At 42.5% G+C, this 57671-nt stretch carries 49 protein-coding genes (2 of these 49 cut by a window edge); 8 read left to right on the top strand and 41 right to left on the bottom strand.

The features are described from left to right. The 3 genes from JMW85_RS04500 to surE form a co-directional block, all read right to left on the bottom strand. Nucleotides 1-1299, bottom strand: the 5' portion of a protein-coding gene (locus JMW85_RS04500) for a lytic murein transglycosylase (protein ID WP_055124471.1). The gene continues 6 nt to the left of window position 1, outside the view; the window shows 1299 of its 1305 coding nt (coding positions 1-1299); it begins with the start codon at nucleotides 1297-1299; its stop codon lies off the left edge, out of view. A gap of 139 nt (nucleotides 1300-1438) precedes the next feature. Further along, complete coding sequence (locus JMW85_RS04495) at nucleotides 1439-2233, bottom strand: M23 family metallopeptidase (RefSeq protein WP_055124472.1); 795 nt, start codon at nucleotides 2231-2233, stop codon at nucleotides 1439-1441. Between the two features lie 277 nt (nucleotides 2234-2510). Continuing rightward, on the bottom strand, nucleotides 2511-3323 hold the full coding sequence (gene surE, locus JMW85_RS04490) for a 5'/3'-nucleotidase SurE (RefSeq protein WP_201581070.1): 813 nt from the start codon (nucleotides 3321-3323) through the stop codon (nucleotides 2511-2513). Nucleotides 3324-3952: 629 nt separating this feature from the next. Between surE and JMW85_RS04485 the strand changes: the two genes are divergently transcribed. After that, nucleotides 3953-4390, top strand: coding sequence for an MCR_0457 family protein (locus JMW85_RS04485; RefSeq protein ID WP_045444876.1), 438 nt, complete (start codon nucleotides 3953-3955; stop codon nucleotides 4388-4390). A gap of 576 nt (nucleotides 4391-4966) precedes the next feature. Beyond that, nucleotides 4967-6133 carry a D-alanyl-D-alanine carboxypeptidase family protein gene (locus tag JMW85_RS04480; protein WP_045444873.1) on the top strand — a complete coding sequence of 389 codons (1167 nt, stop codon included), beginning with the start codon at nucleotides 4967-4969 and terminating at the stop codon, nucleotides 6131-6133. A gap of 309 nt (nucleotides 6134-6442) precedes the next feature. On the opposite strand, the gene JMW85_RS04475 is transcribed toward JMW85_RS04480, so the two are convergent. The 13 genes from JMW85_RS04475 to JMW85_RS04415 form a co-directional block, all read right to left on the bottom strand. Continuing rightward, nucleotides 6443-8380, bottom strand: a complete 1938-nt coding sequence (locus JMW85_RS04475) for a sensor histidine kinase (protein WP_201581069.1) — start codon at nucleotides 8378-8380, stop codon at nucleotides 6443-6445. A 220-nt stretch (nucleotides 8381-8600) separates the two neighbouring features. After that, complete coding sequence (gene der / locus JMW85_RS04470; protein WP_055124475.1) at nucleotides 8601-10043, bottom strand: ribosome biogenesis GTPase Der; 1443 nt, start codon at nucleotides 10041-10043, stop codon at nucleotides 8601-8603. Between the two features lie 381 nt (nucleotides 10044-10424). Further along, nucleotides 10425-11633: an outer membrane protein assembly factor BamB gene (gene bamB, locus JMW85_RS04465; RefSeq protein ID WP_045451756.1), complete on the bottom strand. Its 1209-nt coding sequence runs from the start codon at nucleotides 11631-11633 to the stop codon at nucleotides 10425-10427. 240 nt (nucleotides 11634-11873) lie between these two features. Next, entirely contained in the window at nucleotides 11874-12659 is a 786-nt protein-coding gene (locus JMW85_RS04460) for a YfgM family protein (RefSeq protein WP_201581068.1), read from the bottom strand. 55 nt (nucleotides 12660-12714) lie between these two features. Next, entirely contained in the window at nucleotides 12715-14004 is a 1290-nt protein-coding gene (gene hisS / locus JMW85_RS04455) for a histidine--tRNA ligase (protein ID WP_201581067.1), read from the bottom strand. A gap of 64 nt (nucleotides 14005-14068) precedes the next feature. Then, a complete protein-coding gene (gene ispG / locus JMW85_RS04450; RefSeq protein ID WP_045444859.1) occupies nucleotides 14069-15184 on the bottom strand; it encodes a flavodoxin-dependent (E)-4-hydroxy-3-methylbut-2-enyl-diphosphate synthase in 1116 nt (371 codons plus the stop codon). Between the two features lie 133 nt (nucleotides 15185-15317). Further along, nucleotides 15318-16130 (bottom strand): helix-turn-helix domain-containing protein, encoded by an 813-nt coding sequence (locus JMW85_RS04445; RefSeq protein WP_045451748.1) that lies wholly within the window; start codon nucleotides 16128-16130, stop codon nucleotides 15318-15320. Next, entirely contained in the window at nucleotides 16127-17077 is a 951-nt protein-coding gene (gene pilW / locus JMW85_RS04440) for a type IV pilus biogenesis/stability protein PilW (protein WP_227681663.1), read from the bottom strand. Before pilW ends, JMW85_RS04445 begins: the two co-directional genes overlap by 4 nt. Nucleotides 17078-17290: 213 nt before the next feature. Then, nucleotides 17291-18532 (bottom strand): 23S rRNA (adenine(2503)-C(2))-methyltransferase RlmN, encoded by a 1242-nt coding sequence (gene rlmN, locus JMW85_RS04435; RefSeq protein ID WP_201581066.1) that lies wholly within the window; start codon nucleotides 18530-18532, stop codon nucleotides 17291-17293. A 406-nt stretch (nucleotides 18533-18938) separates the two neighbouring features. Next, nucleotides 18939-19370 carry a nucleoside-diphosphate kinase gene (gene ndk, locus JMW85_RS04430; protein WP_193011877.1) on the bottom strand — a complete coding sequence of 144 codons (432 nt, stop codon included), beginning with the start codon at nucleotides 19368-19370 and terminating at the stop codon, nucleotides 18939-18941. A 438-nt stretch (nucleotides 19371-19808) separates the two neighbouring features. Then, nucleotides 19809-20225, bottom strand: coding sequence for a lysozyme inhibitor LprI family protein (locus JMW85_RS04425; RefSeq protein WP_055124482.1), 417 nt, complete (start codon nucleotides 20223-20225; stop codon nucleotides 19809-19811). A 304-nt stretch (nucleotides 20226-20529) separates the two neighbouring features. Continuing rightward, complete coding sequence (locus tag JMW85_RS04420) at nucleotides 20530-21819, bottom strand: adenylosuccinate synthase (protein ID WP_045444847.1); 1290 nt, start codon at nucleotides 21817-21819, stop codon at nucleotides 20530-20532. A 125-nt stretch (nucleotides 21820-21944) separates the two neighbouring features. Beyond that, nucleotides 21945-23252: an ATP phosphoribosyltransferase regulatory subunit gene (locus JMW85_RS04415; RefSeq protein ID WP_201581065.1), complete on the bottom strand. Its 1308-nt coding sequence runs from the start codon at nucleotides 23250-23252 to the stop codon at nucleotides 21945-21947. 479 nt (nucleotides 23253-23731) lie between these two features. Here JMW85_RS04415 and JMW85_RS04410 point away from each other — a divergent pair, with 479 nt between their 5' ends. The 4 genes from JMW85_RS04410 to JMW85_RS04395 all read left to right on the top strand — a co-directional run bounded on the left by JMW85_RS04410 (nucleotide 23732) and on the right by JMW85_RS04395 (nucleotide 29112). Continuing rightward, nucleotides 23732-24121 (top strand): DUF2237 family protein, encoded by a 390-nt coding sequence (locus tag JMW85_RS04410; protein ID WP_201581064.1) that lies wholly within the window; start codon nucleotides 23732-23734, stop codon nucleotides 24119-24121. 74 nt (nucleotides 24122-24195) lie between these two features. Next, on the top strand, nucleotides 24196-25410 hold the full coding sequence (gene corA / locus JMW85_RS04405; protein ID WP_201581063.1) for a magnesium/cobalt transporter CorA: 1215 nt from the start codon (nucleotides 24196-24198) through the stop codon (nucleotides 25408-25410). 291 nt (nucleotides 25411-25701) lie between these two features. Then, entirely contained in the window at nucleotides 25702-27411 is a 1710-nt protein-coding gene (locus JMW85_RS04400; protein ID WP_201581062.1) for a chromosome condensation regulator RCC1, read from the top strand. Between the two features lie 234 nt (nucleotides 27412-27645). Next, nucleotides 27646-29112, top strand: a complete 1467-nt coding sequence (locus JMW85_RS04395; protein WP_201581061.1) for a di-heme oxidoredictase family protein — start codon at nucleotides 27646-27648, stop codon at nucleotides 29110-29112. Between the two features lie 82 nt (nucleotides 29113-29194). Here JMW85_RS04395 and JMW85_RS04390 read toward each other — a convergent pair whose 3' ends face one another. From JMW85_RS04390 to JMW85_RS04310, 18 genes are all read right to left on the bottom strand, one after another. After that, entirely contained in the window at nucleotides 29195-29713 is a 519-nt protein-coding gene (locus JMW85_RS04390) for a phosphate-starvation-inducible protein PsiE (protein WP_045451736.1), read from the bottom strand. Nucleotides 29714-29812: 99 nt separating this feature from the next. After that, the gene (gene folD / locus JMW85_RS04385; protein ID WP_201581060.1) at nucleotides 29813-30691 is read right to left on the bottom strand and encodes a bifunctional methylenetetrahydrofolate dehydrogenase/methenyltetrahydrofolate cyclohydrolase FolD; all 879 of its coding nucleotides are present in this window, start codon (nucleotides 30689-30691) and stop codon (nucleotides 29813-29815) included. Between the two features lie 312 nt (nucleotides 30692-31003). Beyond that, nucleotides 31004-32200, bottom strand: coding sequence for a DegT/DnrJ/EryC1/StrS family aminotransferase (locus JMW85_RS04380; RefSeq protein ID WP_201581059.1), 1197 nt, complete (start codon nucleotides 32198-32200; stop codon nucleotides 31004-31006). A gap of 10 nt (nucleotides 32201-32210) precedes the next feature. After that, entirely contained in the window at nucleotides 32211-32822 is a 612-nt protein-coding gene (locus tag JMW85_RS04375) for a sugar transferase (protein WP_201581058.1), read from the bottom strand. Further along, nucleotides 32819-33964 (bottom strand): glycosyltransferase, encoded by a 1146-nt coding sequence (locus JMW85_RS04370; protein WP_201581057.1) that lies wholly within the window; start codon nucleotides 33962-33964, stop codon nucleotides 32819-32821. Before JMW85_RS04370 ends, JMW85_RS04375 begins: the two co-directional genes overlap by 4 nt. A gap of 81 nt (nucleotides 33965-34045) precedes the next feature. After that, nucleotides 34046-34909, bottom strand: coding sequence for a glycosyltransferase family 2 protein (locus tag JMW85_RS04365; protein ID WP_201581056.1), 864 nt, complete (start codon nucleotides 34907-34909; stop codon nucleotides 34046-34048). Then, nucleotides 34909-35949: an EpsG family protein gene (locus tag JMW85_RS04360; RefSeq protein ID WP_201581055.1), complete on the bottom strand. Its 1041-nt coding sequence runs from the start codon at nucleotides 35947-35949 to the stop codon at nucleotides 34909-34911. The genes JMW85_RS04365 and JMW85_RS04360 overlap by 1 nt, the downstream gene beginning before the upstream one ends. Nucleotides 35950-36136: 187 nt before the next feature. After that, a complete protein-coding gene (locus JMW85_RS04355; RefSeq protein WP_227681662.1) occupies nucleotides 36137-37231 on the bottom strand; it encodes a glycosyltransferase in 1095 nt (364 codons plus the stop codon). 46 nt (nucleotides 37232-37277) lie between these two features. After that, the gene (locus tag JMW85_RS04350) at nucleotides 37278-38291 is read right to left on the bottom strand and encodes a glycosyltransferase family 2 protein (RefSeq protein WP_201581054.1); all 1014 of its coding nucleotides are present in this window, start codon (nucleotides 38289-38291) and stop codon (nucleotides 37278-37280) included. Beyond that, entirely contained in the window at nucleotides 38288-39370 is a 1083-nt protein-coding gene (locus JMW85_RS04345; protein ID WP_201581053.1) for a polysaccharide pyruvyl transferase family protein, read from the bottom strand. The genes JMW85_RS04350 and JMW85_RS04345 overlap by 4 nt, the downstream gene beginning before the upstream one ends. 13 nt (nucleotides 39371-39383) lie before the next feature. After that, a complete protein-coding gene (locus JMW85_RS04340; RefSeq protein ID WP_201581052.1) occupies nucleotides 39384-40574 on the bottom strand; it encodes a hypothetical protein in 1191 nt (396 codons plus the stop codon). Then, complete coding sequence (locus tag JMW85_RS04335; protein ID WP_201581051.1) at nucleotides 40567-41583, bottom strand: glycosyltransferase family 2 protein; 1017 nt, start codon at nucleotides 41581-41583, stop codon at nucleotides 40567-40569. The genes JMW85_RS04340 and JMW85_RS04335 overlap by 8 nt, the downstream gene beginning before the upstream one ends. Before the next feature lie 69 nt (nucleotides 41584-41652). Then, nucleotides 41653-42969 (bottom strand): oligosaccharide flippase family protein, encoded by a 1317-nt coding sequence (locus tag JMW85_RS04330; RefSeq protein WP_201581050.1) that lies wholly within the window; start codon nucleotides 42967-42969, stop codon nucleotides 41653-41655. Nucleotides 42970-43035: 66 nt separating this feature from the next. Continuing rightward, on the bottom strand, nucleotides 43036-44400 hold the full coding sequence (locus tag JMW85_RS04325; RefSeq protein WP_227681661.1) for a polysaccharide biosynthesis protein: 1365 nt from the start codon (nucleotides 44398-44400) through the stop codon (nucleotides 43036-43038). Next, a complete protein-coding gene (locus JMW85_RS14170; RefSeq protein WP_227681660.1) occupies nucleotides 44300-45037 on the bottom strand; it encodes a hypothetical protein in 738 nt (245 codons plus the stop codon). Before JMW85_RS14170 ends, JMW85_RS04325 begins: the two co-directional genes overlap by 101 nt. Nucleotides 45038-45086: 49 nt before the next feature. Beyond that, nucleotides 45087-47348, bottom strand: a complete 2262-nt coding sequence (locus JMW85_RS04320) for a polysaccharide biosynthesis tyrosine autokinase (RefSeq protein ID WP_227681659.1) — start codon at nucleotides 47346-47348, stop codon at nucleotides 45087-45089. A gap of 31 nt (nucleotides 47349-47379) precedes the next feature. Next, nucleotides 47380-47856 (bottom strand): low molecular weight protein-tyrosine-phosphatase, encoded by a 477-nt coding sequence (locus JMW85_RS04315; protein WP_201581048.1) that lies wholly within the window; start codon nucleotides 47854-47856, stop codon nucleotides 47380-47382. A 9-nt stretch (nucleotides 47857-47865) separates the two neighbouring features. Further along, complete coding sequence (locus JMW85_RS04310; RefSeq protein ID WP_055124502.1) at nucleotides 47866-48957, bottom strand: polysaccharide biosynthesis/export family protein; 1092 nt, start codon at nucleotides 48955-48957, stop codon at nucleotides 47866-47868. Between the two features lie 588 nt (nucleotides 48958-49545). Here JMW85_RS04310 and rluB point away from each other — a divergent pair. Further along, complete coding sequence (gene rluB / locus JMW85_RS04305; protein ID WP_045444804.1) at nucleotides 49546-50493, top strand: 23S rRNA pseudouridine(2605) synthase RluB; 948 nt, start codon at nucleotides 49546-49548, stop codon at nucleotides 50491-50493. A gap of 330 nt (nucleotides 50494-50823) precedes the next feature. On the opposite strand, the gene JMW85_RS04300 is transcribed toward rluB, so the two are convergent. The 3 genes from JMW85_RS04300 to JMW85_RS04290 form a co-directional block, all read right to left on the bottom strand. After that, a complete protein-coding gene (locus JMW85_RS04300; RefSeq protein ID WP_201581047.1) occupies nucleotides 50824-51381 on the bottom strand; it encodes a hypothetical protein in 558 nt (185 codons plus the stop codon). A gap of 40 nt (nucleotides 51382-51421) precedes the next feature. Next, nucleotides 51422-52111, bottom strand: a complete 690-nt coding sequence (locus tag JMW85_RS04295) for a hypothetical protein (protein WP_201581046.1) — start codon at nucleotides 52109-52111, stop codon at nucleotides 51422-51424. 239 nt (nucleotides 52112-52350) lie between these two features. Continuing rightward, on the bottom strand, nucleotides 52351-53094 hold the full coding sequence (locus JMW85_RS04290; protein WP_201581045.1) for a hypothetical protein: 744 nt from the start codon (nucleotides 53092-53094) through the stop codon (nucleotides 52351-52353). A gap of 167 nt (nucleotides 53095-53261) precedes the next feature. Between JMW85_RS04290 and JMW85_RS04285 the strand changes: the two genes are divergently transcribed. Continuing rightward, nucleotides 53262-53864 (top strand): LysE/ArgO family amino acid transporter, encoded by a 603-nt coding sequence (locus JMW85_RS04285; RefSeq protein WP_201581044.1) that lies wholly within the window; start codon nucleotides 53262-53264, stop codon nucleotides 53862-53864. 133 nt (nucleotides 53865-53997) lie between these two features. Here JMW85_RS04285 and JMW85_RS04280 read toward each other — a convergent pair whose 3' ends face one another. The 4 genes from JMW85_RS04280 to JMW85_RS14165 all read right to left on the bottom strand — a co-directional run. Then, a complete protein-coding gene (locus tag JMW85_RS04280) occupies nucleotides 53998-55380 on the bottom strand; it encodes an NAD(P)-binding domain-containing protein (RefSeq protein WP_201581043.1) in 1383 nt (460 codons plus the stop codon). A gap of 292 nt (nucleotides 55381-55672) precedes the next feature. Continuing rightward, entirely contained in the window at nucleotides 55673-56314 is a 642-nt protein-coding gene (locus tag JMW85_RS04275) for a MarC family protein (protein ID WP_083475671.1), read from the bottom strand. 277 nt (nucleotides 56315-56591) lie between these two features. After that, entirely contained in the window at nucleotides 56592-57452 is an 861-nt protein-coding gene (gene nadC, locus JMW85_RS04270) for a carboxylating nicotinate-nucleotide diphosphorylase (protein WP_201581042.1), read from the bottom strand. A 170-nt stretch (nucleotides 57453-57622) separates the two neighbouring features. After that, nucleotides 57623-57671 carry the end of an NUDIX hydrolase gene (locus JMW85_RS14165; RefSeq protein ID WP_227681658.1) on the bottom strand. Its footprint extends 1040 nt past the window's final position, so only the last 49 of its 1089 coding nucleotides appear in the window; its start codon lies beyond the right edge, outside the window; it ends in the stop codon at nucleotides 57623-57625.

The following is a 57671-nucleotide window of genomic DNA, read 5'->3' as shown; positions in this document are numbered from 1 at the left end:
CGAAGCTAACGATGACGCACTACGCTGAGTAATAAAGCCGTCTGGAGTCTGACCATTGTCTGCTTGCCAGCGCTGGAACGCCAACCGAGTATTGGTACCCACGATACCGTCAGCGCCTTTAGTGTCATAGCCTGAGTTGGTCAAACGCTGCTGTAAATTTCGTACTTGAGCTGTGGATAATGGACGCTCATAACGCGGCCATGATTTCTGTAACCCGCCTTGTCCTGCAAGCGCTTTACCCAACAAGCTGACACCTAGCGCATAGCTCGATGAGTTATTATAAACTTTGATCACATCAAAGTTTGGGCTGAGTAGCAACACTGGACCATCCTTGCCAGCTGGTAGCCACAGCTCCATTTCAGTATTGGCATCCAAATAAACATCAGCTATCGTATCAACACCCATCGCTGCCCATCTCGCGGCAGGCTGCTTACTACCAACCATGGAATAATCGAATGAGGCAGGAATGGTCGCTTCGTAAAATGGCGCTAGACCTCGAACCCAACCTGAGTTGCTCAAATAATTAGCGGTGGACGCCAGTGCATCGCCCGTTGCCCACGGGTTACGGTGACCATTACCATCGCCATCCACTCCGTGCTTCAGCCAAGTATCAGGGATAAACTGCGTCTGTCCCATGCCGCCTGCCCAAGAACCATCGAGCTGCGACCAAGACACATCACCGCGCTGCAATAGCGTCGCTAATGACAACAACTGAGTTTCGGCAAATTCTTGGCGACGACCATCATAAGCCAGACTCGCAAGCGAGCTTGGTATGCTGCTATTACCCGTCACCACGCCGTATGACGACTCCATGCCCCAAATGGCAGCGATTATTTCTGCATTGACACCGTACTGCGATTCTAATTGCGATAAAAATGCCCGTTGCTCGGCGAACTTACGCTTACCAGTACTCACACGCCCATCAGATACGGCAGAATCGACATATTCCCATGGCATCTTAGAAAACTCTGGCTGTCCTGAGTCAAGTGAGATGACTTGCTGATTTAAATAAGCGGTATCAAGTAGACGACGCACCGTCGCTGCATCATGACCTGATGAAATCGCCCGCATAGAAAAATCCGACTTCCAATCAGAGAAGCTGTTATAGCTTGGCTTTGCCACTGGCTGCGGCTTGATGACAGGCTTCGGTGCTGGCTTCACTTGAATGGTTTGAGTTTGGGTAATCTGAACGTTGCCTTGACGCACGGGTTTGCTAGGTTTTTGCATTGCCTGTTGGCTGGTACACCCAACCATCACTAACGCAGGAAACAGAGCAAGATATTGTTTTTTTAACATCATAAAATTCTCAAGTATGAATAAGTAAAGCGACTCAAATAAACCGATTTAGTTAAGGCGGCTTTATTCAAACACTCTGAAATTCAAGCGCTCTGAATAAAGCCACTAAACTTGCCAAATCAGTCACAACTTGGCATCACGTTTAACGCCCCAGTACCGCACGTGGATCAATAGGATTGCCATTTAAGCGCACTTGGAACTCTAAGCCGACCTGATTGGTTTGACCACTGTTACCCATGTTTGCAATGCGCTGACCGCGCTGTACAGCATCGCCTTCTTTGACCAGTAGCTGACTATTATGCGCATAAGCTGTGATGTAATTATCACTATGACGAATCATAATAAGATTGCCATACTCTGGCAGACCATCGCCCGAGTACAGTACCGTGCCAGATTGGCTAGCAAGTACGGGATCACCGATATTACCAGCAAACCACATACCCATCGTGCCCGCTGCCGCATCAAAGTTACGGGTCACTTGATTGCGACTTGGATATTCATAGCCTGACGTTGCGTTAGCCGTCACTTCGTATACAGGGTTTTGTGAGCTATTATTAGGCACGCTCGTTACAGGTGGTCTGTACGTTGGCTGTGTCGTTGTAGGCGCGTTATAACGATTGTTATCGGCTGGCGTACCTTGCCACAGCTTGAGCCATTGACCACTATAAATCGTATACTTGCTGTCCAAACCATTGAGCGAACCGATTTGACGGTAACTGAGACGATAGCGCTCAGCAATCTGGCTGACCGTATCGCCACGCTGTACACGATGGTAGTTAGGAACGCCTTGTGCATTGGTAATAATCTTAGGTCCCGCTTGGTTGGCTGATTGGTAAGTAGGCTTGGTTGCACAGCCCACCATCGTTAACGTTGCTGCTGTTAAAGTACCTATCAATGCCACTGTTGCAAAGCGCGATCCAGCAATAAGCTTCTTCATACAAGATTTCCTATTCTTTATGTTACTCACAAACTCCTTGTGTTACTCACAAGCATTTTGCTAACTTTTATACCGTTTAGTATTTAGTATTTAGTATTTAGTATTTAGTATTTGGCAAATATCATTATCAATCACTCGATAGTAAACCATTTTCTAAGGCGTGTCCTCATTTTGAAAATGGTGATAAAAATGAGATAAATGGCAGCCAAATAAGAAAAATAGCGCAGATAATATCAGGATATTGACCAGCTGTTTGACGCATTTTGGCAGCGTAAATTTATAGCATTAACGCCGACAGCGTTTTAAGCGTGTCTGCTGGCGTATGATGCAGGCGCACTGGCGATAGACTAATATAACCCGCCGCTACCGCTTGATCATCCGTCAGATCTGTTGTGGAGGACTGCAAACCTTCAGTTTCTAATGGCAACTCATGTGGGCATTTACGTAGCGACAACCAATAAGCATCACGCCCACGTGGATCGACCACATGATGTACAGGACGCGCAATCTGACGGTGCCCTAACGCCGTTATTTTCCGACCTTTGATCTCATCAGCACTATCCACATCAGGAATATTAACGTTTAATACATGATAGGGCAAATTTTTGCAAGCATCTAATATCGATGTTTCTATCAATAATTTAACAATTTCAGCTGCCGCCATTTGATAATGACTGGTCTGCTCTTGCTTTTCTCCTTTGACGCTGCCGCCCACTAGGGAGGTCGCAATGGCAGGTATTCCAAAGAGCTGTGCGGTTAATGCAGCACCAAAGGTACCCGAAAATAAAACGTCTTGACCAAGATTGGCACCAGAATTGATACCAGTAATCACACTATCAAAACGCGTATCAGGATACAACTCATGCAATGCCAAATGTACACAATCCGCAGGCGAGCCATTTACCGCTATAAAACCAGAATCCAATTGATGAGTATATAATGGCATCGATAGGCTCAAAGCACTCGCGCAGCCACTTTGCTCACTGTTTGGCGCAACCACTACCACCTCTGCAATAGCAGACAGGGCTTGATATAATGCCAATAACCCTGGTGCATAAACCCCATCATCATTACTAATTAAAAATTTCATTCTCACTCAATATACTCATTAATGACCGCCTGTCCACTTATGAACTTTAGCCGCATAAAATTGCTATAATCAGACCCGAAAATGGTGGTTAGATTGTGTGATTATACTGTTGATACTGACATCTACATTGACTTTTTCTACATAAATAGTATTTATAAAAAGCATTTAGCGAGCGTCAAATGATAGCTGAATTTACTATAAAAGTTAAAAAAGCCATACCGCTATCAAAGTAAAATGACACTGTGTTTATATCACAGCATGGATATGGAAAAACTGATATAGCAAAACGTAGATGCCACTATAATTTTGGGCGATTATACCCTAATAATACGCTGACACGAACTCAGTCTTTGCGCAGAATCTATCCAATTTATAATTTTATCTCTATGATATCTGCATCAATAACAGCAAAAAAACTTGGCATGACGTTACAATAGGCAACACCTTACAACAATACAAACTTATATTTTTATGCTGACGTAACTTATGAGTCTATGCTGCTGATATGTTGCTCAAAAAGAGCTTTGGCTCACAAGATATCTACACATAAATCAATATTTTATGTGACTTTTGTTTTTTTACCCATTAACATATCACCATTAAATAAAGATAAGCGAGTGTAATACTGCATGAAAAATCAATCGATATTATCTATAGCTTCTGTGATAGCAAAGACGGCGTCCAAAATTAGTCTTGCAGGACTGGTAACGTCTGTTGCCATGCTATCTCAAGCATCCTTTGCGGCGAATAATTCTGCTACGACCATACCTCTAGATATGTCTGGCATCAATGTTACTAAGCATGAAATTGCGGTCATGCAAGTGCTATCAGAGATATGTCCACCGATGCTCAATGGCAAACAAAAACAGCGCTTTTATAAATCTTATAACGTGCAGCTTCACGAGTTGATGCCGTCTTTAGAAGATCCAAAAGCAGCGATTCAATATCTATCCACTCAGCAAGATTATCGCCAGATATTACAAGGCATTCGTAGCTGGACAATGGGCTTCTCTAAACAAGATAACAAAGCTCTATGCGAAGATTTGGCGAATGCTGAATACCAGTAGTGGAATATCATAACTAAGCTCAACAATTACAACATCATAATTGGCTTACTTATCAGACATCCTATGATATCTCTTACAATAGCTATGCCCCAGCATTGATTCTAAATTGATAAAGTCAGCTATAATTAATGACAATAAATCATGGCATTATCTGTCTTGGAACGTTGAATATGGGCTATTTAGCGACACCTTATAAGCTTGTTCATCAGGCTTGTAAGTAACAAAAAAGCTTACGATAATTCTGTTTATACCAACAGGATGACCGTAAGCTTTTTTATGACAGTCGAATTATTTCTATTCGAGACATTGTGGCGGTCCTAGTCTGAGCAAACGTTTACTTCTTACTACTCTTTCTTTTTAATCGGGTCTTTTTTTGCATTTATCGATTCCCCATCGGTTGGCATTTTGCTAAGATAAGGCGTTAATTTTATGTCTGTCGCTCAGCCATCACCACTCTTATTAATACATTGTTTTTAAACAGAATGTTTAAGACAGGCTACTTAAAATGATGCATAAGATTTAGTGCAAGGTACAAGCGGTAGATACATTTGGTTTCATGATGCGGTGTAACGATATATGACAGTAAAGCGTGTAAAAAATCAGCTGGTGCAGCTGGTAGTCGGTGTGAGTATCTCTATGAGTGCAGTGATGGCAAACGCAGCCATCCAGCCGCCTGAGATGGATAATACCGCCTATGTATTGATGGATTATAATACTGGTGAGATTTTGGCACAAAAGAACGCCAATGAGTCGCTACCGCCAGCGTCTTTGACAAAAATGATGACCAGTTACATCATTGAGCAGCGCTTAGCATCAGGCGACCTCAAAGAAGATGACCAAGTCATAATGAGTCCAAATGCTTGGTGTCGTGGTAGTAGCAGCCAGTCTTGCATGTATGTGCCGGTAAATAAATCTGCGAGTGTTATCGACATGCTACGCGGTATTATTATTCAATCAGGTAACGATGCCTCAAAAGCTATGGCTGAGCATATCGCTGGTAGCGAAGCCTCATTTGCTATCTTGATGAATGAGCAAGCAGAAAAACTTGGTATGAAAAATACCCATTTCGTCAACTCTACTGGTATGCCTGACGAAGGGCATGAGGCATCAGCACTAGATTTGGCCAAATTGTCACGTGCTATTATCAAGAATAGCGGTGACTATTATGGTATTTATGCAGAAAAAGAGTTCACCTATAACGGTATTACTCAAGGTAACCGTAATGCTCTACTTGCAACCGATCCTACCGTCGATGGTTTAAAAACTGGCCACACTGATGCCGCAGGCTATTGCTTAGCGGCTTCAAGCAATCGTGATGGCATGCGCTTGATTTCTGTGATTATGGGAACAGAGAGCCAGCAAGCACGTGCCGATCAATCACGTGAGCTGCTCAACTGGGGCTTTGGCCACTTCACTACTGTCACCAAAGCACCTGCTGGACAATTCGTCAGCAAAGTTCCAGTCTGGTTCGGTGAAGCTGATGAAGTCGAACTAGTCACTGCGGATAATTTGCAAATTCTAACCAGCAAAACGCAAAAAAATAAAATCACGACTGTGGTAGATATTCCTGAGAGCCTAGAAGCACCCATCAAAAAAGGTCAAGAAATTGGCAAAATGATGGCGGTTATTGATGGTAAAGCGGTGGCTTCAGTGCCTATTATAGCGACCAGTGATATCGAGCAGTCAGGCTTTATGAGCCGCACTTGGCAGCGTGTCGTACGTTGGGCACAAAATCTGTTTTAGAGAATATTAGTAAAAGCTATTTCTCAAGAACATTACTGACAAAAAAGACGCCTCAAAACGGGGCGTCTTTTTTATGTCCTCAGTCACCGCACAGATTTTATTATTGCTATTAAGTAGTGTCATCATCAGACTGTGATAAACACTGATTTATTAGAATTAGCAGGTTTGCTCTCGTTCATCATATTTTTCAAATTAAAAGCAAGCACCTTTGTCGAAAATACGATGTTCGAAACTATTTACAGTAAATGAGAGGCAACGAAGTACATTAAACGAGGTTAGTACGGTAAGCGTGACAAATATTTCGATCTATTACGTCCATACCAGCCAGCGCTTGAGCAAGTCGCTTAATGCTTTGTCTTTATAAGTGGCGCTATAACAGTAATCGACACCAGCTGCTTTTAAACCATGCTCAAAGCTATCTAACTGCTTCGCTCGATGTGGTGGATACCAATATACCAATAAAGCCCGATGTTCACTTTCAAATTGACGAATACGCTTGGCTAACGACTCAGCTTTACTTGGAAAAATATCTTCCGCAAACATCACCATATTCACCTGTCTTATACTCATCTCCTCTATAACCAGTGCTTCATGCTGACGATAAATGACAGTCGCGCCTAAACGCTCTAGCTCTTTCGCTAAAAACCCGACTTCATGATAATAATAGTAAATAATAGTCAATCCAGCCAACAAATGCTGCTGCCGAGACTGCTGTTTATTGGTCATCGATATGGTCAGCATGAATTGGGTACCTGACCCTAACGTGCTATCTACTTCTATAGTAGCGCCCATCAGCTGAGCCATTTGCTTGACGACTGGCAAACCAACACCTGAGCCTTCATATTGACGAGTTTGTGATGAATCCACTTGGAAAAACGGATTAAAAATATCATCGATATGAGTGCTATCGATACCAATACCTGTATCTTTAACACTAATTTGCCAACGATTGCTTTTATCAAAATGGGTCAATTGCGACGTAATAGTCACCTGCCCCACTGGAGTAAACTTAATCGCATTGCTCAGTAATATCGATAATATTTGTTTTATTTTTTCCGCATCCCCTTCCAGACCATAGTCTATATGATGAATACGGCTAATCAACTCTAGCCTTTTTTGCCGAGCAATAGGCTCATATTCTGCCAACAGATCAGCGATTAACTGCAATGGATTGAACGCAATACAATTAATACTCATCTGACCTTTTTGTATTAGATTCAATTGGATAATATGATCAAGCGACGACACCAATTTATCACTACCGTCACTGATAATTTCAACCGCATCTTTTTGTTCTCTATTGAGGGTATCGTAATCTAACAGCTGTAAACCGCCTACGATAGCATTTAGCGAAGTTTTCAGCTCATGGGTGATCATGCTTTGAAAGTTATGCAGCTGCACATCGAGGGATACGTCTTTGTTGTGTAATTGCTGCTCAAAAATCGCAAGCGCCTCATAATCTTGTTGGACTTTCTGTAAACGATCAAACAATACAGCCAAAGTTTGCTTGATTTGTACCAGTTCCTGAAATTCAAAAAGCTGTGGAATCACTGGTAACTGCTCAAGCTCTGGGTTTTTCACAACGATGTGACAGACTTCTTTCAAAGCTTCAATATCTCTGATTGGCCATTTGAGTTTGCGCAGAATGTACAATACCCAAAGTACCGTCAATATCGTGGTAATAAGCCATAGCAATATATTGCTTCGAAACCAATGTGAACGCAGGGTGTTCACATCTAAAGTAAGATTAATATATCCAACTAACGCGCTATTTTTATTGGCCTCACTAGACGCTGACGATTCTTGCTCACCATTTGATAAAGTCGTGGACAATTGCTGACTGCTGTTTAACGTATCTAGCGCGCTATCATCACCGATATCGTCACTGGTAACGGGATAATTGAAGCTGACAGTATCTGCAAATAAGGCATTCTTCCAATCATCTCTGGATTGATTAACTTCATCAATAGGTTTGGGTGTTGAATAAAATAAAATACTTCTAATGCTGGGTTCACTTTCTAACAAGAATCTCACTTGCTCAGCCACGATATCAGCACCATCGGCTGTCGATGCGCTGGTGGTCAACATGGTAGCCAATTGCTGGATATGCTGACGCTTCTCTTTATAGTGGTATAACAAACCATAAACGATAGACATCAAGAAGCCTGCCAACACAGCCAAAATAATGGCTTGTACGACAGAACGCCAAATAAGCGTAGAGATGGTTTGAGAGGGACGGTTGTTCATATTACTTAACTGAGTTAAGAAAACTTTTGATTATAGTACAGGTATTTTGTAGGAGTAGTGAGGGAAATATCACATGTTAATAAAACTTAACAACGTATTAATATATCATGATGACCGATATAATCATCATGATATGGCACATTACAGAGAAGCATGAACAATAGAATAAAACAGTCTTTATCTACTACAACAATATAAAGACCGTCATCATTTTGCTAAATTAACGCTTTTTATCTTTATTGGTGAATTTCTGCTTATCTTTGGTAGTAAATTTCTGTGCCCGATTACGCTCGCGTTGGCGCAACTGTTGCGTCTTCGCTTTGGTTGGCGTATCGCTCTTGTTGGCATATGGGTTGTCATTTTGTTTAAGGACAACGTTGAGCGGCGTGCCTTCGAGCTTAAATACTTGACGGAATTGGTTCTCCAGATAACGCTGATAGCTCTTAGGTAATGCACTGGTTTGGTTACCATGAATGACAATCACGGGCGGATTGTGGCCACCGATGTGAGCGAAGCGCAGTTTAATACGGCGACCAGCAACCGTTGGTGGTGGATTGGCTGTCACCGCATCTTGCAGAATCTGAGTCAAACGATTGGTTGACACTTCAAACATCGAAGATTTATAAGCACGCAAGATAGACGGGTATAGATTACCCACACCCGTACCATGTAGTGCTGAGATTAGATGCACTTTTACATAAGGGATAAAGTTAAAGCGGCGATCCATCTCAATCTTGATATAATTTTTCTGATCAGCAGTCAGACCATCCCACTTATTAATCGCAACAACTAGAGCACGACCCGCATCAAGCGCATAGCCAATCATATGCAAATCTTGATCAACGATACCTTCATGCGCATCAATAACAATAACGGTTACATTAGAATCTTCGATTGCTTGCAGGGTTTTAATGACCGAGAATTTTTCTACTTTTTCATCAATTCTGCCGCGGCGGCGTACACCAGCAGTATCGATTAAGACGTAGTCCTTACCCTCACGTGTATAAGGAATATAAATACTGTCACGCGTGGTACCGGGCATATCAAAAACCACTACTCGGTCTTCACCCAATAGACGATTGACTAGCGTAGATTTACCAACGTTTGGACGACCTATGATCGCTAACTTCAAACCTTTTGGCTCTACGACATTCTCTTGCTCAGGCATATCAGCCGTCAATATTTCAAGCAAATTACCGACACCGCGACCATGACTTGCCGCCATCGGATATGGCTCACCCAATCCTAATGCATAAAATTCGGCAGGTGCAGCGTCGTGAGCACCATCGACTTTATTGGCAACCACATAGACTGGTTTGCCAAGGGTGTGTAAAAACTTACCAATCTCCGCATCTGCACCGATCATACCAGCACGAGCATCCACCACAAATACGATGATGTCTGCTTCATGAATCGCTGTATGCGATTGCTCAGACATATAGTCATCAATGTTGCCGCTACCATCATCTGCCTCACCAATACCACCAGTGTCTACAACGATAAAAGATTTGTCTTCATAGGTAGCATCACCGTACTGACGGTCACGAGTCAGTCCTGACAAATCAGCAACCAATGCCTGCCGACTTTTTGTGAACTGATTAAATAAGGTAGATTTACCGACGTTTGGACGACCAATTAAGGCGACCACAGGCTTGATACTCATGGGTTACTCTCAGTGAAAGGCACAATGGCGGGCAGTACAGTTATTCTTATAACCAGTGATATAACAGTAGTCGTGAATAAGCTGCTCTTGACCGCAAATTAAAATGAATGATAAAACAATAGCAAAAATAATAGTCAGCTATTTTACAATTAGCAAGTGGTACATAGGATGACTAAATGATAAATAAATAATATATATGGATAACACCTACGGCGCATCGGTCGCATAGAGTACGCGAAAGCCTGTATTTAAACAAGCAATTTACACAAGGCACTAAACGCTGACGAAGCAGCGTTTGTGTTCTCTAAAATTGCAATCAACCCGTTGGCTTAACGATAATATCAAACATACTATCTAAGTAAGCATTAACCGATAAAAAGCTTAGCGGGCTAATTGCCAAATAGCAACCTGTCCTGATGTGCTCTGTGTCATTAAACGGCTGCCTTGTACTTGCAAGCTACTCAAAGCACCCTTAGTTTGTACACGGCTAACGATTTTACCGCTAGCTGGATCAAATAAGTGTACCATGCCGTCAAAATCACCCACGGCAATATAATTGCCAATCATTACAGGATTGGTTAAATGACGATAAGCCAGCTCTTCACTTTCCCAAAGAACCTCACCATTACTGCGATTATAGGCAACCACTTTGCCCTCTAAGCTGGTACCAATCACTTGCTGGTTATTTACAGCAAGTGACTTTAAGCTGGCAAGCTCGTTGACAAACATGACTTGACGCGAAGCCAAATCAATACCTAATAACTGACCACTATAACTGATGGCAAATAGCTGGTTTTTATCGACGATCGGCGTACCATCGACATCACTCATGCGCTCAACTTCACTACTACCAGTGCCAACGCCAACACGTCTTGACCACTGCGGTAAACCACTATCAGTCGTCACCGCATGTAAACGACCATCAGCAGTCGCCAATAATGCCGTTTTGCTATCTAATAACGTTGGCGCCGCACTACCGCGCACACTGATGGCTGGAACTTGTGTGGCAAACTGCCAGACAGACTGACCTGTCTGTAGTGACAAGCCATGTAAAAAGCCATCGTTCGCTGATAGAATGACACGGTTATTGGTAATTAAAGCGGGTGTCAATACTGATCCTGATAACTGCTTCTGCCAGCGTTTTGCGCCAGTCACACTATCAAATGCCATCACTTGACCACCGCGTGTGCTAATAATCGCTGTTTGGCTTAAAGCATCTAAAGCAACGCCGCCCGTGATTTGATCGCCAACGTTGATCGACCATAAACGTTCGCCTGCACTGTTAAAGCCGGTCAAGTCCCCACCGCGCGATGCAGTGACGATTTGGCCATTGACATAACCTACTTGCAAGTCTAATGGATCTTTCTTACTGGCTTTTTTATTGCCAATATCTGTGCTAAAAACCGGTTGCAACACACTGATAGGCTCAGCAATCTGTACCAGCTTGACTGGATCATTGACGACGGGTTTAATACCGCGATTACACCCAATCACCGCAGTGCTCATCACTGCCAATACTGCCACATGCATCACCGTCGATTTGATGGTTTTAGCTTTTGATATCTTGCTAGAGCGAATAGATTGAGTCATTATGAGTTCTCACTACAAATAAATTATTATTAATTAGTAAATTGGTTATCAGTAAATGTAAGATCGGCGCTTAGTACTCACCAAGCACATTCAATGAGTGCTGGCTGTCCATCCGATGCTGTTTTACTGCACCACTTAGCTTGTAGAACGGTTATAGATACGCGCTATTGACTAGCAATTATCAGGCATTAGGTAGAACGCAAACGCTATTATTGGTTAACAGCGCTTGTCACTGTACAATTATTGCGCAACCTCGCCAGCAGCATTTTCTTCCACTAAGGGCTGTGCAGCACTACTTGACTCTTGAATCAGACTGACTGGTTCGTCGATAGGCTCAGGTACGATGCCCAGACTCTCCATCTTTAATGCCAATACTGCACGCGTCTCTTGACGGTTGCGTAACAACTCCCAAGCATTATTGTAAGACTTGATCGCTGAGTCTTTATTATCTTGTGCCAAATAAATATCCCCTAACAACTCTTGTTGGCTGGCTTCAAATGAGCTTGGCATATCATTGTTGGCTTCTGCTAATGCAGCATCCGTATCGCCCGCCGCCAGTAACGTTGTCGCATAGCGCAAACGAGTAATTGCCTGTAAGCCTGCATCACCTAAGTCAATAGCCAATGCTTTTTTGAGGGTTTCACTTGCCTCGGCAAATTCATTATTATCTACTTGCTGACGCGCTTTAATCATCAGTGCCTGCCAAGCGTAAACCGAATCACCATGCTTGCTGACTAGCGCATCAATATCTTTATTTAGCTGGGTGCGACTTTGGGCAAGTGCTGCTTGTGCTTCTGCTTCCAAATCAGGGTTTTGTGAGGCCAAACTGACTTCTTCATTCAACCGCTGAATGTCTGCATAATGATCTGCTGCAACGGTGTCTACGCGCGCATGGTTGTCCTGCCAATATGTCCAACCAAAATAAGCGGCCAGTGCCAACAAAATCGCAGTGACAATATAGCTGCCATACTGCTTTAACGCTTGCATTGAATTGTCTGCATTCGGCGAATTGGGTGTCAGAGCCATATGTGTTTACCTGATAAAAGTGTTATTAAATTGCTAATGCTAAAACCGCAATCGATTACTGACGGATAAAATTTTCTTTACTCGACAGCCAATCTGTCGCAACCGTCTGTTGTTCGCCCGTCTGCATGTCTTTAACGCTGAGGGTATTATCATCCAGCTCTTGCTGCGCAATAATAACGGTCAATGCAGCACCTGACTTATCGGCTTTCTTCATTTGCGCTTTTAGGCTCGTCGCACTCGCCATTTTCACCCGAATATCTGGACGACTATAGCGTAGGCGTTGAGCATAGCCAATACCAGCACTATAAACTTCTGGATGCGCAACCACGAAAACATCACAAGCTGGAACATCAGCAATCGGCGCAACCGCTTCCATTAATAGTAATAAACGCTCAAGCCCCATGGCAAATCCAACAGCAGGCTCAGATTTTACTGGCTTATTGCCATGAGTACCGATGGATTTTAGTTGCCCGATCAAACCATCATAACGGCCGCCCGCACAAACGGTCGCTTGGCTACCAAGCTTGTCGGTCACCCACTCAAAAACCGTTTTGTTATAATAATCAAGACCGCGTACTAAGTGTGGATTGATCTCAAAATTAATACCCAGCTCTGTTAAATAGGCTTGTACTTGCTCAAAATGCGCCACGCTTTCTTCACCTAAAAAGTCAGCAAGCTTAGGCGCGTCTACCAATAGAGCTTGGGTGCTTGCTTCTTTGCTATCTAAAATACGTAGCGGATTGGTGGTCAAGCGGCGCTTGCTGTCTTCATCCAGCTGATCTTTTTTATCGGTTAAATAAGCAACCAATGCTTCGCGATAAGCATAACGCTCATCAATTTCGCCCAGACTGTTTAGCTCTAAACGCATCTCATCTTTTAGACCCAACTCCTGCCACATTAGATGAGTCATCGCGATCAGCTCAGCGTCAGCATCTGGTAAGGCACTACCAAAGCTTTCAACACCTATTTGATGAAACTGACGATAACGACCTTTTTGTGGACGCTCATAGCGAAACATTGGACCGATATACCATAATTTAGGCGTATCACCGCGCAGCAAGTTGTGCTCAATCACAGCACGTACTGCACCTGCTGTACCTTCGGGGCGTAGAGCCAACGGCGTTGGTGGCTCAGATTTATCGGTAAAGCTATACATCTCTTTTTCGACAATATCAGTCGCACCGCCAATGGCACGCGCAAACAAATCGGTTTGCTCAACGATTGGCAAGCGAATATGCTCAAAGCCGTATCTGCCCAGTACTTCAGCCAATATCGATTCTAAATGCAGCCATTTTGCGGACTGATCAGGCAAAATATCATTAAACCCTTTGATAGCTTTAATCATGGTACGGTCGTATCCTTAAAAATTTTAACAAGTGTCTCTTTTATTTTTTGCTCATAATAGTGTTTTATTTTACGCGGATAATCTCATTCTCGCGTTTTTTAGCCAAATCTTCGGCATGTGCGCGTACCATGCCTTCTATTTCATCGACCAAATTATCGGTATCGATAAGATGGCTTTTTTCACCCATACGATATACCAAGGATCTTGGCGCGGCACCAACAATGCCAATATCGGCCTCTTTCGCTTCACCAGGACCATTTACCTTACAGCCGATCACAGACAGGTTCATCGGTTCACGAATGTCTTCTAAGCGCGACTCTAAAGCGGTCATGACTCTAATCACATCAAACTCTTGGCGCGAGCAGCTTGGGCACGCAATAAAGTTGACACCATTAGAACGTATATTTAGCGATTTTAAAATATCAAAACCGATTTTAATTTCTTCTTCAGGCTCTGCCGCCAGTGAGATACGAATGGTATCACCGATGCCATCTAATAATAAACCGCCAAGTGCAATCGCGGATTTAACCGCGCCCGTACGATAAACGCCCGCCTCGGTGACGCCTAAATGCAGCGGATTATCAATTTGGGCAGAAATCAGGCGATACGCATCCAAGGTCAAAAACACATTGCTGGCTTTAACCGATACTTTATATTGATCAAAATTTAGACGATCTAATATATCAATATGGCGCATGGCTGATTCAAGCATCGCCTCGCCAGTTGGCTCGGTATATTTGCGCTGAATGTCTTTTTCGAGCGAGCCTGCATTGACACCGATACGAATAGGGATGTTGTAATATTTGGCACAGGCGACCACTTCACGTACTTTGGCGTCGCTACCGATGTTACCTGGATTAATACGCAGACAGTCAGCCCCTGCTTCGGCAACTGCTAACGCAATCTTGTGGTCGAAATGCACATCTGCAATCAAAGGCACACTGACCAGCTTACGAATTTCGCCAAAAGCTTTGACCGTATCCATCGTTGGCGTCGACACCCGCATCAAATCCGCACCAGCTTCAACGCAGCGTTCGATTTGGGCGACAGTTGCTGCCACATCGCAAGTATCTGTATTGGTCATACTCTGCACACTAATCGGCGCATCACCACCAATCGCGACATCACCGACATATATTTTTTTGGTAAGGCGACGGTTAATAGGCGCTGACGTTGACATAGACAAACCCTTCAATTAAAGCGAAAAAACGCAGAAAAAATACACTTATAATAGCTTGCAGATAGCAACTTTTAAAAATAAATCTTGTACAGCAGTCGATAAGACTAGCATTCAAAATTAGCCGCTTAAAAAATTAAGGCGCTAACTCAAAATTGGCTTGCTTATCCGTTGCATAAGTATTTAGCGCAACCGCTTCTTGGTTAAGCATTATGCTGACATTATCAACATTATCAATTTGTACATTAAACGGCGGCGTACCTGACAGTTTATAATCCCCAGATGTCTGCGAGCCACTCATTAAACTACTGCCAGAGGCATCAGTAATACTCACGACGGCGGTATCCGTTAGTTTGACATCTAAAGACGCTGGACTTGCATCGCCGCCCAAGTTTAGAGCAGAGCCAGAGGCACCAACGCCCATCTCATCAGTATTGATTGCCGCACCTTGCGCTTGCTCTATCGCTGAGACGTCTTCGACCGTCGATACTGGCTGCTCGGCATTCTCTTTACTTGCATTACTCACCATGCGAAATAAGAAAATCGCTAAAATAATGACACCAATAACGGCGATGATCAGTAGTGGGTTAAAACGAATACGATTGTGCGTATCACGTTGCAACGTGCCCATTGGACGCAGTGGCGTATCCGTGTTATTCACTGACTTGGCTTTCAGCTCCGTAGGATAAGCAGCATCAAAGCTGGTCGCTATTTTTACAGGATCTAAACCCAAAAACTTAGCATAATTGATGGCAAACCCACGGGCAAAAGCAGCTTGCGGCATCTCCGAAAAATTTTCATTTTCAAGCGCTTGCAAATGACGCTTTAAAATAAATAACTCGGCAGCTACCTCGTCTAAGCTGATTTGCTTATTTTTACGGGCTTGCTGCAACACGGCACCAAATGATCCCTGAGCGTTAGATTGAGTGTTTAATGATGGGGTGGTCATTTCCATGGTGCCTCTGGATTGTTAAGCCAAGTCTTAAGTTGTTTTGCTTCATCACTTAAAGGATAAGCGGATAAAAGCTGCTGTGCCAATTGCTGGCGCGTCGTTATGTTATTTTGTGCAGCGGCCAATTTGATACCTTGTAATAGCAAGCGCGGGCTAATGCCCTGCCCTTGCACCAGTATCAACGTTTCATCATAAAGCCTTTGAGCCTGTGGAACACGTTGCTGCTCAAGCAATAAATCGACCAACTCGATATGGGCAATAATACTATTGCGATTGCCATCAAGTGCCCGTAAAAATGCTTTAGCAGCCGCACTGCGATCACCTAGCTGTAAGTAAGTGCGTCCTAGATTCTCTAGCGCACCAATACGACCTTCGTAACCTAATGCTGAACCCGCAATCTCAAACTGCTCTGCCGCCTCACGATAGCGCTTCATTTGTGACAAATAAACGCCATAGTTATTGTGGGCTTGCTCAAAATCTTTATCAAGCGCGATCGCTTTTTTAAAATATTGATCGGCTTTTTCGAGATTGAGTCGACTGCCCTCTTGCTGCAGCAAAACGCCCATCATATCATAGGCTGGCGCGTAACGGCTATCGGCAGCAAAGGCTTTTTCGAGTTGGCGCTGAGCGGTATCAAGCTCATTTTTGCGGATATATTGCGCGGCCAGTGAAGTGCGCACGCGAGCAATTTCTTGTTGATCTAAGTTACGATTGTCATTGGGTCGCGTAGACGTTTGATAAGCCGCAATGTTTGTCAAATCATTGGTCGGCGTGCTTTGACAACCAGTGAGCAGCAGCCCTATCAATGCCGTCACTAACACTGTACGCTTCGACATCGCTATTGGGTCAATAGCCATTTGTCCATTCGCTGTACTCAATCGCTTATAAGTCTGAGAAAATATTTTTTGATAATTGAACTGACAAGAATTTCTAGAAGTCATCATAGCCGCCATCATAAAACTGTGATTCAATGCGTTCGATCCTCGAGGCATCAGTTTAATAGATTTAGCCCGCATAAGTACAATTTAGTTGTCATTAATTACTGTGCACATCCAAACTAATCGTTATTGCTACATTTTTATTACCATTGCGACAGATAAAAGACAAATACGATGCTACATCGAAAATGTCTATTCACCATTTATATAACCATCATCCTAAATACTTTCACGATCCTTGATGCTTTGCTGCCATGCGGCTGAACGACGCGTTCTGTCAGCCACTTGCCCAACCAATTGACCACATGCCGCATCAATATCATCACCGCGTGTTTGACGTATGGTACAAACAAAACCTGCTTCACTTAATATGTTGCTGAAGGCATGAATTCGATTATTACTCGACTTATCATAATTTGCATGAGGGAACGGGTTAAACGGTATCAGGTTAATCTTACTTGGTAAATCACCCAATAATGCGACCAATTGCTCAGCATGCTCATTACTATCATTGACACCATCTAGCATCACATATTCAATAGTCACGTGTTTTTTGTGGCGTGGGTTGACTTCAAAAACGTAATTTCTCGCTGCCGCCATGAGCTGCTCTAATGGATATTTTTTATTGATCGGCACTAATTCATTACGCAGCTCGTCATTTGGTGCGTGCAATGAAATCGCTAAAGCCACGTCAAGCTCCTGTGCCAACTCGTACATTTTTGGCACCACACCTGAAGTCGACAAAGTAACGCGGCGTTTTGATAAACCATAAGCATGGTCACTGAGCATCAATTCCATTGAGCTGACAACGGGACGATAGTTTAATAACGGCTCACCCATACCCATCATGACGACGTTGGTGACGTTGTTTTCCCATAAACTATGGTCAACATTTTCTAAACTATCATTTTCATCGGTCATATAAGAGGCATTTGCCACCCATAATTGTCCAAGAATCTCAGCCGCCGTCAAATCGCGCTCAAAGCCCTGCTTACCCGTACTACAAAAGCTACAGTCGAGCGCACAGCCCACTTGCGAAGAAATACACAAGGTTTTACGACCGTTTAATTTACTATCATCTGCGGGAATTAGTACGGTCTCGACCAACGAGCCACCCGTGACTTCAAATACCCATTTACGCGTGCCGTCATCGCTGTATTGACGATGAATCACTTTTGGCGGAATGACGCAGGCATTGGCTAATAATTTATCACGCAAAGATTTACTCAGATTGGTCATTTGCTCAAAATCAGTGACACCCTGCTGATATATCCACTTGATGACTTGCGTCGAGCGAAACGGCTTTTCGCCAATACTCTTAAAGTATTCCGCCAGCTGCGCTTGTGTCATACCTAGTAGATTGGTTTTCGCCTGCGCCTCGTCTACTAATTTTATACTCTTAGTAGTCTTAGCAGGTACGTGTTGGACGTCAGTTTGAATAGGAGTTTGAGCAGTTGACATAATAAATAACCTTTTTGCATCTACTGGTATGAGCGATGCAATTGTTGAGATGGGTGTTGCTAGACGTACTCAATATATGAGTGCATGAGCAATCCGTTATGAGCGCATTTTTTACCAAAAACTGAAAGTAATATGCTGATAAAGGATTGATAACGCTATATAAAACCAATAATGAGGGAGAAAAGTTAAAATTTCAACACATAGTCAGACTATTATAATAGCTAAAACGGCTTATACCAAAAGATATAAGCCGTCTTGCCACACTAATAATTTATAGTCAATTTTATAAGCTATTAGTGCATAGTGAATCAAATATAGAGCTGGTACAAGGAAGACAAGCGCCAATAGTACATTGAGTACATTAAGCGAGTCTGATACCGTAACAGACTATATTTGGTTTACTATATTAACGCGTACGTGCACAAACTTCGTCTTCATTGAAGAAGTAGCTGATTTCACGTGCTGCTGATTCAGCTGAATCTGAACCATGAACCGCGTTTTCATCGATGCTGCTAGCAAAGTCAGCACGAATAGTGCCTTCAGCGGCGTCTTTTGGGTTAGTAGCGCCCATGATGTCGCGATGCTTAGCGATCGCATTTTCGCCTTCTAATACAGATACCAATACTGGACCTGAAGTCATAAATGATACTAGATCGTTGTAGAATGGACGCTCAGCGTGCTCAGCGTAAAAACCGCCCGCTTTTTTATCATCAAGTTGCATCATTTTAGCGGCAACAATTTTTAGACCTGATTTTTCAAAACGATCGTAGATAGCGCCGATGTTGTTGCCAGCTACTGCGTCAGGTTTGATGATAGATAAAGTACGTTCGTTAGCCATGAAAAGCTCCTAATAAATAATGAATTCGATAAAAATGAGATGGTAAATACTTTGTTTTATCTTTGGCCGCAATGTTGACTTAGGCATATTTAAATAACTCATGGTCTATCAATGCGATAATATGAGCGCCAACACAGGATTGCTGCCTATTATAATGATTAGCGCTATAAATGATAGGGTTAATTTATGACCGCACCTTGCATAAAAGTAAATTTATTACCGCAGCTTATCTTAAGACAAAGTGAGCATTCATCAATAGCAGATTCTTACCCTACGTATCTCATCACTAACTATCTTTGTCATTAATAAGCATAAAACCAACTTGGCGAAAACTCTATGTAAGTGTTACCAACAAAAATCCCTCAGCATATAATGCTAAGGGATTTTGTTAATACGCAGCTATGAAGGTCACTGCTTTCAAGCAATACTAAAAAACAACTACTCGCCTAAGCGGCTGTCGCGGCAACTGCCAGCGCTACATTCACGCACACGATCATTTAAGAAGTTCACTCGCTCAGTTGTCACCCGAGTCGCACAGCCCATGTTGACAAAAAACCCTTCGTCATTATTATAACTACATTGGTCATTACGCTCGCGTATCCACGCCAGTTGTCCACGCTTTAATTTGGATTTTTGCTGGCTATTTAACTGCTTAGCCAATTTTGCATAAGAACTATTCAGCTCTTTATCTGCCTCCAAATATACTTTCGTTAAGCAATATAAATCATCAAAATCATTGTTGGGTTTATCACAGTTTTGCGCGCCCCATGACAGCATAGGAAACATAAAAGCCGCAGACGTTAGCAGCGCTAAAGCTGTTTTTCCTATAGAGTGCTTGATAATAGTCGCTTTCATCACGTTTTCCTTTTTGTATATTGATAAAATTACATTCATTTATGACATAATATACCAATTAAACCAGAATAATGTTAGCAATTCTCTCCTTTATGCTATTTTTTCTTATCTCAATTTATTAAATTACCAGATATCTTGATTTTTTATCGTTAGAAATTAATAGTGATTAACATTTTTTATCACTTGGCATTAATAGTAGTTAGCATAATAAAAAATGATGAGACATTACTCATAAAAAAATCCCAATGCTCAGCACTGGGATTTTTTATGAACGCTTAAACTAATTAAGTTTTATGATAAGAAACTAAGCATCATACGGGTCGCGCAATACAATTGTTTCTTCGCGGTCAGGACCGGTTGAGATAATATCAACTGGGCAACCAATCAACGCTTCGATACGTTTGATGTATTTTTTAGCATTTTCTGGAAGTTCATCATAGTTAGTGATACCAACGGTTGACTCACTCCACCCTTGCATCGTCTCATACTTAGGCGTTACTGACTCATAGAATTCAGCATCATGTGCACCTGCACATTCAGTCTCAGGCAAGTTATAACCCACACCGATTAGTAACTCTTCAAGACCATCTAATACGTCAAGCTTAGTTAAGCAGATACCTGACATAGAGTTCAGTACCACGGCACGGCGTAATGCTTCCGCATCGAACCAACCACAGCGACGCGCACGACCAGTGGTCGCACCAAACTCATGACCGACTTTAGCCAAATGCGCACCAACATCATCAAATAGCTCAGTTGGGAATGGACCACTACCGACACGGGTAGTATAAGCTTTAGTGATACCAAGTACGTAATCTAAGTATAATGGACCGATACCTGTACCAGTCGATACGCCGCCAGCAGTTACGCTTGAGCTGGTCACAAACGGATATGTACCATGATCGATATCAAGCAATGTACCTTGCGCGCCTTCAAACATCAGGTTCTTACCAGCCAAACGCAATTGATTAAGGTCTTCGGTCACATCAGTAACCATGCCTTTAATCTCTTCCTTCCACTCTTGGCAAAGCTTAAGTGTCTCATCAAAATCAATCGCTTCAACTTTGTAATACTGCGTCAGTTGGAAGTTATGATATTCGATTAAGTTGCGGAGTTTTTCTTCTAAATCATCACGGAACAAGTCAGCAAGTTTAATAGCACGGCGGGCTACTTTGTCTTCATAAGCAGGTCCAATTCCGCGACCTGTCGTACCGATTTTACCAGTACCGCGTTTTGCTTCACGTGCTTGGTCAAGTGCCACATGATACGGCATGATAAGTGGGCAGTTTGGAGAGATACGCAGACGCTCACGTACAGGTACGTTGTTGTCTTCTAGCTCTTTCATCTCTTTTAATAATGCGTCAGGTGCTAACACCACGCCGTTACCGATGAAGCAGGTAACGCCTTCACGTAAAATACCTGATGGGATTAAATGTAGGATGGTGGTTTTGCCATCGACAACTAACGTGTGACCAGCGTTATGTCCGCCTTGAAAACGTGCAACTGCTGAAGCTTTTTCGGTTAGTAAATCGACGATTTTACCTTTACCTTCATCGCCCCATTGGCTACCCAAAACTACGACATTCTTACCCATGATCAATCCTTACCTTTATGTATTGAGGTGTGTGCAATAACGTTTTAAAACCTGTGATAACTTTCGTTATCTTGATTTTAAAGACGTTAAAAAATGGTAATACTACTAATATTAAAAACTAATGCTTAAATACTCTGTAACTGCCAATGATTATCTCTAAAGCTCAAACAATGCGTCATATCAGAGGGTCGATCTTCTGCGTTCAATGGCATGGTGACGCGATAGCCTTGCTCACGTAAACTCTCAACCTGCTGTAGCAGTATCTGTCTCTGTTCTTGGTTCGCACTGCTCAAGGCTTCATAGTCGACCAATACGATGATTGGTACCTCAAGCTGCGTGTGTGCAAGCAAACGACTGACATCCATACTAAAACCAGTGGCTTCACGTGGCTGATTGATTGCTAACTGGTTGCCGCTTTGCATACCATCGAAACGACCGCCACGTACCAGAGGTTGCGTCTCACTATTGATATAGCCGTTGAATACGATACCCGTGTGGTAATGATAGCCTGATAATTCCGTCACATCGATACTCACAGGGCATTGCCACTGGTCTTGTAGATGTGTTTTTAAGCATTGTAATTCATTGATAGCAGTCGCGACTTGCGTGTCCTGCTGTGCAGTCTCTGACAATCTCGCCAATAGATTGGTAATATCATGACCAAAACGTGCCAAAGCATAAAAATCATCACCCATTGGCAATAACTGGCAGACACGCTTTAGCTCTGGTAGATTTTTATTGGCATATAAATGCATGAGTTGCTCAGTGTCATTATCAGACAACGCTGCCAACTCAGCTAAGCGTTTGAATATCGCCACATGACCCAAGTCTATATGTAGTGCAGCACTCATATTTAGCTTATTTATCATGCCAAATAACACATCTATCAGCTCAATATCTGCGGCAAGTGAAGCACAGCCAAATATTTCAGCGCCGAGCTGCAAAGGCGTACGTGAGCCAAACAATCCTGATGGCAAGGTATGAATCACATCACCTGCATAGCAATAACGCGCAATACCTGTACCGCCCCAATGCGCATCAATACGCAAAATCTGCGGGGTAATATCCGCACGCAGACCCATCAAGCGACCTGTTAGCTGATCGATAATCTTGAAAGTTTGACGCTTTAAATCTTCTGAGGCGCCACTCAACAATGACTCAGTAAATTCAATCATTGGTGGATTGACCAACTGATAACCATGAGCAATAAGTTGCTGAGTCAGCTGATACCTAAGCACTTCTTGCTTACGCGCATCTTCGAACAGCACATCCACCACCCCATCAGGCAACAGCCAGCTATTGGCAACGTCGCTGGCAAGGTTGTTCAAATATGGCATGCTAGTAGAGGTAGCAGTGTTTTCAGCAGGCTGAGCCGCCGCTTCATTAGTCGTATTTAACTGGGCAAGTTTTGCAGAATCAGAACTGACAGACACAATAAATCCTTGTTTGGCGTATCGCTTACCAAAAACGCGGTACTGATGCGGTACTTAAAGGTTATATTTACAATTGCATTGACGCCATGCATTTTTATTTTTAACGCGCAACATCATTGACCCAATTATTTATAAACAAACTAGGTAGCCGCAAAAGGGTGAGTAATAAGTATAATTTAGAATGATAAGACGAGTATCTTTATGCGCTAATAAACGGCGTTAAATAATCAAGGCACTTTATGCTTTAGTTTAGCATAGCAGCCAAGGTTCGCCTAGTGACAATTAGCCACAATTACTATCTAATTACGTCTTATCAGCACTTAATCTATGAAGGTTATCTATAGACTATATAAGTAATCGTTGACTCAAAAATGGTTACCATCATTTTATATCATAAAGAAAATAATGAGCAAAGTGAGAACAACGCCTTCGATACCGACTCATGGTACACTAAGCCATATTTTTATCTCGGAAGCCTTATGTCATCTGATTACCACCCAAACCCTGCCAACAATCAAGCCAACGTTTTAGGTACGGCACTTGCCAGCTGCTGCTTTGACCCTCTTACCGGTTATTACCGCAACGGCTTTTGTCATACTGGCAACCATGACGTTGGTCAGCACACCGTCTGCGCCAAGATGACTAGCGAGTTTTTGAACTTTTCTGCCAGTCGCGGCAATGATTTGATTACGCCGCTACCTGAGTATGGATTTTCTGGTCTTAAGCCTGGTGATTATTGGTGCATTTGTGCGTTACGCTGGGTTGAAGCTTTAGACTTTGATATTGCACCGCAAATCAAACTAGAAGCTTGCCACGAAAGCTTATTGAGCTTGGTCGATATTAATACTTTGAAAAGTTACGCCCTTTAATAACGACCACTATTAATAACAATCATTATAAGTTCTGATTGTGACACGTTTTTTACTTTATAAAGGGAGGGTGTATGGAAAACAATAACGACCAGTTAATCAAAAAAACCGCGCGTATTGCACCTGACTCTAATATCAATCGTATTTACGCCGATATGAATGATGAACATCTCTATCTAGACAATGACGACAGCTATATCTATGGCGATGCTGATACCACCACTGAGGACACCATCGAGACCATGACGGTCTACGATCCTGACTCTGAACGCTATGAAGATATTGACTTGTCGAGTGCCGATGAAGTCGTCAATTGCTATGCTTACTCACGTAAGACGGGTGAAAATCTCGATAAAGTGGCGCTAAACGATGTTAGTCGTGCCTTAAATAATAATGGTCAGTTTATTTGGCTTGGTCTCTATGATCCAAGCCTAGAAACCATGGTCAAAGTCAAAGAAGCCTTTGGGCTACATGAACTGGCAATCGAAGATGCATTTGCCGATCACCAGCGTGCCAAAGTCGAGAACTACGACAATGACATGGTGTTTGTGGTATTGCGTACCGCTAAGCTTGAGGACAATGTCATTCGCTATGGCACCACCGCGATATTTATGGGCAAAAACTACCTGATTACCATCCGTAATGGTCCATCAAACTCCTACGCACCTGTCCGTGAGCATTGTCATCGTCGCCCTGAAAAGCTGCGTATGGGGCCGATATTTGTACTACATGCTATTCTCGATTTTATCGTGGATAATTATATGCCGATTACCGATCGTTTAGGTCGCTATTTGCGTGAGCAAGAACGTTACGTGTTTACCTATGAGTTTGATAAAGGTACATTAAAAAACCTTTATGAGCTCAAATCGCAACTCGTACATATGCGGGCGATTATTTTACCAGTACAGGATATCTGTAGTTTTTTTATCAATCATAAAAAAAGTGAGATGGTCTCTGGGTTTTCTCAAGCCGCTAAGCCCTACTTTCGCGACGTCAATGACCATTTGCTGCACTCATTAGACGCTATTAATGGTCTAAATGAGATGCTGAGTGTGGTCATGAATACCTATATGGCCATGGTTAATATGGGACAGAACGAGGTGGTGCGTAAGCTTGCTGCTTGGGCAGGTATTTTAGCTGTACCGACGGCCATTGCAGGTATCTATGGTATGAACTTTGATTTTATGCCCGAGCTGCATTGGCAATATTCCTACTTTGTCATCATGCTCATCATTGGATCATTATGTGGCTATTTATATTACAATTTTAAAAGGCTTAAATGGTTATAACCAAAATTTATAGTTGATTTTTCATTGATAGTCAGCGTTCAGCTTTTAAAAACAGCATCCTTCATGGTGCTGTTTTTTCACTTTATTATTGATAATAATTCTTATTTGTAATACTATTCACATTTATTATTGCTAAACTCTTGCCGCTATTTCTATTATTCCAACGCCACCATGTACGATTGACTCAGTCAACCGCACAAATCCTACAACCGTCGGATTTGTATGGGACGGTTTTGTTATTTTACGGCTGGCGTACTGACATATTGTCAATTTGCATCTATCGAGGTTTTTATGCGTTTATCCCGTCTTACTCAAGCTGTCGCGGTCGTTACCGCAGCCTTGATTCTTACTGCTTGTGGCAGTGATTCCGACACAGCCACTGCTATCATAGATGGGACACCGCCACTACTAACCACTGATAGCAACTTTACTGATGGCTATAGCGCGGTTGCAGCGGTATTTGTCTCAGGACAAGTACAAGATAGCAGCGGCGTCAAATCATTGACTTATATGCATAATAACGAATCAGCCCAAGCGCTAACGCTAGATGCTGATGGTTATTTTGATGATCGTATTTTATTAACGCTAGGTAGCAATACCATTGTCTTAGAAGCCACAGACAATGCCGGTAATATCATGCGCTCAACCAAAATCATCTACGTAGGCGATACCATAGCGGCAGGTGGTTCGCATACCGCTGCCCTGCGTGATGGTCAGCTATATGGTTGGGGTCGCAACAACTATGGTCAGACAGGACTCGGTCTGACCACAAAAATCAGCGATATTATGGGACATCCAGACACGCCGATGCTGATGAACAGCGCACCAAAAGATTTGTTATCTATTGGCTTTAATCAAAATCATTCACTCGCTATTGCTCAAAATGGTCAAGTTTATAGTTGGGGCGAAGACAAATACGGGCAGCTGGGTCGCGGTGATGGGGGTCGAAATGACTGTAGTAAGACTGCTGACTGTCGTTTGGATATCAGCGCGATCGAAGGTATCGAAAATGCCGTCATGGTCGCACCTGGCTATAGCCATAACTTGGTATTGACCGAAGAGGGTACGGTTTGGGCCTTTGGTGCCAATGGGTACGGTCAACTTGGTAATAATACAAGCACCGATAGCAACACCCCTGTCAAAGTTGACTTTACAGCAGCCACAGAGGCAGGACATATCGTGCAGGTAGTTGTCAGTGGGAATAGCTCTTATGCCTTAGATGACAAAGGTCAGGTTTGGGGTTGGGGTAGCGATGCTTACGCTAACCTTGGCAAAGGCAGAGTCTGTAACACTACAACCAACTGTATCAACGTCAATGCAACCCCTGTACGTATTCATGTCATTAATGAAACGATTAATAACGCCATTACTGCTAAGACAGATGACGCTACTCAAAAAGCTGACGACCAACCCGCTATAGATGTAGAAAAAGTGACCCAATTGACGGCTGGCAAAGACCATATCTTAGCATTGACCAATAAAGACACAGTGTATGGTTGGGGATTAAATGCCACTAGTCAATTGGGCTACAATGGTGAGACATTTAATGGCAGCGAAAAGGCATGGGCAGATGTCATTACCTCACCGACCAAACTGCCTTGGTTTACAGATAAAGAAGTTCGCCGCGTCTATGCCAATGGCAATGCCAGCTATGCGTTACTGGACAATGTCGCCACTAATAACGGCTCATCAGCAACGAATGGTATTCTCTATGCATGGGGCATGTTTGGAGAGACAAACGGCGCAGGCAAGACCATTTACAACGACCTAGATGAACCAACCAATAAGCTGCCGAATCTAAAGAATATCGATAATATGGCCATGGGTGCCATGCATCTGATTGCTCATGAAAAATCGTTTGACCAAGATAACAATACGCTGAAAGCTGGTCATTTATTTACGTGGGGCTGGAGCTTTGAAGGCTCACTCGGCAACAAAGACACCACTCATATTTGGATGTATAACAACCCTATCCCAGTTGCTTTACCTAGTCAGCTATAAGTGTTTTAAGTATGACGAAGCGAACAGTGCATAGTTGGTTGAATTTCCTGTCATAAAATTCTCAAACAAGCAGCCTCGTTTGTGCTGCTTGTTTGAGTCAATACGCCTAACTATTGCGCGGTACCTTATCGCATAATCCTCAGGATATCCTCAATTAAATCGACAGCCCTCTAAATAAGCTGACGATGAAGATACATCCTAGCCCATTATATTTTAGCCATTTCAGGTCAGCCCATGTTTTTACGATCAAACTCGTCAACCATATCAAATTATTCATTGTATACATTACCTCCCATCATACGTAACACACTACTCAGTGTAAGTATCGCGCTGCTGCTCACTGCTTGTGGTGGCTCAGATGATTCAAATAACTCCAGTAATGATGGCGATACTAATGCACCCAACCCACCCACTACTCCTGACACTCCAGAAATCGATACCAACTGGCAGCCAGCAGGTGGCAGTGCTACGATTGCCGCCAGTGGATCACAGCCTTTTTTGCAAATCATGCCCAATCTACCGAGCAGCGCTTTAGGCGGGGTATCACCTGGACGTGAGTTATTTATCACAGAGTGGACACCAGCAAATGAGGGTCGCGTACTGTTCGATGGTGTGGGGCCACTGTTAAATGCCAATGCCTGTACCCAATGCCATAGCGCTGAAGGTCGCAAACCTATTTATGCAGCCAATGGTCAGCTGAGTGATGCAATTTTATTCCGGTTGGGTAATAAGCAAGGCCTGCCACATGCTTATTACGGTGAACAAATGCAGCATCAAAGTATTGCCACAAGTATCAATCCCGAAGGGAGCATGCGCTACGCAGCAATGCCCAGTCAAAATGACAAGCCTGCTGGCATACAGTTTAGCTTTACTCCAACTGACCTTAATCAACCCTTAGGAAATACAGCAATTAGCGGACGTATCTCACCGCAGCTGGTCGGCATGGGCTTGCTCGACCTGATTCCTGAAGCGAATATCATTGCGGCAGCTGACCCTGATGATAACAATCAAGACGGTATCAGTGGCCGCGTACATTGGGTACAAGATGGCAAACAGCAGCGCATTGGCCGCTTTGGATGGAAGGCGATTAACTCAAGCCTGCGTACCCAAAACGCCAATGCCATGTCGCAAGATATGGGTTTGACCACCTCGGTATTTATGGATCCTAACTGTACGGTAAATCAGCCTATTTGTTGGACAGCAGCGAATGGCGGCTCTCCAGAAGTCTCAGACAGCAGTCTAGACGCTGTGACCGATTTTATGACCGCCCTTGCCGTACCTGAAAGACGAATAGACGATTTATCAGATTTTAATAAAGGAGCGCAACTGTTTGCGCAAGTCGGCTGTGCTGGCTGTCACACACCCAAACAAAAAACAGGCAATAGTGAGCGCTTCCCGCTCCTATCACAGCAAAACATTTATCCTTATACTGATTTATTACTGCATGACATGGGTGCTGGACTAGATGATAGCGTGAAAGAGAAAAATGCAGAAAGCTTTGAGTGGCGTACACCGCCATTGTGGGGAATTGGCATTGTGGCACGTGATCCAGAAGCGCGGTTTTTGCATGATGGTCGTGCCAGCAGCTTAACTGAAGCGATACTCTGGCATGGTGGTGAAGCAGAAAGTACAAAGACGCGCTTTACACAGTTATCCGGCACGCAAAAACAAACATTAATGACCTTCTTAAAGGGCATTTAACGCTCAAACAATAAAATGTGAGATTTAAGAAAGCAAAAAAGGGCGACCAGTGGTAACCCTTTTTTATGCTGCTATTTAATAGTTATTCACGGCGATGCTTGGTATGACTATCAGGCGCTTGAGCATTATCAGGTAACAGCGCTTTAATCGTTAAGTTTGCATGCTGTTTATCAAGATTGTCCTCTGGACGGCCAAACGTTTTTGCTGTCCAAGTTAATACTACGATAGAACCGCTCAATAGCATAATGGCCACAGAAATTGTCGCCAGCAGCCATAAATGAAAATAGTCTGAGACCGCCTGTACATCAACCACCAAATGTCGTGATAAAGCAGTAATCGCGATAAATATCAAAAACTGTACCGGCAGACGATGGGTTTTAAAATAAATACCTATCATGGCGAGCAGCTCAAGGTAAATAAACAACATCAATATGTCTTTTAAATCCGCTGAGCCTTTTTGAACAATACCAACGAACTCTTTGCCAGCGGTCCAAACGACAACCACACTGATTAGAAATAAAATAACGTAATGACAGACATCGACAAACTCTCTACCGATACCTTGTAGTCGCTCATGAACACCTACGTTTTTTTTAGCCATGTTTAGGTCCTATCAACTGAGATGTGGTTGATTTAGCCTGAGTATATATTACCTCAGGCCCCTTATTTATCGGCAATCAGTATTCGTATGACTCTCTTTTTAGCCGATATTCAAACCGGCAGATTTTTCAGCAGCATCAACCGTTTGGCGAATAAGGGTATTAATGGTCATTGGACCCACGCCGCCCGGTACAGGCGTATAAGCACTGGCGATGTTTTCAACACCTTGCAACTCAATGTCACCGACGCCGCCATTATCCGTTGGATGAAAGCCTGCATCGATAACCACAGCGCCCGCTTTGATCCAATTAGCTTTGATCAGTTCAGGCACGCCCACTGCCCCAACCACGATATCCGCACGCTTAATATGGGACTCTAAATCTTGCGTTCTTGAATGGCAAATCGTTACGGTGCAGTTGGCATTCAATAGCATCATCGCCATTGGTTTACCCAAGATGGCACTGCGACCTACAACTACGGCTTCCTTACCAGCAAGCTCGATATTATGATGCTCTAATAAGTGCATGATGCCTTGCGGGGTACATGAACCATAAGCGCTCTGCTGCATCGCCATACGACCAAAGCCAAGGCAGGTCACACCATCGACGTCTTTTGCCAAGTCAATCTGCTCAAAGCAAGCACGCTCATCGATATGTGCAGGTACTGGATGTTGTAGCAAGATACCATGGACGTCTGGATTGCTATTAAGCTCATCTATTTTCGCCATCAGCTCTTCAGTGGTTGTCGCACTTGGCATCTCAACGCGTATAGAATCCATGCCGACACGTTTACAAGCATTACCTTTCATACGTACATAAGTCGCAGAAGCGGGATCGTCGCCGACCAATATCGTCGCTAAGCTTGGGGTACGTCCTGTTTTATTCTTGATAGCGTCTACACGCGTACTCAGTTGCTGTTCTATTTGTTTAGCAAGTGCTTTACCGTCCAAAACGGTAGCAGATCCTTGGGCAGTTGACATAGTAACTCCAATAGAGGGTGCGATAAAAAAAAAAGACAGCGCCCGCAACTATTTGCATGCCTGTCTTATGCTTGATCAATGTATGATTAAGACTGATATTGTACCTGTCTGGGCTAAAAAATCCTAGCGTGAGATAGAACTTGGATACTTATAAATTTCTATCACTCGCCAATCCAGCAATATCATGTCATTGCCGATGCAACCTTGACAACCTTTACCGTTTTATAAGAAAGTCTACTCACAAATAAAAGCCAATAGCCGCAACCATTTATAAATACTCAACACGCCTTAATAAGCGATATCCTCACATCACTAAATCATTGAAGCAAATACGCGATCGATTGCATCTACCGTTTGCGCGATTTCGGCAGTGGTTAAGGTAGGATGAACCAAAAACATTAAGCTGGTCTCTCCCAATTGTTTTGCTATTGGCAGTCTGTTTTCTGGACGCAAGCCTGTATCATCGAATGCTTTTTCTAAATATACCTCTGAGGCAGACCCTGAATAGCAAGGCACGCCTAGCGCGTTTATTTCTTCAATGATGCGATCACGTGTCCAGCCCTCAGCTAGGTTATTTGGTTGCACATAAACATACAATTTATAATAAGCATGGGTAGAGTTTGGAAAATGAGAAGCTTGCTCTAATGTTGGCACCGATAGATAGCCTTTTTCTTCCCATTTAGCACATGCCTCTAATATCGCTTGAGCATTAGCACGGCGCTTCGCTATCCAGTCACTCATATGTGCCAATTGAATACGCCCAATCACGCCTTGAATCTCGGTCATGCGCCAGTTGGTGCCAAAGCTCTCATGTAGCCAATTATAGCCGGGCTGCTGCTCGGTCTCATAGACCGCCGCATAGCTTTTGCCATGGTCTTTATACGCCCACATTTTTCGCCATAGCTGCTCGTCATCGGTGGTGACCATACCGCCCTCGCCGCCTGTGGTCATAATCTTATCTTGGCAAAAACTCCACGCGCCAATATGACCGATACTGCCAACGCTACGACCTTTGTAGCGTGCACCATGCGCTTGTGCGCAGTCTTCAATGACATATAAATGATGCTGATCTGCCAGTGCCATAATGCCATCCATATCACAGGGCCAACCTGCCAAATGTACACAGACGATGCCTTTAGTTTTGTCCGTCAATACCGCCGCTATCGACTCTGGAGTGATATTCCCTGTCGCCTCATCAACATCCGCAAAAATGGGCGTCGCGCCTGCATTAACCACTGAGGAGATACTGGCAATAAAAGTGCGCGGCGTCACGATAACTTCATCACCCACACCTATACCAAGTGCCTGCAATGCCGCGTCCAATGCCAAAGTTCCGTTGCCCAATGCAATCGCGTATTTGCTACCCGCCCAATCAGCGAATTCCTCTTCAAACTGACGGCATTCTTGCCCTGTCCAATAATTGACCTTGTTGGATAGCAATACTTGACTGACCGCATCCGCTTCTTGCTGAGTAAAACTAGGCCAAGGTGAAAAAGGAGTATTTAGCATGCGTTCCTCATCAAAGCGTGTTTTTATCGACGCTATTACCTGTGAATTTACTCATGGTCGCTTCACCATCAGCACTGATGCCATCTTTGATAATGACTTTTTTTACTGTTTTAACCAAGATCATAATGTCTAACCATAATGACTGATGATCGACATACCACGTGTCGAGCGTAAATTTTTCATGCCAACCAATCGCGTTGCGACCATTAACTTGTGCATATCCCGTAATACCCGGACGTACACGGTGGCGACGCGCTTGCTCATCATTATATAGGGGCAGATATTCCATCAATAGTGGTCGCGGCCCCACCAAACTCATATCGCCTTTAATCACATTCCATAGTTCAGGCAGCTCATCGAGACTGCTATTACGCAAGGTCTTACCAAATGCCGTCAAACGCTCATCATCCTCTAAAGGATTACCCTCTGTATCGATAGCATCTTTCATCGAGCGAAACTTAATCATCTCAAACGGCTTGCCATTTAGACCAGGGCGAGTTTGTCTAAATATCACTGGTGATCCTAAGTTTTTTTTGACTTTATAAGCCGTAATAGCATAAACAGGAGATAATATTACCAAGGCCGCCGTGGCAGCCGTGATGTCAAATAGTCGCTTTATCATTTTTCAGCCCGCCTTTTGTCGTTTACGCGGTCATTCCTATTACGTAAATAAAAACTTAAATAACTTTGCCACAATTGCTTGCGTTCAAAATTTGCAATGGCCCAGTCTCTTGCATCAGGATATCTCTTTTCAAATTCCTTATCAGTAGCAGCAGCACTGATCGCTTCGGCGACAGACGACATATCCTTAAAATTAAATTTTCGACCGCTGATACCTTCTTTGACACTATCCTTTACACCAACGACATCATAGGCAAAAGTTGGAACAGCGCAACTTGCTGCTTCAATAGCGACACTACCAAACCCTTCACGATAGCTCAAAAATAAATGTAAATCAGCACATTGAAAAACTTCGTGCACATTTGGGTTGGCTGGTATATACACACCTCTATTATCTTTGACAACTTTTTCAACGACTGTTTTCCCTACGTCGTCTTCACAGTCTCCTATGAACATAAAGTAGAGATTTTCTGCTCTTAGTTTTTCGGATATATACTCAATATCTTTGAAGCCTTTATCATCACAAACTCGTCCTACCACGCAAATCACAAAGGTATTGTCAGGTATCTTGTACTTCTTTCTTAATGCCTCTTTTTCTAGCTGAGCCATAGGTTGCAGCAAATCAGTATCGATGCCGTTAAATGAGCCATTATCAATGACAGTTGCCTTGCTTTTTTTGAGGATATTTTCTTCTAAGCATACGCTGAGCAAAGATTCAGAAACAAATAAAACCTCGTGAGACAAGCCAAAACTTAATATATCCAGACCCTGAAACACCCTCTTTTTTAAACCTGAAAAATTCTCATAGGCTCTACCCACGCTAAAAGCAATTCGTCTCTTTTGCAATGTAACAGCACTTGCGATACTCCCTAACAACAAGGCTTTAGGCGTTAAATAAACCACCACATCAAAACGATTCGATAGCATATAACGGGTTAAAAGCGCGAGTGACTGAGCATCTTTAAACAAAGAAGGCTTACGCTGAAAATTTAAATTAATCACCTTGCCTATTTTGCGCTCACGTAAAATATCTAACTGCTGTTTATCGCCACCGCAGATTAAGGTGATCTCAACATCCGCGTGATCTCTAATGTATTCAAGCTGATCACGATATAGCACATTAAATGACACCGCATCTGTCATTAGAAAGCATATCTTTAATGTCATTTCAGCACCTCAGCACTTTTTATATATTATTTTATCAGTGACGTTTTATAAACAATGTCATTTAGCACAAATACTATTTACCACTGACTGATGATGATTTCTTAGCGTGTCAGATATTGTTAATTTATTTCTTTTATTGGCTATCTTTTGTAATAATCCTATCAAATCTAAAAAAGTAACTGTTGTCAGTTTTGCTGATAATTTTAAAGAACCTAAATAACTGTTTCCCTTATATTCACAGTACGTTTTAAAACTGTCTTTGTATGATCTGGTTATTTTAGATAACGATAAATTTCCTTCTTCTCTATAATAGTAGAGTAAATCGGGCAATACCGCTAAATTTAAATCTTGATTTGAGATAGCTCTACACCACAAATCGTAATCTTCAGACCTTGGATAATTTTCATTATATTTATTTCGTTCATACCAACTCTTTTTTGCCAAAACAGCAGCATGTACAATAGGATACGCAGCGGCTATTTCTTTAAATTCCGTATAAATTTGATCGACATGACGACAACCATAAACTTTATTAAAATTATCAATAGACACAACACCTGTAGAAACCAAATCATAATCTGGATTTTTTTCTAAAAAACTTAATTGAATCGCTAGTCTATCTGGATGAATGAGATCATCGGCATCCATGCGCGCTATATAATCATAATTAGCTTCTTCAATAAGCTGATTTAATCGAGCAGGCAGTTTTTTATTTATGCCATCAGCAATGACCCTTATTCTATGATCAGCCTCTTCAAAACGCTTGGCGATGGCCAATGACGCATCAGTAGAGCCATCATCAATTAATATAAGCTCCCATAACTCATGCGTTTGAGCCAATATAGATTTGATAGCGTCTTCTAAGTACGCTTCAGCATTATAAATGGGAATACCAATAGATATATATGTCTGATTTTTCATTAGAAAACCTCAAATATCGGATTGATAATATACGGACTCAAGTTACTAAATCTCGATGTCGTCAAGACAAAATACATGAGAAAAATAACGATACTCGCTATATATAAATAAATATCATTAATTCTTTTTAAAATCATAGGCAGTATCAAAACCAATATCCATGTAAAATACGCAAGCAGCCTTTGAGGACCTGAAGGACTGGTACCCAACATCGCTAACGGTATGATAAAAACCACGCCTGATGCATAAAACGTTATGAGTTTTTGAAAATCTTTGTCTTTAATTTTATACAGATAACTGACCAAGATGATTAAAATCATGATAGCCGTGTAAAAACCAAGCGTTAAAAACCCGCCTGCTTCATCGGATGCTTTCGCATAGCCCTCATATCTATCGTTAGTAGAAGAAATATAAGCGACCAATACCCCACTTACTAATAGCGATCCTAAGAATGTTGCCAAAATCTTATATAAGGGTTTTATTCTTAAATTGACGATGAAATAAAATGGAATCATAAATAACGCGGTTACATGGAACAATGAAGCAATTGCACAAATCAGCAGGTATGGAATAAATCGTTTTTCTAACAGATAAGGAATGGCCAAGGTAAAGATCGCCATTGCCAATCCTTGACGCAGTCCATTAAAAGAAAAAGTATAAACGCCCAGCGTAATAAATAAAAATACGGAGAACCAATAATTTACGCTGTATTTTTTAATCACTCTAAGATAGCAATAGACAATAATTAAACTGGTAATAACAAGCAGCCAAAAATAATGAGTGGTCATACGTAATAACGCATACTCTAATAACTGATAACCAAACTCAATATCTTCATTGAACCTAAAGTACTCGGCATTCAATTGACTGTTGAAATTTCTCGTATAGTTTCCTGTATCCGTACCGACTCGGTAGCTACGAAGACCTGCAAACAATGTCAATATAATTAGCGGCAGCCAAAAAGACGTACGATTGAGAGATTTTTTCTCCAGTACAATCCAAAAAACAACAAGGCTAAGAACCAGCAGGTATGGAAGCATTTAACCCTCTATAAAAGTAGATGTCGTCAATCTTATATAAATCGGATATGGTGGCAGGTTTACACCGTCTAGTATCTTTTGTACCGTCCAATACCTATATAACTATAGCCTTCCTATCCACCTCGATTTTTTTCTCATTCCGTCCAAACTACCTTGAAACAACTATAAATAAGAAGCAACTACTCTGTCACATACTCAAGTACTTTTGCATTAGTATTTGCGCGTTGGTAGCAGCACTAAATCCATATAAATTCAGCGCTGCGGTTATGTCTTTTTCGTTGGGCTCTGGCTGTTTAGACGCTAATAAGCAATCAACCCAATCCTCGGCTGAGTGAATTGGTAAAAACTGTACTAATCCAAGTCCTAAATCTACTTCAGGTGATACTTGGTCAGAAACCAATGCCTTTAACCCAACTGTTTGGCTCTCGACCAAGACGACAGGGAAACCCTCGTGCAACGAAGGCATGATCATATAGTCGGCGCTGGCCATTAATTCTGTGATATCCGTACGCATCCCCAAAAACTTGACCGTATCTAGGAGTGACTTATCTGCTACTTGTTGTCTGAGCCTCATATCCAATGAACCTTGTCCGACAATATATAAGGTAAAAGCGACTTGACGTTTTTTTAACTGCTCAGCGATCTCTAAAGAAAACTGATGGTTTTTAACCTCATTTAGACGACCAACTTGGATGATTTTTAGCCCCTCATCGCCAAATTCTTTACCGATATACTGTCTTGATTGGTTAGCGACTGTCATCATCTGCTGTATGTCAACAGCATTGGGCAATAGCCACACGTCTTTTATGCTGCCAAATAGGTAATTTGCTGCTTGTTCACCGCAACTCATTTTATCTGTGGCCAATTTACGATTGGTAATGAACGCCCACTGTTCATATATTTTTTTAACAACATTGGTTTTACCATTACTGGTGCTATGAGAATGTGAAATGCGATGCGGCACGCCAGCACCTTTAGCAGCCAGCAGATGAAAAGCATTGTTTAATAGCATGTGAGCATGAATGATTTGATAGTCAGGGTGTTGTTTAAGGAAGTTTTTAAGCTTCCACATACGCGCTAATGAATGATCCGCTAAAATCGGTATAATCCTACCGCCCAGCGCTATTATTTCAGCATCATAGTCACCGACCTCGTCGGTAAAAGTGATAAAATCAAACTGAATCTGGCTATGATCTATATGACGATATAGATTCATAAGCATGGTCTCTGCCCCAGCCCGATCCATTTTTCCCACGATGTGTAGCACTCTCTGAATAGTCATCTCTTTACCTATTAAGAAGCCATAAAACCAAACGTATTTTTCAAAACTATTCTGGATCTGTTTTCTCTTGACTTTTAACCCTTGCTCTTTTGTCTAGCGCTTGACGAAGCACCTGTAACATCAGAAAGGCAACTTGCGTCGGCATACGTACGATATTACTAATCATCATATTTCTTACGGTCAAATCGCTCTTATAACCTTTTAGTCGTAACGTTTTATCTGCTTTTTTAGCTTGTGCCAATGCAGCTGCTAAATAGTCATTATCTATACGAGTAAGGATACTCCAATGACTTTGTTTAATTTTATTGGCGAGTGTTTTTTTAACCTCATCCGCTTGATAGTCCTCTACTAAACTGATGACTTCTGCGTGGATAACGAAAAGGTCTAATAGTTTTTTATCTGTTGACCCTGTGATCGACGTGCCACGCTGTCTGTATAGATAAAAATCAATGGGCAGGTGATACTTAATATTAGTAGCCAAGCCAAGATGCCAATGAAAAGGCCAGTCTTCGTAGTACAGACCCACTGGGAACTGTAACGAGGCAGACCGCACTGCGCTAGATTTAATAAATTTGAGCCATGCAAAATGCGGTAAGCTAAAATATGAGCCGTCTATTTCGGTTGCCTCAAATGCTAAATTGCTAGCGGGATACGGTAGATCTGTCTCCGTGATACCATCTTTGAACGGTGTAAAGCCATACGTCACGACCTCTGCATTCGTGGTGAGCGCACAATCCACACACGCTGCCACCAAGCGAGTGTCTATAATGTCATCAGAATCAACGAACATCATGTATTTGCCTATCGCAGACTTGATACCAGTATTACGAGCCGCAGAAAGACCGCTGTTTTCATGATGCTGAATGACTTTGATGCGCTCATCTATGAGATGTGACGCAAGTGCTTGTTTTGAATCATCAGTGGAGCAATCTTCTACAACGATAATTTCAATATTCTGATAAGTCTGCTGCTTGATGGATGCCAAGCAAGCATCGATATATGACGCAACGTTATACACTGGTACGATGACACTCACTAATGGCGTTTCGATAGTCGTCATATCGCTACTAGCGCTTTTTTTAGGTCATCATACTCAGCTATATCAACTGGAGACTCATCCATCGTACCGTGAGGCAGGGACAGGAGGCTATCGATGAATGTTGCAATATCAGCAATCTCATCCAACTCTAAAAACACCAGCCTTGGATGACCGCCTAAGCAGTCCAACTGCGTCTGTCTTATCTTATGATTGGAGTTCGGGAGTACCAAGCACGGCGTACCCGATAGCAAACATAAAATCATGCCGTGCAGCCGGTCAGTCACGACCAATTTTGCAGCACGAAACTGACTAAGCTTGTCAGTCAGTAATTTTGTGCAATGTGCTTCATCGAGTTGCGAACCACCAGCATGTGTATCGGTCTTTTCAATCTGATAGCCAGTATCTGCCAAGGCTTTGTCTATCATGGCGTATTGCTCAGCTGATAGTGCGGCTTCTTTGTCATCTCGTAAGCAGCGCAAAATACCTGAAGGCGCTAAGCAATCTGTCGTACCCAGCACTGTTGCATTCGCGCTCATCACAATATCTGGTACGAGACCAATATGCACATTACTGTACTCAGCAAAAAGCTCGATGAGTTTTGCCGCTGTTATCGACTCTCTGGCAAAAACATGTATATCTGGATGCTTGGCGTAGACGTTTACAATACGCTGCAAGGCACGTTTAGATTGAATAGAATCATTCCAATCTAGTGTCTGAGGAAAACAAACGATTCGATTGGCAGGAAATGACTTGATGACTAATTGGCGCAGCTCCTCAATATCAGGATACGTGCCACCCATATTACCGCCGCCGATGATAGTGACGATATCCGTCTCTTTTATTTGCTGTTTAATTGAATTGAGCACAAATCTGGTTTGACTGATAGCAACACTAACAACGTCATAATCCGTCAGCACACGTTGCAAATACTGCTTTTGCGCGTGAGAAATAGCAATATCACCAATATTGCCATAGTCAGCAGCAAGAAAAATAAAGCACCGTTTACCAGTTGGTAACGGTAAACCTCTCGCCCCCATATAAGCGGCCAAGTGTTTTTTTAATCTGAGCGGAATGAGCTTTTTTATAGCAGCAATATTCATTTTTAATGCTCCCTTATTCGTTTCTCATTAACAGCTTTTTCACCCACATACGACGCCTTGAGCCAACAGGAAACAATCTATTCAAGTTAGGAGGCGGTTTACGTTTGAGTGCTTTTTCAATGTATGGCAGCCATTCAAGACCTCTACCTGTTTTAATCATCTCATGACGAATTAACTTCCAATCTATGCTAACAGCCCTGCCCTTTAGAGCCATTGATTTAAAAAGTGATGAGTCCATGGGCTCGCTAAAACATTGAGGGTTATCTATACCTGCAACCAAAAAGTTGAGACGCGTCCTAACACATTTCTCACAGCGACCGCAGTTACTATCATGCTTATCTCCAGCCCAACAGACACGTAAATTCTCTATACCCAATGGCCATTCTGCAAGCGCTTGAAGCTTCTCTGACCGACTAAACCCTGCGCCATCATGAATGAGTCTAAAGTCGCCAGAACTTAGCAGCGGGTCAGTGATGGGGTGTGAGCCCCAAGGACTAATTAATACATCATAAGAATCACCACTACCAATGAGCCCAATTCCTGCATATCGTTTCAATCCGCATAATACTGAAGCGATAGCAGCAGCATGATAGTCTTCCCAGTTGATGTCCCAAAGTCCCCGAATATTTGTTTTCACAATGATCAAATCGATATTGATATCTGCAAGTACTTTTGTCGCTGTTTTTGCCGCGCCAGCAAATCCTTCCGTATCATCTAATGGTATATCAAAGCCATGCACAAAAACCCCTGCTTTAATATTTCGTGTGGCGTATCCTGCTCTGCCTGTCGCATGACGATAAGCGGTAAACTGAGCATCAACGCCACCAGAAAATGCAGCAATCGCACCATCTATATGGCAGTCTTGTTCTCTTATACGATCCACTTCTATATCAATCAAAAAATAACGCTCTGGCAACCACTTATTCCAAACATACTGTAGCTCTGTCAGGTTGGCTAATAGCTCATGCGACACGCTACCATGCACATGAATGGCTGCTCGCATCTGCATCGCGGGCAACAATGTGGCCAGTAAATAAGCATCACAATCATCGTCTTCTGGCATTGGCAAGTTCGCTGGATATACAAACCACAATGCCTTCTCAGTCATTTGCCCGCTAGCTGTTGTCTGTTGCAGCAAACAACAGCGCTTTTGACCCTTTTCATCACTGCGTAAAGGCTGAGGCAACAAATCAATATTAAGCATATTTTTTCACCTTTTCTTTAGACCAAGACAGTTGAAGAAAAACCAGCGTCATAACATACCAACGCCGTGAAAAACATAAAATCAATACACGAATGCCACGTGCAGGATGCCGTTGATAATAATGCGGCAAACAGTTCTGATAAACGAAAGACTGGCGTATTTTAACCAGCTCTGCACGACGCTTTTTCATATCTATATGCGCTAAATTATTGAGTAAATATGGCAGCATATGCTCAACATAACTACGAGCAAAGTCCGATAATAGCACTTGCTTCTCAGTAGCACTGATCGACCAATCATGTATCCTGACTCTGGCTGTATAGTCCGCTTCAATGGATTCCAAAAGCCCTGATTTATATTGTGAGCTTGTTATAGAGGTCGCATTTTCATAGTAGTTGTATGGACAGTCTGGCAGCACCGATAAACGATTCGCTTTGCTTAGACATGCGATATTAAAAATACCATCCTCACCAAATTTGACGTCGCTATCGAAACGCAGCTCTGCAATTAAATTTTTGCTATACACCTTGGTGCAGGCGTACCAATATATATGTCTATTCTCTGTCACTCTCAGTTGTAGCATTTCGATATCTTGCCGTGAGTACTCTGCCGCACTATTAGGACGCTCAATAACAGAGCCATCCAGCATCATGCGTTTATGACCAAATGCCAACATCTCGACATCTCGATCTACAGCTTTTTCAAAGACAAAATCAAAATACCAATCATCAATGGTGTCATCCGCATCTATAAAAACGATGTAATTGCCGGTTGCGATATCGAGCCCAGTATTACGAGCCTCTGCCACGCCACCATTTTTTTGAGATTTCACCGTAATCCATGACCTAGCACTCGCCCAGCTATGCAATAGGCTAGCAGTATGATCTTTAGAGCCATCGTCAATGACTATCAGCTCAATGTCGTGATTCTTTTTCGCAACGTCAATACTATTAATACAACGATCAATAGTAGCAGCGGCATTGAATGCGGCGATAATAACTGAAATCATAGTGAGCCTCTCAAGTTGAGACTTCTTATACATATCCTTTGTGACATTCAAAGCAGTCAAAAAATGTACCTACTGCTCCACTTCATCGATATGAACAAGACGCCGAAAAGCGACATAAATGATAGATAAACTGAGCAAAACCCCAACAAATGAGAAAAGGGCAATGGCTATCATATCTGACTCAAAAACGTAAAAACCTACATACAGCGCTGCAGCACGAAATACCACTGCAAACACTTCTCGAATCAAAAGGAATCGCTGTAAACGTAATGCTGGCAATGCCGCAGTACTCGCACCAGACACTAAGCTGGTCAAAAGCCAAATAGACAGCCACTGCGAATAACTACCTGCTAATGCCCACTCTGCACCGAACACTAAAGAAAAAAGATAATCGCCAAAAACGAACACCGTACCGAATGGCACAATACCAACCACTAATAAAATCAACGTTACTTTTAATAAAAATTGATAAGCCTCAGGTGAATTTGCTATGATGGCACGCGTAATTTTAGGATAGAAGACCTCTCCAACCGCCTGACCTAACAGCATCGCGGGTGCACCAAGCACAAGAACAGCCAACGAATACTGCCCTGCAGAAGAGGCACTAAATAATGACGCTAACAAGATAGTTGGCAACCCTACTGAAGCCGCATTCAGGATACTTTGTGGCATACGATATATCGCAAAATCACGCTGCGATCTGGCGGCATGTCGAATACCCTCAGTGCCAAACCAATGACGGACATTTAATACACCTACTCTAGGTACACGAAGCATCTGCATGATAAAGTTTGTGAGCTGCCCTGCTATCGTCAATAAAATAAGTAACATCCCTGAAGGTGCTAGCATACCGCCTATCAGCTTACTGCTATCTGTTAAAAACTTGCTTTCCACATAAGCCCGAGCTTTCGCTTTAAATAAGCCCACCCTAATAGCAGACTGATCAGCGACAGAAAGAAAAGCACCGACTAATAGCGTTAATGGTATGAGATATAGCATGTTTGGCGTGCTTTCCATACCCATCCAACTTGCCAAATGAAACTTGCCGACATAGACAACAATGAATGAGAGGACAGCTATAACCACACTGAGCAATATAGACAATCGAGCAATTGCCGCAGCATCCTCGTCACTGTCTGGCATCACGATTGCATTTGCATAGCCCATAGTGGCAATCGGCGTAATAATGCTGACGATAGCAGTAAAGGCAGCAGCAATACCGAAATCCTCAGGCCTGTACAGTCTGGTGAGAAATGGCATAAAAATCATGGCGATGGCCTGTCCAGCAGCAATCCCGCCACCGACCATGACCACATCTCGCACAAAGTGACTGGTTTTCAACCTGTTTATTGTGCTCTGTATCGATGAAAATACTCCAGAGCTCATGACATATTGTCCAATTTAGTGACTCACAGAACTTGTAAGGAATTTATGATAGCGCGCCTCTCTCTATTAACCCATTTCATTGGTCAATGTGGTATCTACTTTCTCTACCTCGACATCTTTATCAGATCCTTCTCGGTAACCTTCGACAAAAAACTTAAACTGTGTTTTCAGCCAGACCACATCCTGCTGCTTTGCTTTTTCTGCAAATTCAAATAAAATATTTTCGATATCTTGCAAAGGAAAGCTGTGCTCCATTGCTTGCATAATCAATGGATGAAAAGTAGGTTCGATATTGTCTTCACCAATGATTAACTCCTCGTATAGCTTTTCACCCGGTCTCAAGCCAGTAAATACGATTTCGATATCGCCATTGGGATTGCTATCATCTTTTAGCTCACAACCTGTCAAACGAATCATACGTTTTGCCAGATCAACAATTTTGACGGGCGCGCCCATATCAAGTACAAATACTTCACCACCGAATGCCATCGCACCTGCCTGAATAACCAAACTGGCCGCTTCTGGAATCGTCATAAAATAGCGCGTGATGTCTGGATGGGTGATGGTGATCGGACCGCCTTGCTCAATCTGTTTGGTAAATAACGGCACCACAGAGCCTGATGACCCTAAAACATTGCCAAAACGCACCATGCTAAAACAAGTCTGACTATTACTTTGGCTCAATCCTTGGCAGACCAGCTCAGCCAAGCGTTTGGACGCCCCCATGACATTGGTAGGTCGCACAGCTTTGTCAGTAGAAATCAGCACAAAAGTCTCAACGCGAGCCTGTATCGCAGCACGGGCACAATGGTAGGTGCCTTTGGTATTATTGATGGTGCCCTCAAAGGGATTGGACTCAACAATAGGCACATGCTTATAGGCTGCAGCGTGATAAATCGTTTTTATATGGTTTTTTTCGAATATATTGATTAATTTTTTTTCGTTACTGACACTGCCGATAATGCTAATAATCTCAATATGTTGATAATCAGCATTCGCTGTTTTTAGATTACCAAGTTCTTGATCTATGGTGTATAAAGCATACTCAGACTGTTCATATAGCACCAAGCATTTAGGCTTATTTTTGATGATTTGCCGACACAGCTCACTACCGATTGAACCACCTGCCCCAGTAACGAGAACGTTTTTGCCCGTGATGTTTTTTTGTAGCAACTCCGCAACAGGTTCGACCGTTTCTCGTTCGAGCACATCTAGTATGTCAACGGGTCGTATATGACTGACGGTTACTATCTCATCAGCAAGCTCACGTAAGCTTGGCAAGTCTTTTATCTTAACGGATATACCTGACAGACTGTCCATAATCTGTTTTTTACGAGCACGGCTCATAGAGGGCATGGCTAAAATCACCTGCGCCACATTGAGTTTTTCTATCAACCACGGAAGCGTGAGCTGCATATATTTGTTTGCCATGTAAATAAGCCCCAGTAAGCTGCGGGTCATCATCGATATACGCCACTACATTGTACTGATAAGAATGTCTCAAACTTTCTAGCAACTCTCTACCAGCTTCTCCTGCACCATAAATAATCACGTTGTCACAACAGGCATCTGGACGACGGCTTTGACCTGCACCCTGTAGACGTTTCAGTAACGCGCGTATCATGAGCCTACTATTCCACAGCCAAATAAAAAATAGAAATAAAAATATAACGGGGGCTGAGCGCGGTATCGTCGCTGATGGACTCAAATAAATGATGACTTGATAAACAATAATAAGTAAAAAAAACAGTTGCAGCACACGACCCATCACTGCATCAAAAAACCCTCGAGAGGCGCTTCGATAAAAACCAATAAGATATAAGCTAGCAACCGGCACGAATGCATAAAAAGCCAACGCTGCAAGACTGATATGAGAGGCCACATACCCTTGTCGTAGCATCAATGCCAATAATAGGCAAAAGATCGACATAGCAAAATCTATACTAAATAAGAGGGTGCTTTTAGTCAGGCGTGGTAATGACAATAAATACAGAGCCACACGCTTCGACCATTGATTAAAACCACTGGACGATTGATAAGCATTGTTTGACTCTGTTTTTATCAACATAATATCCACCCAATTAAGTTGGTTTGCTTATAAGCGACTACCACGCAAACTAGTGGTTATCTCCATAGGCATAATGATAATGATAGCTATATTTATCCATAAGACCCTGCTGTACATCATTGAGAATAATGCCATCTACTTGTACATTGGCTTTATTCATTTGCTTGATCGCATAAACCAGTTGCCCTTCTATTGAATGATTAAACTTCGTGACGATAAGCACTTTGTCTGCATGTTGCGCAAGTACCATAGCATCTGACGCCGCCAATATCGGGGGTGAGTCGATGACAATATAATCGTATTGAGTTTTTAATTCTGCCATCAAATGATTGAATTTTTCGCCCATCAATAAGGAGGTGGGGTTATGCGGCTGCCGTCCGCGCGGTATGAAATCAATCAACTCCATACCAGTGGGATGAATAAAGCTTTCGACCCCTAAGCTAGGAACCTCACTGTCTGATCGAGTACCATCAATCGGAGAAAAATGCTTTTTATCCTGCAACAAATAATCGGCAAGACCATCATGTTGGCTCATATTAAACATTTTATGCAGCTCACCTAAACGCATGTCACCATCGATGACCAAGACTTTTTTGTTGAGCTGGGCAAATACCTCTGATAAATTGGCAGCGATAAACGACTTGCCGACACCAGGGCTCTCCCCAGTAATCAATATGACTTGCGCGGGCTGCCCGACCGCTGTCCCCATTGGCATACCAAACATCAAATTGGTTCTTAAGCTTTTGATCGCCTCATAACTCAAACTACTGTGATCAACATGAGCGAGTATGCGAGGGGTGGTATTCTTCTTTTTACTCAACCTCGACAGTAAGGGTGAGCGTGGAATCGTTGCGATGACAGGGATGCCCGTTGTGACCTCTAAATGCTCTGGATCTTTTACGACATTTCTAACAAGGTTCTTCAAGAGCACCAGCATCACCCCAAACATCATGCCTATCAATGTGGTCAGCATCAGGATTTGTAGTTTATTTGGTGCAATGGCATTAAAGGTACTGGTCGGTGAATCGATAATACGGGCATAGCCGATTTGACCAGCCTTGACGATTTTAAGTTGCTCATAATTTTTGAGCAGCGTCAGATAGATTTCTCGATTGATTGCAGTATCTTCTGATAGCTTTAGAAACTCTCGCTGTATTTCAGGTAGACCTGCAATGGTATTATCTATCTCTCTTGTTCTATTATTAAGCACTTTGAGCTGTTCATTAATTTGAATGACCAGTGGATGTTCTTCGGTGTAATAAGTAGTTAGGTCTGCTTTTTTGAGTTTCAGCTCATTGAGCTGCTCATCGATGCGAGACTTCTCATTCAATAACAACTCGGCTTCTTTACCCACATCAATCGTGCCATATTTTTTACGAAAGTCATTAAACAGTGCTTCAGAAGTCTCTAATTTTTCTTTTAATAGAGGGATCTGCGTTTCCATAAAGGCAAGTGTTTTGGTCGTTTCTTCAGAACCGCGAGATTGGTTTTGATCGACGTAAGATCGGACGATCTGATTGAGTATAGTAGTGATTTGCTCTTGGTTGGGACCCGTCATCGACAGCTGAATAATCCCCGTTTTTTGACCTTTTTCTTCAACGGATAAGGCGCCGTTGATAGCGTCAGTCGCAGCCTTTATCGTCTGCTTACTAATATTAATTGGGTAACCATCAGCAGGTAACTCTGTGACAGTAATATTAATCTGACCGTCCAACCCTTTGAACTGATGCGCCTGACCAAGCTGACCTTTGAATTCATCAAACCCATTGCTCAAAACAAACCCTGTAGCAGATTTTGTTAGTATGAAAGGTTGGTTTAAGTACGCTGGTGATACATCAAATTGGCGGACTTTTACTATGCCATTTTCGGTATCAAGTGATACATCATCTGGTGTGTTTAATTGCGTGTAAGTACGATTGCTTTTTATTCTATCAAGATGACCAATATTGGGATCTGTTAGCTTAATGCGCAGGTGCAATAGCTCAACCACTGGCTCCAATATCATACGTGATCGTATCAGCTCTGCTTCTGTCTCCGCTTTGCTGACTTCTGCACCAACCAACTCTGAGATACTCTCGCCAAGCGCCTCTATTCCTTGAGTATTTTCTTCAATCTGTATCAGCGCATCTGATTTATAGATGGGATTCACATAGCGGGTATACAAAAGCCCTAGTAAAAGCCCCAATATCGCCATGAGAGCAATGATTTTCCAACCACGTAACAATACTAAAACCAGCGCCATTAAATCGATGTCGTCATTGTTTTTTTCGCCCGTAGACGTTGATAGGTCTTTTGAATCCATATTATTCATAACCATATACTCATCGCTCAATGTTGATCGTTTAATAGCATTCGCTGAACTTCAACGCTCTAATCGATGGCGCGTCGCTAATCTTGTCAGTCCATTGTTCAAGACTATCGATAATATCTTGTCTACTCTTCTCAAATGCTGAGTCATCCTGCTGATAAGGGTCAGCAATATCTTTATCAAGCCAATGCCCTATTCGAAAGGTTTTTCCGCGACAGTGCGGCCACTGACTTTCAATCCATTTGGTTTGGTTGGTTGTCATCGTCAAAATTAAATCTGACTGACTGACTAATGCTTCATCAATTTGCTTGGCGATATGAGCACTGATGTCTATATTATGAGTAGCCATCAATGCAACCGCTTTGGCATCAGCTGCGTGACCTACGAGCGCTGACAGACCAGCAGAGTCGATGTGCTTTTCTGGATAATATGCCGTTAATATGGCAGCGGCCATCGGGCTACGGCATATATTGCCAACACAAACAACCAATATCTGATCAAACGCTCCCATGACTGACTCCTATATCCCTGAAATCACATTGATTGCTGATGTTGAAGGCAGTATGGCGCTAATAATACGATTCCAGCGCGCCAAGCCAGTTGGATCAACATAAAGGATGTCATTGGCTTGCATGTCAAAACGACTGGCCAAGGCAAAACTGGTAATGCTCTGCATGTCGACATAATAAATATTGGTGTATTGATACTTTGGATTATCCCGAACGATATATACTTTGGCCGCATTGGCTGTATTAGAATTCAATCCATTTGACTCACCTAATACATGCGCTAGGCTCAGCCCTTGCTCAGGAATAGCAACGGGCTCAATTTTGCCAAATTCTCCCAATACATAGACCTTATTGCGGCTTTGGCTATTGACATGAATAGCATCGCCGTCTTGTAAGTATATTTGATTGGCAGACAGCCCCATTTGATTTAATGATTGGATACCGAGCTTGTAACTTTTGCCTTGACGGTTTAATACGATATGGTTTGAATCACCCGTATCAGTCGTACCACCCGCCATAGAAATAGCGCCATATACTGAGATGGGCACATCTGCGATAACAAACTCACCAGACTGCTTGACCTCACCATCCACGAAAAACTTACTACCACGGTAGTTGATGATTTTGACCTGAGGATCTGAGTATTTGAGATAGCGTTGAAGCTTGCTTTGCAAAGTGGCGGTGAACTGCGGCACACTGAGACCGCTGGCTTTGACTCTCCCTACTAAGGGGAATTGTATAAACCCTTGCTGGTCAACGGTCAGACTAGACGTTGAGGCATTAATATCTGGATAATTGGTCAGGATAATATTGAGAACATCCCCTTTAGCAATGCCATAGCTGACACGCCCAGATGTTTTTACTAAATGATATAAATCTCGATCAAGGATGACGGCTTCTTTAGCTGGTAGATTAGCCAAACTCAAAGGTTGAATATAGAATTGTAGACCGTTTTCTGCAGTAAATGTTCCTGACTCGGGTAATTTTCCAGACTGAAGTCCTGAATTTATTGTGCAACTGCTGAGCAATACTGTCAGCAATAAGCAAGACGCACTTGCTATTAAGGAGCGCTTTTGTACAGAAATGAAATATTTATAAACCATAACAGTTACTCATATTTATATTCGTGAATCAAAAATAAGTGCCTTGCTGCTATCAATATATTCATAAAAAAGGATGTATTTATTGAATATACACCTAAACTATACATAACGCAATATTTATAAACATTGATGTAAGAACATTTTTTTAGTTAATTTATTTTATGTAAACCCTTTTCAAAAAAGGTGTATAGCGCATATCGATAAAAACAAAAAGACAGAAAAATCTAAATAGGAGGACATATTAAAAGGTGTTAGCAGTATTTTTTAGGGTTCATGCTGCCGAAAATAGAAATTTAGTATTGGTGATGTTGCTTAACTTGTCTTAATAATACTTAGAGAACTTACTGTTTTATTAAAAAATAAATATAAGCATTTGTGTGCAAATATCTTACTTTTATAACAACCTAATCAACTTTTATTTTAGAAATCTCTTTTAATTTAGCAAACTTTCTTTTATTAATGTAAAGCTATAAATTGATACCGTTTGTAGATACTGGTTTGCGTGCTAAAGTCATCAAAATAGCGTAGAATAGTCAATCCCATTTTTTACATTGAGAAATGTAAACCCACCGACTCAAGGACATGATTATGAAAGATGAAAAATTACAGAAAGCCCTCGCCCGTATGGGTCTTGGCTCACGCCGTCAAATGGAAGAAGTCATAAAATCAGGGCGTGTTACTGTTAATAACGGACCTGCGACCATTGGTGATCGCGTCGAGCAAGGCGATGAGATTCGCGTTGATGGTCGTCAGATTAAATACACCTCTGAAAACGAGAAGCGTCGCCGTGTTATCGCTTACTACAAGCCTGAAGGCGAAGTCTGCTCTGCTAAAGATCCAGAAGGTCGTCCAACCGTTTTTGAGCGTTTACCAAAACTGACTCATGATCGCTGGGTGATGGTTGGTCGCTTGGACATCAATTCAACTGGGCTATTATTGTTTACCAATGATGGTGAGATGGCGCATCGCTTGATGCATCCGTCTGGCGAAGTCACTCGTGAATATGCGGTACGTGTATTGGGTGAAGTCACGCCTGAGATCGCTCGTGCGCTAACGGCTGGCGTTATGCTAGAAGATGGCCTTGCAAAGTTCGAAGATATCAAAGAAGGCGGTGGTGAAGGCGTCAACAAGTGGTATCACGTCCAACTAAAAGAAGGTCGTAATCGCGAAGTACGTCGTTTGTTTGAATCACAAGGCCTGAAAGTAAGCCGTCTACTACGCACGCGCTATGGCACGATTGCTCTACCAAAAGAGCTACGTACTGGTCGTTTCTTAGAACTCGACAGAAAAGACATCAATACGTTGACTGATTTAGTGAGCTTGCGTCCTCGTTATGGTACGGGTCTGCATGGCGCAGCAAAAGAGAAACAAGAGCGTATCAGAAGCAAGCCGCTTAAAGCGCGTCGCGCTACTGACAGTCGTAGCGATAGCCGCAGTGGTAGCGACAATCGTAACAGCAGCGCGAAGCCTAAAAGTAGTGCTAGCCCTGCCAGCCGTGGTACGCGCAATACTCGTGACCGTAATGACAAGCGTTAAGTGATACCAAACCCAAAAAATACGATTAGCTGCGTCAAACTCGTTTAGTCTACAATGTGTAGTACTTGCACTCGGTTTCCTTGCTACTCTAATTTTTGTGAATGGTATCGTTTTAAAGTTATCGCTTTAAAGTAGACAACAAAAAAGCAGCCAATGATGAATAATCATTGGCTGCTTTTTTATGAGTCATTTATAGCAATTCATTGTAAGTCTGACGATGTATAGTCGATTCAATTTAAAAGTAGTACGAAGCAACCGAGTGTAGATATATATTCAATACTTCAAGAGAGGTTAACGCAGTAACACTTTTATAGTGGAATGACTATAGGCTTAACTATCGTGGCTATTAATATAATTCCTCATTACTCGTAGCTCTTGTAACTGCTGACTTTCCATTTGTTCTAATAATCTATCTAGACGCTGCTCAATATTATTAAATACCTGCTGTAATAACTGATTGGCTTCCGCCTTTTTTTTATTATCTGTATTGTCACTGCTTATATTAATATTCGATAGATGATGATGACTGGCAAGCATTTCAGGCAGCCTAGTGTGCAACATCTTATTCAATACAAATTGCTGCTCGGTTACGGCAGGCGTTTTATGCTGAGCTTGTAGTGATTTTTGATACACTTGATAGCGGGTTACTTTTTCATCGATACGTTTTAATTGGCGCAGCTGTGGCTCTGACAAATTTTTCAGGTGTTTTTTATTTAAATTTAGTTGCTGCCAACTAAGTTTGGACAATGACAACGGTGCATCATAATCCTGATAAGTGAGTACATCTGGCGAAATACCGACCGCTTTATGCAGCGCATGCCAGCCTTTTTTACCCAAATAAAAGGTGGTGACGGTCGTTACAATGCCAATGCCTATTAAGATGCTCATATACCCTTACTCTTCATCGTTTAATCACACCACTTTGCCTTTACAGTTTAATATTCTCAGCACTCACATTCTTACCAGTTGCGCCAGTTGGATTTTCAATCGCTTTAATTTCTATATCGGTATTAGCACTACTGACACTACTAACATTGCTATCGAGCTTTTGAATATCTGTCGTAGTAGCAGGATTATTAAAGCGTTTTTGTAGATAGCGGTTAGTCGCCAGCAGCTTTTGACCATCTTGGTGATAAGAGGCATTCAATAAATCATCAAACTGAGTATTAATGGTACGTAATACATCTAATAGCGCTTCTTTTCCAGTCACATTAGAGTGCTTGATTTTGGTCGTGTCAGCGCGCGCGCCATCCCCCACATCTAAGTCGTGCAAGCGGCGATAGTCAGTCACAGCAAGTGGCACATGTCTGTCCATTAAATTTTGAATCATAATGTAGGTTTCATTGACCGTGTCCTTATCGTCTATCTTGCCATCATTATTGGTATCGCCATAAATGACCCGTAGCTTCTCCCCTTTTTCATTGATTTGGTCGAGTGCTGTTTTGACTTCAACAGGCAAGCTTTTTTCTGGGATGTAACCCAATTGCGGCATCGATTTGTACTCAAGCATTTTAGGCGCAGTCATTTTTTTGATACCACGATACCCCAGATATAACCCAGCGACTGGTAACACTCCATATAAAATGAACATGACAAACATCGCAGTAACTTGAGTCATTAGAGTATCCTAATTGTTGAATAAAATGGCTTGGCTAAATGGCTTGGTAACCTTCTTATTATTTTAAATAAGATAGATAGTTATTATTAAACAAAAAAATAAGGCTCTATTAAAGCCCTATATTGTTATGCATTGCATCGCTTGTGTGAAAACCATGTTAGGGCGTGTCCCCAATTTAATCACAGCTCTGAATTATGTTAATTTTATAATGCCAATTAACAGCCATTAACTATTAGCCATTAACTTTTTGTCCGGCTTTTGACATAACGGTGCGTTGAAGCCAAACGATTCATCACCGTTTGATGCAGCTCATCTAACAATTCATCAAGCTCATAATCAATCTCTAAAAACAAATCCGTCAGCATGTCACCTGCCGTCATTTTTCCTTGTACCATATTGTTTTTGGTACGGTGCGGGCTAAAACGCTGTAATTGCTCGTAATGATGTAGGGCTTCTGGAATGCTCTCTGACACCAGCTTATCGATGACAAATTGGCGTTCATTATGCTGCTGTTGTTGCTGCTCATTGAGCTCACTGCTCCACTCACGATAGCGTTTTAACTTACCATTGATACGGTCTAGTATCGCAACCGCCTCGATGGGCATGGCGTTTAGGGTGGCTTCATCGACCACATCAATAAGCTCAGTCATAATCGGGCAGCGTCCATGTTTGAGATACCACAAGGTATCGGGGTCAAAAGGCGGTCTATTGGTCGGGCGCATCTGAGCGCGATTGGATATATAGCGATCGGTCAAAGGTGTCGGCGTTCTGATATCACTCACTTGCGCCAAAGCATCACAAATACGTTCGGTGCGCTCAGGCGGCGTCAGTACAGAACGCTGACTGACCGCTTGATCGTTTTTATCATTGTTTGTACTATTATTATCAGTCACCTCTATATCTTGACTGATAGCCATCTCCTGAGCATTTTTGGCTGCTAGCGTTGGCAGGTCATCTTGAGCTTGCCCAAATGACTTTAGCATTCTTGTCAGACTTACCACCATGACCTACCTTGCCCCTCGTCCCGTGCACGCTTATTGCGCTCGTATTGCATAGATTTATCCAATAGCGTATCTTAACAGCTTTTTACCACGCTGCCAGTAAGCAAAATGTCAACACCTCTCATCCGCCCCCTGCTAAGCACACTATTATGAATGCGACCGACTACACCTCTGGATTCTTACTTGGGCTATCGCTCATCATCGCGATTGGCTCACAAAACGCCTTTGTACTCAAACAAGGACTCAAACGCGAGCACATATTTTTTGTCTGCTTATTTTGCGCGGTCAGTGATGCGCTGTTAATCTCTGCTGGCGTTGGCGGTTTTGGCGCGGTTACGGCGCAATATCCGCAAGTGGTCAATATCGCAAAATTCGCTGGCGTCATATTCTTGCTAGGCTATGGATTGCAGAGCTTATATGCCAGTGTGCGCGTCACACATGCACTCACCGTCGAGGGACAAGTCGTCACCAGCTTAAAAAAAGCCCTGTTATTATGTTTTGGCTTTACTTGGCTCAACCCACACGTCTACTTAGATACATTGGTACTCGTTGGCATGGTTTCAACGGGTGCTAGTAGTAAGCTGGCATTTGCAGTCGGTGCAGTCAGCGCCTCATTCTTTTTCTTTTTTGCGTTGGGTTATGGGGCACGATTACTCAAACCATTATTTGCCAAACCAAAAGCGTGGAATATACTCGATGCTTTGGTAGGGATACTCATGTTGTATTTGGCGTGGCATCTGTACCAAAGTTAAAAACAACGATAAAGGCAAAAATAGGTGATAGGCTAAACCATTAACACAGCTTCTACATATAAGTATAAGTATAAAAAAGCCAAACACCTTGTATAAATGCGTTTGGCTTTTTAAAATCTGACACTTTTACTATTTACGATACTTTTTTACGCTTTTTAGGTTTAACAAAGGTTAAGTTCAAAAAATGCTCAAGCGAGTCATCAAGGACGTCCAACCAAGGCTCGGGCAACTCAGGCGATAGCGTGCCTGTTAACGTAGAGCGATACGCCTTTTCTCTAAAGGTCATAATATTATCGGCTTTGTCTTTTTGCCATTCTTTTAAGATTTCACCCTGTTTTTCAACTGCAAATTCTGGATAATCGGTCACATTGGTTAAATCACGAATATAAGCGGCTTGAAAGTCGATTGAATCACTGACCGTCACGCACTTCGCATAAGTTGCCAACCACTTTTTCTCATCTGCTTCACGGTGTACCAATTCAGGCAGTTCGATATCGCCCATCATCACATCGCGTGCATACCATGCTTGAGCGTCAAACATATTAAAGGTGAAATACTGATCCTGCATACCTAAATAAATGAGCTTTGGGTTTGGCTGCCAGAAAATCCCTTTGTGCAAGTTGGCTGGATATAAGCAGTTATGCGTTTGCAGACGTAACTCATCGGGCATAAAGGGGAAATGAAACAGATAACCGGTACACATAATAATGGCATCAAATTTTTGGCTGCTACCATCGGCAAAATGCGCCACATCTTCTTCAAAATGGGTGACCAAAGGTACTTCTTTGATGCCCTCTGGCCAATCATAGCCGAGTGCTTGCGTGCGATAGCTGATAGTGACTGATTTGGTGCCATACTTATAGCACTGCGTGCCAATGTCTTCGGCTGAATAACTACTGCCGATGAGCAAAATATCTTCGTCTTTGAACTCTAAGGCGTCACGAAAATCATGCGCGTGCAGAATGCGACCGGGGAAAGCTTCTAACCCTTCAAAGTAAGGCATGTTGGGCGTGGAAAAATGACCCGTCGCCACGACGACATAATCAAACTCTTCCACTTCTTGCTCATTGGTTTTATGATTCATCACCGTCACGGTGAATTTTTGCGTCTCATCATCAAATGATACCCAACGTACTGGGCATTCAAAGCGGATGTATTTTTGGATATCTTGTTTATCGATACGCCCCATAATGTAGTCTTTTAGGACTTCACGCGGTGGGTATGAGGGGATCGCTTCACCAAAATGCTCGTCAAACGAATAATCAGCAAATTCTAAGCACTCTTTGGGACCATTGGACCACAAATAACGGTACATACTACCGTGAACAGGCTCACCATTTCTGTCTAATCCTGTGCGCCAGCTATAGTTCCACATACCACCAATAGCGTTTTGCTTTTCATAACAAACTATCTCAGGTAAGTTTTTTGCGCCAGCCAAACGAGCTGCTTCAAAAGCGCGTAATTGTGCTAAACCACTTGGACCTGCACCTAAAATAGCAATTCTTTTATTACTCAAGACTAACTCCTATGATAATAGTTGTCTGTCCACTGTAACATATTTTTATGAATGGTGTTTTTTCGAATACTTTTGGTGATTAATTAGCCATAGCTTAAGACATGACTATTCTCAAAAATGGCTTCTAACCGAATCTTTGGTTTTTAAATTTGATATGAGTTGGCACATGCTTTTCATTAGGGCGTATTAAACATGCATAAATCGGCACTGTCAGTGCTAGGGTTGAATACTCAACACGTCCTTTGAGGAATAAATCAAAAAATTGACGGACAAACATAAGGTAGCAGAGTCATTACACTAAATCAGGAAATAAAGTGCGTAAGCCATTAACGATAATTTCGATAGAAACTGCCGCCAATAACATCCCCATAATTCGGCTCATGATGTTCAATCCAGTATCACCCAGCAAGCGACTGATACGACCTGCCGCCATCAATGCTAGATAGCAAAACAGACTGATAAATAAACCAGCAATCAATATGGCAGATACTTGCAAAATACCAGAGACTTGTGAAGAATAAATAATCACCGTCGAGATACCACCCGGTCCAATCATCATTGGAATAGCGATTGGCACAACTGCTGCTGCCATAGTGGGCGGTGCGTCTTGTACATGGTCAACATCGAAGTTTTCTTGATCGGGCTTCACGGGATTACCGTCGCCATTCATCATATTAAGAGCAATCAAGAACACCAAGATACCACCTGCCAGCTGAAACGAGCCGATAGAAATACCAAGTGCTTTTAATAATGTCTCGCCTGCTACCGTAAAGAAACTAATAGTGATAAAAATCGTCAAACAAGCAACACGCGCCACTTTGCGTCGATTATTCATCGAATAACCACGGGTCAAATCCAAAAATAACGTCAAAGCGCTAAAGGGATTAATCAGTACCATAAAGGCTAAGATTATCTTGATGATTTCAGTATTCACTGAGCGCTCGCTTGTCTATTAGTCAAATCGGGCAAAAAGATAAGGTCATCGTGCAAGTGCAACGATGACCCAATAGATGGTTAACAATAACTTTGTAGCTTATATTGTATCATAGGCAGATAAGCTAATTAAATCATTAACTTTGCTTACCTTTCTGGCAGCAGACTATCAACGAAAATAGAGGCTAAACATTGACCTATCAGCCACCATTTGCGGGTAAATAACCTCATAAAGCTTAATCGCTAAAACAGGTATGTAAAGACAGCCATATTGAAAATTATGCGCTAAAATCAAGACCGATATCTAATGCTGTGGTACTGTGCGTCAAATAACCCATGGCAATAAAATCAACACCCGTTTTTGCTGATGCTTGTACCGTTTCAGGAGTAATACCACCTGAAGCTTCTGTTCTCGCGCGACCTTTACACATCGTTACTGCCTGCGCTAGTATTTCAGGGGACATATTATCTAATAGCACCAAGCTCACGCCAGCGTCTAGTGCCTGCGCTAATTGCGCTAAAGTATCGACTTCTACTTCGATGGGAATTAAATGCCCAGCAAAATCTTGGGCTTGTTTAATCGCAGTCTTTATATCACCAGCGATGGCAATATGATTGTCTTTGATTAAAATAGCATCATCCAGTCCCAAACGATGGTTGCGTCCGCCGCCGCAGCGTACCGCGTACTTTTGTACAATGCGCAAGCCTGGAATGGTCTTACGTGTACAAGTAATTTGCGCAGGATACTCTGCCACACTATCTACAATTTTTCTGGTATCTGTCGCAATACCACTCAAGTGGGTCATAAAATTGAGCGCGGTACGTTCTGCTGTCAGTAAATGGCGGGCATTACCACGCACACTAGCCAAGACTGTACCCGCGTCGACCCATTCACCATCAGCAACTTGAGCCACAAACTCAATCTGAGGATCAACCATCGCAAACGATAAACGTGCCAAATCCATACCACATATCACGCCTGCTTGCCGCGCTTTAATCTCTAGCTTTGCTTGCATATCGGCTGGAATGGTGGCTTGTGATGTGACATCTCCGCGTCTGCCCAAATCCTCAGTTAGCGCAGCTTCAACCAAAGGTCTAAGCAATACCTCATCCAATGCTGGTTCTTTTTTAACTGTCATTTTTAACCCTTAAATAAACGTGGCGTTCATATATGCTTCTGCAATTAAACTCAAAATGAGCATAAATATAGCGTAAAGTTAACAGCCTCGCAAGGAACCGTCATCATTTTGTGCAGCCGACAGGGTTTTATAGTCATAAAAATAAAGATAGCAAGGTAGTCTATTAACTCCTATTTACGCTTAGGCAACTTACTATCCATCAATAAGCTTTGTAGTTCA

It is taken from the genome of Psychrobacter glacincola, assembly GCF_904846075.1.
Classification (GTDB): domain Bacteria; phylum Pseudomonadota; class Gammaproteobacteria; order Pseudomonadales; family Moraxellaceae; genus Psychrobacter; species Psychrobacter glacincola_C.
Note: the sequence above shows the minus strand (reverse complement) of the source record. Positions and strands in the feature narration are given on the sequence as shown.

Coding starts and splice junctions, on each gene's coding strand:
- JMW85_RS04475 (WP_201581069.1), bottom strand. CDS start 8,380: ATGAACAACCGTCCCTCTCAAACCATCTCTACGCTTATTTGGCGTTCT.
- ispG (WP_045444859.1), bottom strand. CDS start 15,184: ATGTCAACGTCAGCGCCTATTAACCGTCGCCTTACCAAAAAAATATAT.
- JMW85_RS04340 (WP_201581052.1), bottom strand. CDS start 40,574: ATGCTTAATATTGATTTGTTGCCTCAGCCTTTACGCAGTGATGAAAAG.
- JMW85_RS04410 (WP_201581064.1), top strand. CDS start 23,732: ATGTCATCTGATTACCACCCAAACCCTGCCAACAATCAAGCCAACGTT.
- JMW85_RS04315 (WP_201581048.1), bottom strand. CDS start 47,856: ATGGGAGCGTTTGATCAGATATTGGTTGTTTGTGTTGGCAATATATGC.
- JMW85_RS14170 (WP_227681660.1), bottom strand. CDS start 45,037: ATGTTGATAAAAACAGAGTCAAACAATGCTTATCAATCGTCCAGTGGT.
- JMW85_RS04375 (WP_201581058.1), bottom strand. CDS start 32,822: ATGATAAAGCGACTATTTGACATCACGGCTGCCACGGCGGCCTTGGTA.
- corA (WP_201581063.1), top strand. CDS start 24,196: ATGGAAAACAATAACGACCAGTTAATCAAAAAAACCGCGCGTATTGCA.
- JMW85_RS04365 (WP_201581056.1), bottom strand. CDS start 34,909: ATGAAAAATCAGACATATATATCTATTGGTATTCCCATTTATAATGCT.
- JMW85_RS04400 (WP_201581062.1), top strand. CDS start 25,702: ATGCGTTTATCCCGTCTTACTCAAGCTGTCGCGGTCGTTACCGCAGCC.
- JMW85_RS04395 (WP_201581061.1), top strand. CDS start 27,646: ATGTTTTTACGATCAAACTCGTCAACCATATCAAATTATTCATTGTAT.
- JMW85_RS04425 (WP_055124482.1), bottom strand. CDS start 20,225: ATGAAAGCGACTATTATCAAGCACTCTATAGGAAAAACAGCTTTAGCG.
- JMW85_RS04495 (WP_055124472.1), bottom strand. CDS start 2,233: ATGAAGAAGCTTATTGCTGGATCGCGCTTTGCAACAGTGGCATTGATA.
- JMW85_RS04360 (WP_201581055.1), bottom strand. CDS start 35,949: ATGCTTCCATACCTGCTGGTTCTTAGCCTTGTTGTTTTTTGGATTGTA.
- JMW85_RS04320 (WP_227681659.1), bottom strand. CDS start 47,348: ATGAATAATATGGATTCAAAAGACCTATCAACGTCTACGGGCGAAAAA.
- JMW85_RS04480 (WP_045444873.1), top strand. CDS start 4,967: ATGACAGTAAAGCGTGTAAAAAATCAGCTGGTGCAGCTGGTAGTCGGT.
- JMW85_RS04445 (WP_045451748.1), bottom strand. CDS start 16,130: ATGACCACCCCATCATTAAACACTCAATCTAACGCTCAGGGATCATTT.
- pilW (WP_227681663.1), bottom strand. CDS start 17,077: ATGATGACTTCTAGAAATTCTTGTCAGTTCAATTATCAAAAAATATTT.
- JMW85_RS04310 (WP_055124502.1), bottom strand. CDS start 48,957: ATGGTTTATAAATATTTCATTTCTGTACAAAAGCGCTCCTTAATAGCA.
- ndk (WP_193011877.1), bottom strand. CDS start 19,370: ATGGCTAACGAACGTACTTTATCTATCATCAAACCTGACGCAGTAGCT.
- nadC (WP_201581042.1), bottom strand. CDS start 57,452: ATGACAGTTAAAAAAGAACCAGCATTGGATGAGGTATTGCTTAGACCT.
- bamB (WP_045451756.1), bottom strand. CDS start 11,633: ATGACTCAATCTATTCGCTCTAGCAAGATATCAAAAGCTAAAACCATC.
- JMW85_RS04380 (WP_201581059.1), bottom strand. CDS start 32,200: ATGCTAAATACTCCTTTTTCACCTTGGCCTAGTTTTACTCAGCAAGAA.
- JMW85_RS04355 (WP_227681662.1), bottom strand. CDS start 37,231: ATGACTATTCAGAGAGTGCTACACATCGTGGGAAAAATGGATCGGGCT.
- hisS (WP_201581067.1), bottom strand. CDS start 14,004: ATGATTAAAGCTATCAAAGGGTTTAATGATATTTTGCCTGATCAGTCC.
- folD (WP_201581060.1), bottom strand. CDS start 30,691: ATGTCAACTGCCCAAGGATCTGCTACCGTTTTGGACGGTAAAGCACTT.
- JMW85_RS04330 (WP_201581050.1), bottom strand. CDS start 42,969: ATGAGCTCTGGAGTATTTTCATCGATACAGAGCACAATAAACAGGTTG.
- JMW85_RS04390 (WP_045451736.1), bottom strand. CDS start 29,713: ATGGCTAAAAAAAACGTAGGTGTTCATGAGCGACTACAAGGTATCGGT.
- surE (WP_201581070.1), bottom strand. CDS start 3,323: ATGAAATTTTTAATTAGTAATGATGATGGGGTTTATGCACCAGGGTTA.
- JMW85_RS04485 (WP_045444876.1), top strand. CDS start 3,953: ATGAAAAATCAATCGATATTATCTATAGCTTCTGTGATAGCAAAGACG.
- JMW85_RS04335 (WP_201581051.1), bottom strand. CDS start 41,583: ATGATTTCAGTTATTATCGCCGCATTCAATGCCGCTGCTACTATTGAT.
- rluB (WP_045444804.1), top strand. CDS start 49,546: ATGAAAGATGAAAAATTACAGAAAGCCCTCGCCCGTATGGGTCTTGGC.
- JMW85_RS04300 (WP_201581047.1), bottom strand. CDS start 51,381: ATGAGCATCTTAATAGGCATTGGCATTGTAACGACCGTCACCACCTTT.
- rlmN (WP_201581066.1), bottom strand. CDS start 18,532: ATGTCAACTGCTCAAACTCCTATTCAAACTGACGTCCAACACGTACCT.
- JMW85_RS04420 (WP_045444847.1), bottom strand. CDS start 21,819: ATGGGTAAGAATGTCGTAGTTTTGGGTAGCCAATGGGGCGATGAAGGT.
- JMW85_RS04370 (WP_201581057.1), bottom strand. CDS start 33,964: ATGACAGATGCGGTGTCATTTAATGTGCTATATCGTGATCAGCTTGAA.
- JMW85_RS04325 (WP_227681661.1), bottom strand. CDS start 44,400: ATGGCAAACAAATATATGCAGCTCACGCTTCCGTGGTTGATAGAAAAA.
- der (WP_055124475.1), bottom strand. CDS start 10,043: ATGAGTATCAAGCCTGTGGTCGCCTTAATTGGTCGTCCAAACGTCGGT.
- JMW85_RS04350 (WP_201581054.1), bottom strand. CDS start 38,291: ATGACGACTATCGAAACGCCATTAGTGAGTGTCATCGTACCAGTGTAT.
- JMW85_RS04460 (WP_201581068.1), bottom strand. CDS start 12,659: ATGGCTCTGACACCCAATTCGCCGAATGCAGACAATTCAATGCAAGCG.
- JMW85_RS04345 (WP_201581053.1), bottom strand. CDS start 39,370: ATGAATATTGCTGCTATAAAAAAGCTCATTCCGCTCAGATTAAAAAAA.
- JMW85_RS04285 (WP_201581044.1), top strand. CDS start 53,262: ATGAATGCGACCGACTACACCTCTGGATTCTTACTTGGGCTATCGCTC.
- JMW85_RS04290 (WP_201581045.1), bottom strand. CDS start 53,094: ATGCTAAAGTCATTTGGGCAAGCTCAAGATGACCTGCCAACGCTAGCA.
- JMW85_RS04295 (WP_201581046.1), bottom strand. CDS start 52,111: ATGACTCAAGTTACTGCGATGTTTGTCATGTTCATTTTATATGGAGTG.